This window comes from Paracoccus rhizosphaerae (assembly GCF_026162645.1).
GTDB classification, from domain to species: domain Bacteria; phylum Pseudomonadota; class Alphaproteobacteria; order Rhodobacterales; family Rhodobacteraceae; genus Paracoccus; species Paracoccus rhizosphaerae.
The window spans coordinates 1-55,470 of record NZ_JAOTBE010000006.1 but is presented as its reverse complement, the minus strand read 5'-3'; the positions used below and the strand labels follow the sequence as shown (position 1 = coordinate 55,470).

General features: G+C 68.7%; 55 protein-coding genes and 1 tRNA gene. 27 read left to right on the top strand and 29 right to left on the bottom strand.

The window, feature by feature from the left end; translation table 11 throughout:
- Window positions 1-66 precede the first annotated feature (66 nt).
- Both OC184_RS04250 and OC184_RS04245 read left to right on the top strand, forming a co-directional pair.
- On the top strand, window positions 67-1,317 hold the full coding sequence (locus OC184_RS04250; RefSeq protein ID WP_265505952.1) for an AI-2E family transporter: 1,251 nt from the start codon (window positions 67-69) through the stop codon (window positions 1,315-1,317).
- Window positions 1,318-1,428: 111 nt separating this feature from the next.
- A complete protein-coding gene (locus OC184_RS04245; protein ID WP_265505951.1) occupies window positions 1,429-3,219 on the top strand; it encodes a methyl-accepting chemotaxis protein in 1,791 nt (596 codons plus the stop codon).
- Window positions 3,220-3,259: 40 nt separating this feature from the next.
- Here OC184_RS04245 and OC184_RS04240 read toward each other — a convergent pair whose 3' ends face one another.
- A complete protein-coding gene (locus tag OC184_RS04240) occupies window positions 3,260-4,168 on the bottom strand; it encodes a chloride channel protein (RefSeq protein ID WP_265505950.1) in 909 nt (302 codons plus the stop codon).
- 1,058 nt (window positions 4,169-5,226) lie between these two features.
- The gene (locus tag OC184_RS04235) at window positions 5,227-6,180 is read right to left on the bottom strand and encodes a cation diffusion facilitator family transporter (protein ID WP_265505949.1); all 954 of its coding nucleotides are present in this window, start codon (window positions 6,178-6,180) and stop codon (window positions 5,227-5,229) included.
- Between the two features lie 512 nt (window positions 6,181-6,692).
- Between OC184_RS04235 and OC184_RS04230 the strand changes: the two genes are divergently transcribed.
- A complete protein-coding gene (locus tag OC184_RS04230) occupies window positions 6,693-8,177 on the top strand; it encodes a phospholipase D-like domain-containing protein (protein ID WP_265505948.1) in 1,485 nt (494 codons plus the stop codon).
- On the opposite strand, the gene OC184_RS04225 is transcribed toward OC184_RS04230, so the two are convergent.
- Window positions 8,174-8,842, bottom strand: coding sequence for a helix-turn-helix transcriptional regulator (locus OC184_RS04225; protein ID WP_265505947.1), 669 nt, complete (start codon window positions 8,840-8,842; stop codon window positions 8,174-8,176). The two genes, OC184_RS04230 and OC184_RS04225, sit on opposite strands and share 4 nt — an antisense overlap.
- 359 nt (window positions 8,843-9,201) lie before the next feature.
- On the opposite strand from OC184_RS04225, the gene OC184_RS04220 reads away from it, so the two are divergent.
- The gene (locus OC184_RS04220; RefSeq protein WP_265505946.1) at window positions 9,202-10,260 is read left to right on the top strand and encodes an aldo/keto reductase; all 1,059 of its coding nucleotides are present in this window, start codon (window positions 9,202-9,204) and stop codon (window positions 10,258-10,260) included.
- Between the two features lie 63 nt (window positions 10,261-10,323).
- A complete protein-coding gene (locus OC184_RS04215; protein WP_265505945.1) occupies window positions 10,324-11,244 on the top strand; it encodes a DnaJ C-terminal domain-containing protein in 921 nt (306 codons plus the stop codon).
- A 5-nt stretch (window positions 11,245-11,249) separates the two neighbouring features.
- Here OC184_RS04215 and OC184_RS04210 read toward each other — a convergent pair whose 3' ends face one another.
- The 3 genes from OC184_RS04210 to ccmI all read right to left on the bottom strand — a co-directional run bounded on the left by OC184_RS04210 (window position 11,250) and on the right by ccmI (window position 13,248).
- Window positions 11,250-11,435, bottom strand: a complete 186-nt coding sequence (locus tag OC184_RS04210) for a DUF1289 domain-containing protein (RefSeq protein ID WP_265505944.1) — start codon at window positions 11,433-11,435, stop codon at window positions 11,250-11,252.
- Between the two features lie 128 nt (window positions 11,436-11,563).
- On the bottom strand, window positions 11,564-12,040 hold the full coding sequence (ruvX, locus tag OC184_RS04205; protein ID WP_265505943.1) for a Holliday junction resolvase RuvX: 477 nt from the start codon (window positions 12,038-12,040) through the stop codon (window positions 11,564-11,566).
- Window positions 12,037-13,248 (bottom strand): c-type cytochrome biogenesis protein CcmI, encoded by a 1,212-nt coding sequence (gene ccmI / locus OC184_RS04200; protein ID WP_265505942.1) that lies wholly within the window; start codon window positions 13,246-13,248, stop codon window positions 12,037-12,039. Before ccmI ends, ruvX begins: the two co-directional genes overlap by 4 nt.
- 177 nt (window positions 13,249-13,425) lie before the next feature.
- On the opposite strand from ccmI, the gene OC184_RS04195 reads away from it, so the two are divergent.
- The 10 genes from OC184_RS04195 to der all read left to right on the top strand — a co-directional run bounded on the left by OC184_RS04195 (window position 13,426) and on the right by der (window position 23,813).
- Entirely contained in the window at window positions 13,426-14,691 is a 1,266-nt protein-coding gene (locus tag OC184_RS04195; RefSeq protein ID WP_265505941.1) for a sarcosine oxidase subunit beta family protein, read from the top strand.
- Between the two features lie 84 nt (window positions 14,692-14,775).
- Window positions 14,776-15,024, top strand: coding sequence for a hypothetical protein (locus OC184_RS04190; RefSeq protein ID WP_265505940.1), 249 nt, complete (start codon window positions 14,776-14,778; stop codon window positions 15,022-15,024).
- 132 nt (window positions 15,025-15,156) lie between these two features.
- Window positions 15,157-15,489, top strand: a complete 333-nt coding sequence (locus OC184_RS04185; RefSeq protein WP_265505939.1) for a sarcosine oxidase subunit delta — start codon at window positions 15,157-15,159, stop codon at window positions 15,487-15,489.
- On the top strand, window positions 15,490-18,420 hold the full coding sequence (locus OC184_RS04180; RefSeq protein ID WP_265505938.1) for a sarcosine oxidase subunit alpha family protein: 2,931 nt from the start codon (window positions 15,490-15,492) through the stop codon (window positions 18,418-18,420).
- A complete protein-coding gene (locus tag OC184_RS04175) occupies window positions 18,413-18,931 on the top strand; it encodes a sarcosine oxidase subunit gamma (RefSeq protein WP_265505937.1) in 519 nt (172 codons plus the stop codon). Before OC184_RS04180 ends, OC184_RS04175 begins: the two co-directional genes overlap by 8 nt.
- A gap of 179 nt (window positions 18,932-19,110) precedes the next feature.
- Window positions 19,111-19,710: a superoxide dismutase gene (locus tag OC184_RS04170; protein WP_265505936.1), complete on the top strand. Its 600-nt coding sequence runs from the start codon at window positions 19,111-19,113 to the stop codon at window positions 19,708-19,710.
- A gap of 78 nt (window positions 19,711-19,788) precedes the next feature.
- Window positions 19,789-20,295, top strand: coding sequence for a VOC family protein (locus OC184_RS20695; RefSeq protein WP_265505935.1), 507 nt, complete (start codon window positions 19,789-19,791; stop codon window positions 20,293-20,295).
- Between the two features lie 13 nt (window positions 20,296-20,308).
- Entirely contained in the window at window positions 20,309-20,977 is a 669-nt protein-coding gene (locus OC184_RS04160; protein WP_265505934.1) for a tetratricopeptide repeat protein, read from the top strand.
- A 29-nt stretch (window positions 20,978-21,006) separates the two neighbouring features.
- Window positions 21,007-22,332, top strand: a complete 1,326-nt coding sequence (locus OC184_RS04155) for an outer membrane protein assembly factor BamB family protein (protein ID WP_265505933.1) — start codon at window positions 21,007-21,009, stop codon at window positions 22,330-22,332.
- Entirely contained in the window at window positions 22,329-23,813 is a 1,485-nt protein-coding gene (gene der, locus OC184_RS04150; protein WP_265505932.1) for a ribosome biogenesis GTPase Der, read from the top strand. Before OC184_RS04155 ends, der begins: the two co-directional genes overlap by 4 nt.
- Here der and OC184_RS04145 read toward each other — a convergent pair.
- From OC184_RS04145 to OC184_RS04135, 3 genes are all read right to left on the bottom strand, one after another.
- Window positions 23,810-24,547, bottom strand: a complete 738-nt coding sequence (locus OC184_RS04145) for a hypothetical protein (protein WP_265505931.1) — start codon at window positions 24,545-24,547, stop codon at window positions 23,810-23,812. The two genes, der and OC184_RS04145, sit on opposite strands and share 4 nt — an antisense overlap.
- A gap of 51 nt (window positions 24,548-24,598) precedes the next feature.
- Window positions 24,599-25,891, bottom strand: a complete 1,293-nt coding sequence (gene serS, locus OC184_RS04140; protein ID WP_265505930.1) for a serine--tRNA ligase — start codon at window positions 25,889-25,891, stop codon at window positions 24,599-24,601.
- A gap of 86 nt (window positions 25,892-25,977) precedes the next feature.
- A complete protein-coding gene (locus OC184_RS04135; RefSeq protein ID WP_265505929.1) occupies window positions 25,978-26,379 on the bottom strand; it encodes a SoxS protein in 402 nt (133 codons plus the stop codon).
- 131 nt (window positions 26,380-26,510) lie between these two features.
- Between OC184_RS04135 and meaB the strand changes: the two genes are divergently transcribed.
- From meaB to OC184_RS04110, 5 genes are all read left to right on the top strand, one after another.
- Complete coding sequence (gene meaB / locus OC184_RS04130; RefSeq protein WP_265505928.1) at window positions 26,511-27,479, top strand: methylmalonyl Co-A mutase-associated GTPase MeaB; 969 nt, start codon at window positions 26,511-26,513, stop codon at window positions 27,477-27,479.
- Between the two features lie 66 nt (window positions 27,480-27,545).
- On the top strand, window positions 27,546-28,634 hold the full coding sequence (locus OC184_RS04125) for a bifunctional transcriptional activator/DNA repair enzyme AdaA (protein WP_265505927.1): 1,089 nt from the start codon (window positions 27,546-27,548) through the stop codon (window positions 28,632-28,634).
- Between the two features lie 104 nt (window positions 28,635-28,738).
- Window positions 28,739-29,035 carry a 50S ribosomal protein L28 gene (gene rpmB, locus OC184_RS04120; protein WP_265505926.1) on the top strand — a complete coding sequence of 99 codons (297 nt, stop codon included), beginning with the start codon at window positions 28,739-28,741 and terminating at the stop codon, window positions 29,033-29,035.
- Between the two features lie 108 nt (window positions 29,036-29,143).
- Window positions 29,144-29,482, top strand: coding sequence for a hypothetical protein (locus OC184_RS04115; RefSeq protein ID WP_265505925.1), 339 nt, complete (start codon window positions 29,144-29,146; stop codon window positions 29,480-29,482).
- A gap of 29 nt (window positions 29,483-29,511) precedes the next feature.
- Window positions 29,512-29,976 (top strand): copper chaperone PCu(A)C, encoded by a 465-nt coding sequence (locus tag OC184_RS04110; RefSeq protein ID WP_265505924.1) that lies wholly within the window; start codon window positions 29,512-29,514, stop codon window positions 29,974-29,976.
- Between the two features lie 7 nt (window positions 29,977-29,983).
- Here OC184_RS04110 and OC184_RS04105 read toward each other — a convergent pair whose 3' ends face one another.
- Both OC184_RS04105 and OC184_RS04100 read right to left on the bottom strand, forming a co-directional pair.
- Window positions 29,984-30,628: an arylesterase gene (locus OC184_RS04105; protein WP_265505923.1), complete on the bottom strand. Its 645-nt coding sequence runs from the start codon at window positions 30,626-30,628 to the stop codon at window positions 29,984-29,986.
- On the bottom strand, window positions 30,625-33,033 hold the full coding sequence (locus tag OC184_RS04100) for a heavy metal translocating P-type ATPase (protein ID WP_265505922.1): 2,409 nt from the start codon (window positions 33,031-33,033) through the stop codon (window positions 30,625-30,627). The genes OC184_RS04105 and OC184_RS04100 overlap by 4 nt, the downstream gene beginning before the upstream one ends.
- A gap of 374 nt (window positions 33,034-33,407) precedes the next feature.
- Here OC184_RS04100 and OC184_RS04095 point away from each other — a divergent pair, with 374 nt between their 5' ends.
- Both OC184_RS04095 and mnmH read left to right on the top strand, forming a co-directional pair.
- Complete coding sequence (locus OC184_RS04095) at window positions 33,408-33,983, top strand: L,D-transpeptidase (RefSeq protein ID WP_265505921.1); 576 nt, start codon at window positions 33,408-33,410, stop codon at window positions 33,981-33,983.
- A 2-nt stretch (window positions 33,984-33,985) separates the two neighbouring features.
- Complete coding sequence (gene mnmH / locus OC184_RS04090) at window positions 33,986-35,050, top strand: tRNA 2-selenouridine(34) synthase MnmH (RefSeq protein WP_265505920.1); 1,065 nt, start codon at window positions 33,986-33,988, stop codon at window positions 35,048-35,050.
- A 535-nt stretch (window positions 35,051-35,585) separates the two neighbouring features.
- Here mnmH and OC184_RS04085 read toward each other — a convergent pair.
- The 9 genes from OC184_RS04085 to OC184_RS04045 form a co-directional block, all read right to left on the bottom strand.
- A complete protein-coding gene (locus OC184_RS04085) occupies window positions 35,586-36,383 on the bottom strand; it encodes a purine-nucleoside phosphorylase (RefSeq protein ID WP_265505919.1) in 798 nt (265 codons plus the stop codon).
- The gene (locus tag OC184_RS04080; RefSeq protein ID WP_265505918.1) at window positions 36,367-37,395 is read right to left on the bottom strand and encodes an ABC transporter permease; all 1,029 of its coding nucleotides are present in this window, start codon (window positions 37,393-37,395) and stop codon (window positions 36,367-36,369) included. Before OC184_RS04080 ends, OC184_RS04085 begins: the two co-directional genes overlap by 17 nt.
- Window position 37,396: 1 nt before the next feature.
- Window positions 37,397-38,494, bottom strand: coding sequence for an ABC transporter permease (locus OC184_RS04075; RefSeq protein WP_265505917.1), 1,098 nt, complete (start codon window positions 38,492-38,494; stop codon window positions 37,397-37,399).
- Complete coding sequence (locus tag OC184_RS04070) at window positions 38,494-40,128, bottom strand: ABC transporter ATP-binding protein (protein WP_265505916.1); 1,635 nt, start codon at window positions 40,126-40,128, stop codon at window positions 38,494-38,496. The genes OC184_RS04075 and OC184_RS04070 overlap by 1 nt, the downstream gene beginning before the upstream one ends.
- Window positions 40,128-41,117 carry a BMP family lipoprotein gene (locus OC184_RS04065; protein WP_265505915.1) on the bottom strand — a complete coding sequence of 330 codons (990 nt, stop codon included), beginning with the start codon at window positions 41,115-41,117 and terminating at the stop codon, window positions 40,128-40,130. The genes OC184_RS04070 and OC184_RS04065 overlap by 1 nt, the downstream gene beginning before the upstream one ends.
- A 79-nt stretch (window positions 41,118-41,196) precedes the next feature.
- On the bottom strand, window positions 41,197-41,625 hold the full coding sequence (locus OC184_RS04060; RefSeq protein WP_265505914.1) for a GNAT family N-acetyltransferase: 429 nt from the start codon (window positions 41,623-41,625) through the stop codon (window positions 41,197-41,199).
- The gene (gene tsaB / locus OC184_RS04055; RefSeq protein ID WP_265505913.1) at window positions 41,622-42,224 is read right to left on the bottom strand and encodes a tRNA (adenosine(37)-N6)-threonylcarbamoyltransferase complex dimerization subunit type 1 TsaB; all 603 of its coding nucleotides are present in this window, start codon (window positions 42,222-42,224) and stop codon (window positions 41,622-41,624) included. Before tsaB ends, OC184_RS04060 begins: the two co-directional genes overlap by 4 nt.
- On the bottom strand, window positions 42,217-42,777 hold the full coding sequence (locus OC184_RS04050) for a NifU family protein (protein ID WP_265505912.1): 561 nt from the start codon (window positions 42,775-42,777) through the stop codon (window positions 42,217-42,219). Before OC184_RS04050 ends, tsaB begins: the two co-directional genes overlap by 8 nt.
- A gap of 63 nt (window positions 42,778-42,840) precedes the next feature.
- Window positions 42,841-43,296, bottom strand: a complete 456-nt coding sequence (locus OC184_RS04045; protein WP_265505989.1) for a universal stress protein — start codon at window positions 43,294-43,296, stop codon at window positions 42,841-42,843.
- A 153-nt stretch (window positions 43,297-43,449) separates the two neighbouring features.
- On the opposite strand from OC184_RS04045, the gene OC184_RS04040 reads away from it, so the two are divergent.
- A complete protein-coding gene (locus OC184_RS04040) occupies window positions 43,450-44,271 on the top strand; it encodes a sugar transferase (protein ID WP_322630172.1) in 822 nt (273 codons plus the stop codon).
- On the opposite strand, the gene truA is transcribed toward OC184_RS04040, so the two are convergent.
- The 9 genes from truA to tsaD form a co-directional block, all read right to left on the bottom strand.
- The gene (gene truA / locus OC184_RS04035) at window positions 44,247-45,023 is read right to left on the bottom strand and encodes a tRNA pseudouridine(38-40) synthase TruA (RefSeq protein WP_265505911.1); all 777 of its coding nucleotides are present in this window, start codon (window positions 45,021-45,023) and stop codon (window positions 44,247-44,249) included. The two genes, OC184_RS04040 and truA, sit on opposite strands and share 25 nt — an antisense overlap.
- Window positions 45,023-46,006 carry a 5-bromo-4-chloroindolyl phosphate hydrolysis family protein gene (locus OC184_RS04030; RefSeq protein WP_265505910.1) on the bottom strand — a complete coding sequence of 328 codons (984 nt, stop codon included), beginning with the start codon at window positions 46,004-46,006 and terminating at the stop codon, window positions 45,023-45,025. Before OC184_RS04030 ends, truA begins: the two co-directional genes overlap by 1 nt.
- Window positions 46,007-46,144: 138 nt before the next feature.
- A complete protein-coding gene (lpxK, locus tag OC184_RS04025; protein WP_265505909.1) occupies window positions 46,145-47,134 on the bottom strand; it encodes a tetraacyldisaccharide 4'-kinase in 990 nt (329 codons plus the stop codon).
- Complete coding sequence (locus OC184_RS04020) at window positions 47,131-48,312, bottom strand: glycosyltransferase N-terminal domain-containing protein (protein ID WP_265505908.1); 1,182 nt, start codon at window positions 48,310-48,312, stop codon at window positions 47,131-47,133. The genes lpxK and OC184_RS04020 overlap by 4 nt, the downstream gene beginning before the upstream one ends.
- Window positions 48,312-48,557, bottom strand: coding sequence for a DUF4170 domain-containing protein (locus OC184_RS04015; protein ID WP_265505907.1), 246 nt, complete (start codon window positions 48,555-48,557; stop codon window positions 48,312-48,314). Before OC184_RS04015 ends, OC184_RS04020 begins: the two co-directional genes overlap by 1 nt.
- 68 nt (window positions 48,558-48,625) lie before the next feature.
- Window positions 48,626-49,042 (bottom strand): EVE domain-containing protein, encoded by a 417-nt coding sequence (locus tag OC184_RS04010; protein WP_265505906.1) that lies wholly within the window; start codon window positions 49,040-49,042, stop codon window positions 48,626-48,628.
- Window positions 49,042-49,314, bottom strand: coding sequence for a YciI family protein (locus tag OC184_RS04005; RefSeq protein ID WP_265505905.1), 273 nt, complete (start codon window positions 49,312-49,314; stop codon window positions 49,042-49,044). Before OC184_RS04005 ends, OC184_RS04010 begins: the two co-directional genes overlap by 1 nt.
- A complete protein-coding gene (locus tag OC184_RS04000) occupies window positions 49,314-50,252 on the bottom strand; it encodes an NAD(P)H-dependent glycerol-3-phosphate dehydrogenase (protein WP_265505904.1) in 939 nt (312 codons plus the stop codon). The genes OC184_RS04005 and OC184_RS04000 overlap by 1 nt, the downstream gene beginning before the upstream one ends.
- On the bottom strand, window positions 50,249-51,316 hold the full coding sequence (gene tsaD / locus OC184_RS03995; RefSeq protein ID WP_265505903.1) for a tRNA (adenosine(37)-N6)-threonylcarbamoyltransferase complex transferase subunit TsaD: 1,068 nt from the start codon (window positions 51,314-51,316) through the stop codon (window positions 50,249-50,251). The genes OC184_RS04000 and tsaD overlap by 4 nt, the downstream gene beginning before the upstream one ends.
- Before the next feature lie 65 nt (window positions 51,317-51,381).
- Here tsaD and OC184_RS03990 point away from each other — a divergent pair, with 65 nt between their 5' ends.
- From OC184_RS03990 to OC184_RS03975, 4 genes are all read left to right on the top strand, one after another.
- Complete coding sequence (locus tag OC184_RS03990; RefSeq protein ID WP_265505902.1) at window positions 51,382-52,032, top strand: uroporphyrinogen-III synthase; 651 nt, start codon at window positions 51,382-51,384, stop codon at window positions 52,030-52,032.
- Between the two features lie 122 nt (window positions 52,033-52,154).
- Window positions 52,155-53,429, top strand: a complete 1,275-nt coding sequence (locus OC184_RS03985) for a COG4223 family protein (RefSeq protein ID WP_265505901.1) — start codon at window positions 52,155-52,157, stop codon at window positions 53,427-53,429.
- 10 nt (window positions 53,430-53,439) lie between these two features.
- Window positions 53,440-55,149 (top strand): heme biosynthesis protein HemY, encoded by a 1,710-nt coding sequence (locus OC184_RS03980; protein WP_265505900.1) that lies wholly within the window; start codon window positions 53,440-53,442, stop codon window positions 55,147-55,149.
- Window positions 55,150-55,234: 85 nt separating this feature from the next.
- Window positions 55,235-55,310, top strand: a tRNA-Thr gene (locus OC184_RS03975).
- The last annotated feature ends 160 nt before the right edge of the window (window positions 55,311-55,470 follow it).

The window sequence follows — 55,470 nt, the reverse complement described above, 5'->3', positions numbered from 1 at the left end:
CGCCTGCGTTTTGCCGGGTCTTCCATGTGGGTCCGACCGGTCCGCTCGAAGCATCCGGGGGGTCTGATGCCTGGTCCAAGCAAGGGCTATCTGTTTCCACGCTTCGCCAACGAAGGCGAAAGCTCTGTCCCGCGACTGGCAAATTGGGCCGTCATCGGGATCTTCCTGATCATGGGCTTTGGGGCCATCGCGGCCGGCCGGGACTTCCTGATGCCGGTGACGATGGCGGTGCTGCTGTTTTTCGTCTTTACCCCCCTGCGCCGCTTCGCCCAGCGGCGGGGCGTGCCGGACGCCATGACGGCCGCCGGCATCACCCTGTCGATCCTGCTGGCCGTCGCCGTCATTGCCTATGCCGCCAGCGGTCCGATCAGCCGAGCGATCTCGAACATGCCGCTGATCAGCTACCAGCTGGAACAGAAGTTCGACAGCGTCCGGGACAGCCTGTCCGACCTGCGCGACGCGGCCGCGCGAATCGAGGAGGCTCAGACCGAGGACACGCTGCCCGACGACGCCCCCGCCATCCGCATCGAGCAGGACGGAGAGACGACGCTGGGGATGGTCCTGAAGACCGCGCCCCTGCTTCTGGGGCAGACCGTCTTCACGCTGATCCTGCTGTTCTTCATGATCGCCTCGGGCGATCTTCTGTATCTGAAGATCGTCCAGAGCTTTGACCGCATGCGCGACAAGCGCGGCGCCTATCTGGCCCTGCGAGAGATCGAGGATTCGCTTGGCAACTACCTTGGCGCGATCACCATCATCAATGCCTGCCTGGGGCTGGCGATCGGGTTGGCGATGTGGGCCTGGGGTCTGCCGGGCGCGCTGCTGTTCGGCATCGGCGGCTTCATCCTGAACTATATCCCGTATCTGGGGGCGATCACCGGGGTCGCGATCTCGGGGCTGGTGGCGCTGGTCGTGATGCCGGGGCTGTTCTGGCCGGCGATGGTCGCGCTGACCTATCTGGGCCTGACCTCGCTGGAAGGTCAGATCATCACGCCTTACTTCGTATCGCGCCGCCTGCAGATGAACACCGTCGTCGTGTTCCTGGCAGTGGCGCTGTGGGCCTGGCTGTGGTCGGTCATCGGGATGGTGATCGCGGTGCCTGTCCTGGTCGTGTTGCGGGTCTTGGCCGAACATGTCCCCGGCTGGGAGAAGTTCGGCAACTTCCTGGCTGGCGACAAACCCCCGGCGCTGGAGGACGACGACGAGACCGAGGCCAAGGAACTGGTCGAGACCGGTGCCGAGGCCGAGGACGAACCCGCCGCCCGCGCCATGACGCGCGAGATGGTCAACCCGGAAGAGCGTTCCGGCAGCTTTTGATCCCCGAATCGCCGGCGTAAACCCTCCCTTGACCTTTCCCGTCTATCGTCGCTTCGGCGAGACAAGAAAGGTGGGGCAATGGGCTTTGGGATATCGAAAAAGCTGACGTTGATGATCGGGGTGGCAGTGGCGCTGAGCGTGGTGGCGATGTCGCTGCAGCTGATGTCGCTGAACAAGGTGTTGTGGAACGACCGAAAGGAGCTGATCGAGACCCAGGTCGCCAGCACGATGAGCATCCTTGCACATTTCGCGGCCGAGGCCGATGCCGGCGTGATGACCCTGCAGGAGGCGCAGACCCGCGCTAAAGAGGCCGCGCGCGCCATCCGCTATGGCGATGACGACTACGTCTTCATCTACGACACGACAGGGCTGCGGTTGATGCACCCCGACCGGGAGCGTGAGGGCACGATGGCCTGGGACGCCACCGATGCACACGGCAAGCTGCACATCCGCGAGATGATCCAGACGGCACAGGCGGGCGGCGGCTTCACCGACTACTATACCGCGCGGCTGTCGGGCGGAGAGCCTCTGCCCAAGCTGTCCTATTCGGCGCAGTTCGCGCCGTGGGACTGGACGGTGGGGGCTGGGCTTTATGTCGACGACATCACTGCCGACTTCATGGCCGAACTGCGCCGCAGCGGTCTGTGGTCGGCCCTGCTGGTCGCAGCGCTGGTCGCCTGCGCCATTCCGCTGTCGCGCAGCATCGGGCGGCCCATCCGGTCGCTGACCGCGATGATGGGGCGGCTGGCGCAGGGTCGGACCGACATGCCCGCGCCCGGCGTCGAGCGAGGCGATGAGATCGGCGCCATGGCCCGCGCGGTCGAGACCTTCCGCGAGGCGACGATCGAACGCGACCGCCTGGCCGCCGCCGCGGCCGAGGTGACGGCGCAGCAGACGGCGATGGTCGAGGCGACGCGCCTGAAGGCTGCCGAACTGGAGCAGTTCGTGGCCGCGATCAGCCAGGGCTTCGATCGCCTCAGCTGCGGCGACCTGACGGTGCGCCTCGACGATAACCTAGCGGCCGAGTTCGGTCCGATCCGCCACCAGTTCAACGAATCGCTCGGCCAGTTGGACGAGGCGTTCGGCGTGGTGGTCGAAGGCGTGACCATCATGCGCGCCGGTCTGGCCGAGATCAGCGCCGCCGCACAGGATCTGGCGCAGCGCACCGAACAGCAGGCCGCCAACCTTGAGGAGACGGTGGCGGCCCTGACCGAGGTGTCGCGCGGCGTCGACAGGACCGCCGACGGCGCCTCGAGTGCCGAAAGCAGCGCCGAGGCAGCGCAGCGCAGCGCCGAAGGCGGCGGGCGCGTCGTTCAGAAGGCCGTCGCCGCCGTGGGCGAGATCGAAGGCTCGACCCAGAGGATCGGCACGATCATCACCGTCATCGACGAGATCGCCTTCCAGACCAACCTTCTGGCGTTGAACGCCGGGATCGAGGCCGCCCGCGCGGGCGAGGCCGGCCGCGGCTTTGCCGTCGTCGCCCACGAGGTCCGCGCCCTGGCCCACAAGACCGTCGAGGCCGCGCACGAGATCAAGAAGCTGATCGGCACCTCGACCGCCTCGGTGCAGGAGGGGGCGGACCTTGTCCGCGCGTCCGGCACGTCGCTTGTGACCATCGTGGACGAGGTGTCGGCCATGCGCGACATCATCACGATGATCGCCACGAGCACGCGCGAACAGTCCCAGAGCCTGCGCGCCCTGTCCGAGGGTGCCGACCAGATGGACAGGGTCACCCAGCAGAACGCCGCCATGGTCGAGCAGACCACCGCCGCCGCCCGCGCCTTGGAAGAGCAGACCGAGCAGCTGGCCGCGAAGGCCGCGCAGTTCCGCACCAGTCCCCGCGACGGACGATCGGTCGTGGTGCCGCAGCCAATGCCGGCGGCGGTCGGTTCGGGCTGGTGACGACCCGCGCCCGCGCCCGCAAGCCGTGCGGGCGCGGGCATCAGCCGCGCTGGCTGCGTCGGCGGTGCTTCAGCGCATCGGCGACCCAGAGCCGCGCCAGCCCGTGATAGAGCGGCTCGGGCGAGAGGATGCGCGAGACGCCAAAGCCCACGAGCGCGGCCGCCATGATGGGAAGGGCATGTTCCTGCGTCGCGGTCATCTCCATCACGATGACGAAGGCCGTCATCGGCGACTGGACGACGCCCGCAAAATAGCTGGCCATGCCCAGCACCGCCGCAAGCCCGAGCGAGCCGCCCAACATCACGCCCATCTGGTTGCCGAGCCCCGCCCCGATCGACAGCGACGGCGCGAAGATGCCGCCCGGGATGCCCGACACCGTCGAGGCCATCGTCGCCAGCAGCTTGGTCACGAAGAAGGTCGGCGGCAGGGCCTCGCCCTGGACAGCCAAGCGCGCTTCCTCATAGCTGGTGCCGAAGACGGTGCCGCCGCTGAAGAGGCCGAGGGCGGCCACAGCAAGGCCCGCCCCGCCGGCCACGATCAGCAGCTTTCGCCTGTCTGACGCCGATTTCCACTGCCGGACCCGGCGGGTCAGGAACAGGACCGTCCGGCTGAACGCCGCCCCAAAGGCCCCGCCCGCCACGCCGATCAGGCCTACAAGCAGCCAGTCGCGGGGGAAGTGCGGTTCAAGCCCGGCCTCGCCGAAATAGGTATAGCTGCCCGATATCGCCAGCGCCGCCACGCCCGCGATTACCACCGTCGACAGCACCAGCCCGTTGGTGCGGGTCTGGAAGTTGCGGGCCATCTCCTCGATGGCGAAGACGATGCCGGCCAGCGGCGTGTTGAACGCCGCCGCGATGCCCGCCGCCGCGCCCGCCAGAATCAGGCCGCGCGCATGAGACAGGCTGCCGATACGGGCGCTGGTCAGCATGATGGCGGCGCCGATCTGCACGGTCGGCCCCTCGCGCCCGATCGAGGCTCCGAAGAGCAGCCCCCCACAGCGTCAGAAGAAGTTTCCCCACGGCGATCTTCAGCGTCATGTAAAGGTGCCGCTCTTCCCCTTCCAGCGCGCGGGCGGCCATGGCCTGTGGGATGCCGCTGCCCTGCGATCCGGGAAAAACCCGCTGTGCAGCCCAGGCCGAGCCGATGAAGGCCGTGGGCATCACGGCCAGCAGCCATGGCGTCGTTCCTCCGCCCGAGAATGCGTGAAACAATTCTCCGGCCATGTCAGCCAGCCAGGCAAAGGCCGTGCTGACGATCCCGACCGCCAGCGCCCCCAGCCAGAACACGAGGCGTCCCCGCCAACGGTCGCGATTGGTCAACAGGCTGCGCGATCGCCGGAAGACGCGGGAACGGATGAGGGGTCTGCGCATGAGCCGGGGTCGCCAACCAGAAAAAGCGCCCCTTGGCGAGCGCGGGGACAACAGGACGGGATAGACCCCGTCCATCCCATGACACGCCCGAAGACGCAAGCATCGCAACCGCGCCGGCCGCCTCCGGTGCGATACGGCAAGATTAGAGTGCCCGAAGGGGTGAATTCGCAAGGCCGGGCAGTTATCTGAGCAGCGGTCGGTAATGACCCTGACGATCTATCGCAACCTGCGGCAGCGCCTTGGTCAGATCGTCCAATCGCCGAATTGCTAACAGAACGGCACCCTTGTGGCCCGTCAGTGGAGGGTGGAGACGCTGGCTAATCGTTTCCTGTTGCGACTGATATACTCACTGTCGTCTTGCCTGCGCCTGAAATCCACCGGCGCGAAATCTGAATGCGGCACACAGGAAATCTGAAGCCGGAGGCAGTGTTCATCGACGCCAATGTAGAAGCTCTGCGTCATGGCCTGCACGGCGCAAATATGCCCAAAGGGAGAGGGCGTGGTGTAGGCCGTTTGGTCCCTGATGCGCTACGCCTCGGAGGCGGTCATAGGGCGCCGAAAAAGATCAGCGAAGCACGCCTTGGTAGCGGGCTGCGCGCCTGCCTCACGATGGTCCCCGGCAGTCCGGCGCCAGCATTCAGCGTTCTTCCTCATCAACGGCATCTTCCACCTTTTCGGCGTCCCCATGCCCGAAAAGCTGCGCCTCCTGGTGGGCGTGATGGATGTTTTCGAACTCCAGGCTGGAGTGGGTGATTCCGTGCTTTCTCAACCTGTCCTTGATCGTCGTCTTGATCGCCTCGATCCTCTGCCAGCCGGTGTCGTCAAGGACCACGTGACAATCCAGCGCCGCCTCGTGTTCCTGCATCTGCCAGATGTGCACATGGTGAACGTCGACGACCCCCTTCACGCCGCGCATCGTGTCGACGACGGCCGTGCAGTCCATCTCCGGCGGGCTGCCAAGCATGAGGGTGCGGATCGGGCCGCCGATCTCGGTCAGGGCGAGGTAGAGGATATAGAGCGCGATACCGATGGTGATCGCCGGATCGACCCAGGTCTCATCGTAGAGGATGATCAGCGAGCCGCCGACGATCACCGCGACCGAGGCCAGCGCGTCCGACAGGTTGTGGAGGAACAGCGCCCGGATGTTCACGCTGCCCTTCTGCATCGACCAGGTCAGCCAAGCCGTCAGGCTGTCCACGGCCAGCGCCACGGCACCCAGGACGACGACGGTCCAGCCCTGGACCCCGGAGGGTTCGATGAAGCGCATGACGCCTTCATAGATCAGATAGACCCCGACCAGGATCAGGGTCGTATAGTTGATCAGCGCGGCGACGATCTCGATCCGGCCATAGCCGAAGGTCATCCGCTCATCCGCTGGCCGTCGCGCAATCTTGCGGGCCACGAAGGCGATGACAAGCGAGGCCATGTCCGAGAAGTTGTGCAGCGCATCAGCGATCAGGGCAAGGCTGCCGGACAGGATGCCGCCGACAATCTGCGCGACCGTCAGAAGGGCGTTGGCCCAGATTGCGATCGAGACCCGCCGGTCGCCGGATGCGGGGTCCAGATGGGCGTGGTCATGATCATGCGGCATGATGCGCCTCCTCTTGGTGATGCGCTGACTGCGCCACCGAATGGATGAGAGGTTCATCCAGCGGCGGATGATCGGCTGGCAGGCCCGCCATCAAGGCGGACGTCCTGCCATCGATACTTCTGATGGAAATCGCGCCGCGCCGCGAATGTTCCAAGGCCGAGGGTGATGCCGGTCTTGCTGAGGTTGACGCCATGGCTCCATGCGGCGGGGATGAACTTGAGACCGGGTCGAACCGGCAGGCAGACCGGGCGCTGCGTTGCCGACAAGGGCCGGTCCTCCGACTTCACGAGGTGGCGTGGGCGCGGAGGGTATGGCTTGGCAGGGCCCTGCAGGGGGCTTTCAAGGCCTTTAGGGCAGATACACCAAGGAGACGGGCAGCCGCACCAGCAGCGGAACCGTCCACGTGCAGGGTCGATGCTGCGGGAACGATGCGCCGGGGCGGCGCGTTTGGGCGCGGGTTTCCTGACGGGCCGGGCAGGCATATCTACGGGCAAAGGGGCAACGGGATCAGAATGGACGGCTTGAGCGACCGCCTGACGCAACCGGGGCGGAACTGCTGGCGGGTCGAGACGGCGCAGCGCTTCTGCTTCATCGCCGACGCCGACGAATATTTTCGCGCCGTCAGGCAGGCCATGGCGCAGGCGCAGCGCAGCATCCTGATGATCGGATGGGACTTCGACGCCCGAATCAAGCTTGGCGACACCAGCGACGGCGGGCCTGCCACGCTTGGGGACTTTGTCATGTGGCTGGCCCGGCGGACGCCCATGCTGGAGGTCCGGCTGCTGCGATGGGACACCGGCGCGTTCAAGGCAATGCTGCGCGGCACGACCCTGCTGACCATCCTGCGCTGGAAGATGCATCCCCGCATCACCCTGCGGCTGGACGGAAAGCACCCTCTGGCCAGTTCGCACCACCAGAAGATCGTGGTGATCGACGACTGCCTGGCCTTCTGCGGCGGCATCGACATGACCGAGGGGCGGTGGGACACGCGCCAGCATCTGGACGACGACCCGCGGCGCACCAATGCCCGCGGCAGGCCGATGGTGCCGTGGCACGACGCGACCAGCGCCTTTGACGGGCCGGCAGCGCGGGCGCTTGGCGATCTGGCACGCGAACGGTGGCACTTGGCCTCGGGCGAGGATCTGGCGCCGGTGACGTCGTCATCCCCCTGCTGGCCCGACCTGCTGGCACCGACCGTTCGTGACGTGCCGCTGGCCATCGCCCGGACCCGGCCCGAACTGGCGGATGTCGAACCCGTGGCCGAGATCGAGCAGATGTATGTCGACCTGATCGCCCGTGCGAAGCGGTCGATCTATGCCGAAAGCCAGTATTTCGCCTCACGCCGCGTCGCGCAGGCCATCGCGCAGCGCCTGATCGGGGAGGACCCCCCCGAGATCGTCATCGTGAACCCGATCACCGCGCAGGGCTGGCTGGAGCCGCTGGCTATGGACACCGCCCGCGCCCGGCTGGTCGAGGCGCTTTGGCGGCTGGACCATCGCGACAGGCTGCGGATCTATCACCCGGTGACGGATGCCGGGCAAGAGATCTATGTCCATGCCAAGGTCACCATGGTCGACGACACCTACCTGCGGGTCGGATCGTCGAACTTCAACAACCGCTCGATGCGGCTGGACACGGAATGCGACGTGGTGCTGGCCGCAGACCGTCCCGGAACCGGTGACATCCGCCGCACCATCACCGGCCTGCGCGACGACCTGATCGGAGAGCACCTGGCGCTGTCCCAAGACGAGGTCGCGGCACGCATCAAGACGCATGGCGGCCTGATCCCCGCGATCGAGGCCAGCCGGCGCGAACCCGGCACCGGGCGCACGCTGATCCCCTATCGCATCCCCGACCTGAACGGCCTGCAGACCTGGCTGGCCGACAACGAGATCCTGGACCCCGAGGGCCCGGACAAGATCTTCGAGCCGCTCGGCCGGCGCAGCCTGTTCAGGGGCTGGCGCTGGCGGCGACCCTTCCGGCGCCGGCAGCGCTAGCCTTCGGGGCCGGTCGGAAAACCCTTGCTGATGCCCGCAATGGTGTTGCTGTTCATCAGCCCCAGGTCGATTGCCTTGCGGATGGCCTGGGCGTTGTCCTCGGTTCCTAAGGCCGCGCGTGCGGTCTGCAACCGGTACCGCAGCGCCGTGCGCGAGATCCCCAAGGCCTCGCAGGCCTGGTCATAGGTCATCCCGCAAGAGATGGCCTCGAGTGCCTCGACCAGGATCGGGCGCAGGGCAGTTGTCCGGTCCAGGTGATCGTGACCCGCGCGTAGCAGGTCGACCATTCGCGCAATCTCGCCATCGGTGAATTCGCGGCTGTCATGGGCGGCGCCGATATAGGATCGCGATTCGACGGGGCCATGCGCGACGGCGACGCCGAAGGTCAGGCCAAACTGCCGCGCCTGGCCCATGACGTCCAGCGGGTCGCAGGCGGTCCGGGTCAGGTCGCTCCACCGGATGGCCCCCTCGTTCAGCATGCACCAGATCATCATCGGGTCGCCGATCCCCAGGTTCCGCCGCGTGTAGGTCTGGATCCACCGCGACGGATAGGTGCAGACTCGCCGTACGGGACGCGAGAAGCGGATGTGCAGGCCGAACATGTAGCCGCGCGGGGCGAGGCAGCCCAGTTCATGGTCGATATCCGCAAGGAGAGGAGATGTCATGGGCATGATGATCGCTCCACATGGTCAGTGGCCTTCGTCCGCTGGCGTGCAAACGATTTCAGGATTGTCCGGTGGCTAGGGCGCAACATAGCCCTATGGGGCTATAGGCGACGCAGCGGCAACCCGCTAGTGGCTGGCATTGAGCCCGAGGTTTTTTACGAGTTCGGATTTCGAAGGTCGGTCGCATCCGATGGGTGGGGCAAGGCTTTCCGAGGCGCAATTCAGGCGTCACATTTTTAGGCAGTTATTATGCATGTCATTTAAGGTCGGGCTTGCAGGCCGTCCCTCTAGCAGGGACGGCTTGCGTCCACCGCCCTGATCGCTAGCTTGCCCCGATACCTTGGACGAAAGAGTAGCGGATGGAACGCGTCACACTTGGAAGCAGCGACGTCGAGGTCAGCCGGATCTGCCTTGGCACCATGACCTTCGGCAACCAGACCGACGAGGCCTGCGCCCATGCGCAGATGGACGCGGCACTGGAGGTCGGGATGACCTTTATGGACTGCGCCGAGATGTATCCCGTCAACCCGGTGCGGCGGGAGACGGTCGGCCTATCTGAGGAAATCATCGGCTGCTGGCTGGCGCGGACCGGCAACCGCGACCGGGTCGAGATCGCGACCAAGATCACCGGGCCCAGCCAGGTGGTCCGCGACGGGGCGCCCTTCGACGGTGCGGCGGTGCGAGAGGCCATCGATGCATCGCTGCGGCGGCTGCAAACTGACCGGATCGACCTCTACCAGCTGCACTGGCCGGTGCGGGGATCCTATGCCTTCCGGCAGAACTGGACCTACGATCCCTCGGGTCAGGACAAGGCCGCGACGCTGGCGCATATGGAGGACGTGCTGGGCGCGATGCGCGATGCCGTTCAGGCCGGGAAGATCCGCGCGGTGGGCCTGTCAAACGAATCGGCCTGGGGACTGACGCGGTGGTGCGACGTGGCCGACCGCATTGGAGGTCCGCGGATGGCGGCAATCCAGAACGAATACTCGCCGCTCTATCGTCCCTACGACACCGACCTGGCCGAGGTGGCGGTGAACGAGGACGTGACGCTGCTGTCCTATTCACCGCTAGCGGCGGGGCTGCTGACCGGCAAGTATGCCGACGACGCCATGCCCGAGGGCAGCCGCGCGGCGGTCGACAAGGCCTCGGGCGGGATGGGCAACCTTGGCGGCCGCAGGACGAAGCGCGGCATGAAGGCCGCAACCGCCTATGGTGCGCTGGCGGCGCAGCATGACTGGGATGTGGTCCACATGGCCATCGCCTGGCAGCTGACGCGGCCCTTCAAGGTGGTGCCGATCATCGGGGCCACAACGATGGAGCAGCTGCGCCACCTGATCGCTGGCTTGGGACGCGATCTGCCCGACGAACTGAGGCGAGGGATCGATCGGCTGCACCGCCACCACCCTTCGCCCTATTGATGAAACGCCCGCCGCGTCTATCTTTCTGACGAGACAGAAGAAACGGCAGATGGGGTGAATCGCATGGCAGGCGATCCGTATGAAGCGCTCGGCGTGTCCCGAACCGCCAGCGCGAGCGACATCAAGAAGGCCTATCGGCGCATCGTCAAGACGGATCATCCGGACCTGACGGACGATCCGGCGGCCTCGGCGCGGTTCAAGGCGGCCTCGGCGGCCTATGACCTGCTGAAGGACGCCGACCAGCGCCGCCGCTTCGACGCCGGAGAGATCGATGCCCAGGGGCAAGAGCGGATGAGCCGCCGCTGGCACCAGCATGCGGGCGGCAACCCCTTCGGCGACGGCCCCTCGCATGGCGGCGGCGACCCGGACTTGTCTGACGTCTTCGCTGACCTCTTCGGGCACCGGGCGGGCGCAAGGGGCGGGGGACCGTTCGGCGGCTTCGGAGGGTTCGGCGGCGGGCGCGGGGACATGCGCGGACAGGATCTGCGCTTCGCATTGACGGTGGACTTCATGACCGCCGTGCAGGGCGGCCGGACCCGCATCACGCTGCCGCAGGGCGGGACGCTGGAGGTTGCCATCCCCAAGGGCACCCACGACGGACAGGTCATCCGCCTGCGCGGCAAGGGTGAACCCGGTATCGGCCGAGGAGAGGCGGGGGACGCCTATCTGACCGTCGGCGTGGCCGAGCATCCGCATTTCCGCCGCGACGGCGACGATATCCACCTGGTGCTGCCGATCACACTGGACGAGGCCGTCCTGGGCGCCAAGGTCGCGGCACCGACGATCGACGGCAAGGTGAACCTGACGATCCCGAAGGGCGCCACCTCGGGGCAGAGGCTGCGGCTGCGCGGGCGGGGCGTGAACGGCGGCGACCAGCATGTCGAGCTGCGCATCGCCATGCCGCCGAAGGTCGATGCCGCGCTGACCGAGTTCTTCGAGACCTGGCGCAGGGATCATTCCTACGATCCGCGCCAGGGCATGTGACGCCGCTAGGCGCCGCTTGATGTCGCGCGACGTCGAGCGGGTAGGTCGCGGATCACCCTCTGCCGTGCCTCGGGGGTAAGTCGGCCCCAGCTGGTGATCTCATCGATGCTGCGCAGGCAGCCGGTGCAGATCTGGCGATCGGCGTCGAGGGTGCAGATGCCCACGCAGGGGCTGTCGATGGTCCTGGTCATGCGGCTGGTCATGGCGTGTTTGCGGCGGGACGGCAAGATTGCGAAGGCGTGTCCAGGAAGGAGGACGGGCCGGGCAGAGCCCGGCCCGGACGCTGCCGCTTGGCTCCGTGCCGCGCGATGCGCGGCTGTCACGCGTTCCGCGACAGATGCGACAGCCGGTCCAGCGCACCTTGCAGGATATAGCCTGCCGCGACCTGGTCGATGACCTCGGCGCGGCGCTTGCGCGAGGTGTCGGCCTCGAGGAGGGCGCGTTCGGCGGCGACGGTCGACAGGCGCTCGTCCCAATAGCCGATGGGAAGGTCGGTCAGGCGCGCCATATTGCGCGCAAAGGCGCGGGTGGATTGTGCCCGCGGCCCTTCGGTCCCGTCCATGTTGCGCGGCAGGCCGAGGATCAGCCCTGCAAGGCCGCGGTCGCGGATGATCGCCAGCAGCGCCTCGGCGTCCAGCGTGAACTTCTGCCGGCGGATCACGGTAATGGGCGAGGCGACCTGACGCAGGCCGTCGCTGACGGCGACGCCGATGGTCTTGGTGCCCAGGTCGAGCCCAGCAAGGGCACCCATGCGGGGCAGGGCGGCGGCGAAATCGGTCATTTCTTCGTGGATCATGGCCTCAGTCCCGCGGCGCGCGCGGCCTCCTGGATCGGGGCGAAGGCATCGGGTTCGGGGAAGCGGGCGCGGGCCTCCTCGACGATGGCGCGCGCCTGATCGGTGCGCCCCAGAACGCCGAGGGCGTCGACCAGCCGCGCCCATTCGGCTGGGCTGCCGCCTTCGCTCGCCAGACGCTGCTGCAGGCCGGCGACCATCCCCTCGATCATCTGCTGACGGTCCTCGGCGGACATGTCATCGGCTGCGGCCATCGCATCCGCATCGGGACCGGGCAGGGCCGGCGGCGTATAGTCGGCGTCCCCCGCCAGCCAGGCCAGGTCGGCGATGGCGGCGCGGATCGAGGGGATCCAGGGCGCGGTTTCAGGCCCTTCCTCCAGCAGGCGGCGCCAGATCGGGAAGGCGCGGTCGGGGCGGCCGCTCTGAATCAGCAGCACCCCCTGCAGGTAGCGGGCCTGAGGCTGGTCGGGGTCCTTGGCCAGCGCCTTGGCCAGGACCGACTCGGCCTCTGGCGTGACAAGGCCGCCGGCAGCCTCGATCATCAGGGTCGCCAGCTGCATCAGCTGCGCGGCGGTTGCATCGTCGCCGGCAACGCGGACCAGGCGTTCCTGAGCATCGCGGGCGGCCGGCAGGTTGCCAAGGCGCATCTCGTGCGTGGCCAGAAGCTGCAGACCCTGCGGATCCTCGGGCGTGCGGGCGACCGCGGCGCGCAGCTGCTTGATCATGTCGAGGTATTCGGGATCGACACCGGACAGGTCAGGTTCGGGACGGAGCGGGGCAGCCGCCTCGGCCTCGGCCTGCGTCGGGCGGTCGCGATAGGCGGCATCGGCGGCGGCGACGCGTGCCTGCAGCGGCATGTCGGGTGCGCCCGGCACCCCCTCGCGCAGATAGAGCGCGGCAGCGGCGGCGATCAGCAGGGCCATCAACAGGCCGGCGGCCAGCGGCCTTCCGGCGGCCGTTCCATGGCCCCCCTGCGACAGCCGGCGGTCGGCGTCCAGGACCTTGCGCCCGATCTCGGCCCGCAGGCGGTCGGCGTCGTCGGCGCGGATGACGCCGCGATCCAGATCGCGGTCGACCTCGCGCAGCTGATCGCGATAGACGCGCAGGTCATAGGCGGCCGCAGGCTCGGCCCGGCCGCGGGCACGCCAGACGGGCGACAGGATGGCAAAGGCGACGATCGCCGTCAGGCCGCCGGCAAAGATCCAGAACATGGGCATCCTCCGTTGGCCCTTCCCTAGCCTGCTTGGCCCGCGACCGGAAGCGGCCATGCGGCGCCGCGGTCGCGTCCACGGTGTCGCAGGCCGCAAATCTGCGCGATCTGTCGCAACCCGGCTTGAGCCCCGGCGCGCGGTTCTTCAAAATGACACCGATCAACACTGGGAGCCACCATGCCAGACGCGCCCCGCACCGGCCGATATTCCGTCTTCGCCATCGCCCGCGAGGCGATGCGCCAGCACAAGGGCTGGACGCGCGCCTGGGGCAACCCGCCGCCGCGCGACCGCTACAAGGTGATCGTGGTGGGCGCGGGCGGCCACGGTCTGGCGACGGCGTACTATCTGGGCAAGAACTTCGGCATCACCGATGTCGCGGTGATCGAGAAGGGCTGGCTGGGCGGCGGCAATACCGGGCGCAACACCACGATCATCCGGTCGAACTATCTGCAGGACCCGTCGGCAGCGATCTACAACAAGTCCCTGTCGCTTTACGAAAACCTGTCGCAGGACCTGAACTACAACGTCATGTTCAGCCCGCGGGGCCTGATCATGCTGGCGCAGACCGAACACGAGGTCCGCGGCTACAAGCGCACCGTCTATGCCAACAACCTGCAGGGCGTGTCGACCGAGTGGATCGAACCCGCCCGCCTGAAAGAGCTGGTGCCGATCATCAACCTGGACGGCCCCCGCTATCCGGTGCTGGGCGGCCTCTACCAGGCGCGGGGCGGCACGGCGCGCCACGATGCGGTCGCCTGGGGCTATGCGCGCGCCTGTTCTGACATGGGCATGCACATCATCCAGAACTGCGAAGTGAAGGGCATCGACACCGAGGGCGGTCAGGTCCGCGCAGTCGAGACCACCAGGGGCCGCATCAGCTGCGACAAGCTGGCCATCGTCGTGGCGGGCCATTCCAGCCAACTGGCCGAGATGGCGGGCTTCCGCCTGCCCATCGAGAGTGTGGCCCTGCAGGCGCTGGTGAGCGAACCGATCAAGCCCTGCATGGACGTGGTCGTCATGGCCAACACCGTCCACGGATACCTGTCGCAGTCCGACAAGGGAGAGATGGTCATCGGCGGCGGCACCGACAGCTTCAACAACTTCACGCAGCGCGGGTCCTGGCACCATGCCGAGGAAACCGTCCGCGCCCTGATCGAGACCTTCCCGATGCTGTCGCGGCTGAAGATGCTGCGCCAATGGGGCGGCATCGTGGACATGACGGGCGACCGATCGCCCATTCTCTCGACGACGCCGGTCGGCGGCATCTTCGTGAACTGCGGCTGGGGCACCGGAGGATTCAAGGCGATCCCTGGATCGGGCTGGGCGATGGCGGAACTGGTCGCCAAAGGCGCGCCGGGGCCGCTGGCCGCCGATTTCGGTCTGAACCGCTTCCGCGAGGGGCGGTTCATCGACGAATCCGTCGCCGCCGGCGTTGCGCATTGACGGAGCGTTCATGATCTTCTTCGGAACCGGCCCCACGGTCTGCGAATTGTCTGGTCAAACCAGCTCAGACCGGAAGGGTTCGTCATGGCTGACCGCAATAACAATGGCTTGTACTTCATCGTCGGTGGCATCGTCGTCGCCGTCGCGCTTCTGTTCTATGTCATGTCCGGCACCCGCACCGGCACGGCCACGACCGATCCCGTCGCCGGCGGCGACACCAACGTCGTCGTCGAGGACAACAGCGTCGACCTGCCCCCCGTCGAGGTCGAGACCGACAGCCCCGAAGCCGTCGAATCGCCGGCCGAGCCTCTGGCTCCGGTGCCGGCCAACTGATCCTGCCGGACCCTGCCACGCCCAGGGCGGCAGGGCGCCAGATCCACGTCCGGTGCGCCGGACCCGAGCCACCGCAGCGGTCTCCCCGCGCGGTGGTTTCGTCCGTCCTGCCCCCGCCGCAAGGAGCGTTTCATGCTGATCCTGACCTGTCCCTATTGCGGCGTCACCGCCGAGGAAACCGAACTGCAACCGGGCGGAGAGGCGCATCTGAAACGCGTCGGCCCCGGTGGCACGGACGAGGAACTCGAGGCCTATCTGTTCGACCGCAAGAACGCCAAGGGTGTCCATTTCGAACGCTGGCGGCACGCCTATGGCTGCGGCAGGTGGTTCCTGGCCGCACGCTGCACCGTCACGCTGCAGGTCTTCGGCACCTACAAGGCGCAAAACACCCACCCGCCGTCGGACATCGTCGACAGCATCCGCGCCGCCCGCCCCGACTGGACCCCCGACTGGACGACCACGTAAATGACCCACACGCCCCCCTTTCGCCTGCCGTCTGGCGGTCGCCGCGTCGACCGCGCTTGGCAGTTGCCCTTCCGCTTCGACGGCCGCCATCTGCGCGGGCTGACCGGCGACACGCTGGCCTCGGCGCTTCTGGCCAATGGCCAGATGCTGATGGGCCGGTCATTCAAGTATCACCGCCCGCGCGGCCCCGTCGCCTCGGGCGCCGAGGAACCGAACGCGCTTCTGGGTCTGGGCCAGGGCGGCCGGTTCGAACCGAACCAGCGCGCCACGACGACGCGCCTGGTGCACGGCATGGTCACGCGCAGCCAGAACTGCTGGCCGTCGCTGGACGCCGATATCGGCGCGGTGAACAGCTTTCTGTCGCCGTTCTTCCCGGCGGGCTTCTATTACAAGACCTTCATCCACCCGCGCCCGTTCTGGAAGCATGTCTTCGAACCCATCATCCGCCGCAGCGCGGGATTGGGCCGTGCGCCCACCGAAGCCGATCCGGACCGGTATGAACAGGCCTACGGTTTTGCCGACACGGTGGTGGTCGGCGGCGGCATCGCGGGCCTGACCGCTGCGCGCGACGCCGCGCAGGCGGGCGGACAGGTGCTGGTCCTGGAACAGGACAGCCTATGGGGCGGGCGGACGCCGGTCGACCATGCGGAGGGTCAGGCGGCCATCGACGCGCTGCTGGACGACCTGCGCGCGCGGTCGAACGTGACCCTGCGCCGCAACACGATGGCGACGGGCCTCTACGACCACGGCTATCTGATCGCACGCGAGGCGCTGGCCGACCACGACCCGAACCAGGGTATCCCCCGCCAACGCCTGTGGCGCATCCGGGCAGGACATGTTGTCGCGGCCACCGGGGCGCTGGAACGCCCGCTGGCCTTCGCCTGCAACGACGTGCCGGGCGTGATGCTGGCATCCGCCGTGCGCGACTTCATCACCGAATACGGCGTGGCGCCGGGGCAGCGGATCGTCGTCGTCACCAACAACGACGACGCCTATCGCACTGCCCTGGCGGCCCGCGCAGCGGGCCTAGACGTGCCGGCCATCATCGATGCCCGCCCGGTGGCCGACGGCGATTTGCCGCGGGCGGCCCGCGATGCAGGGATCACCGTCCTGACCGGCACCGGCGTTGCCAAGGTCAAGGGGCACCGCCATGTCGAGGGCGTGGCGCTCTGCGATCAGTCGGGCGAGGGGCGCGTGACCGACCAGATCGACTGCGACGTCGTCGCCATGTCTGGCGGCTGGTCGCCGGTCGTGCATCTCTACAGCCATTGCGGCGGCAAGCTGGCCTGGGACGCGGGCGAGGCGATGTTCCGCCCCGACCCCGACCGCCCGCCTTTGGGCGCCGACGGAAAGGGCAACGTCACCGCCACGGGCGCCGCCGCAGGCGACCTGCGCTGCGCCGGCGATCTTGAACGGGCCGAGGGTGCGACGCAGCCTGTCTGGGTCATGCCCGCCCGTGCGCCCTACAAGCTGCGGTCCAAGATGTGGCTGGACTATCAGAACGACGTGAAGGTTACCGACGTCGAGCTGGCCGCCCGCGAAGGCTATGCCTCGGTCGAACATACCAAGCGCTACACCACTCTGGGGATGGCGACGGACCAGGGCAAGCTCAGCAACATCAACGGTCTGGCGGTCCTGTCGGAGGCGCTGAACCAGCCGATCCCCGCCACCGGCACGACGACGTTCCGGCCCCCCTATACGCCACTGACCTTGGCCACCATCGCGGCCGAGGCCAAGGGCGAGGCATTCCAGCCGCTGCGCAAGACGCCCATGCATGCATGGCACGAGGCGCATGGCGCCAGCTTCGAACCTGTCGGCCAGTGGCGCCGTCCCTATGCCTATCCGCAGGGCGCCGAGGATCGCCACGCCGCCGTCAACCGCGAGATCCTGGCCGTCCGCAAGGGCGTCGGGACGCTCGATGCCTCGACCCTGGGCAAGATCGTGGTCAAAGGGCCGGATGCCGGGCGGTTCCTGGACATGCTCTATACCAACATGATGTCCAACCTTGCGGTCGGGAAATGCCGCTATGGCCTCATGTGCAACGAGAACGGCTTTTTAATGGATGACGGTGTCGTCGCGCGCCTGTCGGACGACACTTGGCTTTGCCACACGACCACCGGCGGGGCCGACCGCATCCATGGCCACATGGAGGACTGGTTGCAGTGCGAATGGTGGGACTGGAAGGTCTATACCGCCAACCTGACCGAGCAATATGCCCAGATCGCCGTCGCCGGCCCGCAGGCGCGGACGCTGCTTGAACGCCTGGGCGGCAGCATCGACCTGTCCCAAGCCGCGCTCCCCTTCATGCAATGGGTCGAGGGCGACATTGCCGGCATCCCCGCCCGCGTCTTCCGCATCAGCTTCTCGGGCGAACTCAGCTACGAGATCGCCGTCCCTGCCAATCGCGGGCTGGAGCTGTGGGAGCGTCTGCACGAAATCGGCCAGGACCTGGGCATCACCCCTTACGGGACCGAGGCGATGCACGTGATGCGCGCCGAAAAGGGCTTCATCATGATCGGCGACGAAACCGATGGGACGGTGATCCCGCAGGATCTTGGCCTTGGCTGGGCGATATCCAAGAAGAAGGCCGACTATATCGGCAAACGCGCGCAGCGGCGCCTGCACATGGTCGACGGCAAACGCTGGCGTCTGGTGGGGCTGGAAAGCATCGACGGGCAGGTGCTGCCCGACGGCGCCTATGCCGTGGCCGAGGGAATGAACCCCAACGGCCAGCGCAACGTCCAAGGGCGTGTCACGTCCAGCTATCATTCGCCCACGCTTGGGCGGCCGATTGCCATGGGCCTGGTGCGCCACGGGCCGGAACGCATGGGGCAGGTGCTGGATTTCCCGATGCCGTCGGGCCAGGTGATGCAGGCGCGGATCGTCGATCCCGTTTTCTACGACAAGGAAGGGAGCCGTCTGAATGGCTGACGCACTGGCCGCCATCGCCCGTGTTCCGGGGCTTGGCATGATCACCATCCGCGCCGACCTGTCGCGCGCAGGCGACGCCTTGGCCGAGGCCGCGGGCCTTGCCATCCCCGACGTCACCGGCATCACCACCGACGGCAGTCGCAGCCTGGGCTGGATGTCGCCGGACGAACTGCTGCTGATCCTGCCCGAGGCCGAACGCGCCGAGGCGCAGGACGCGCTGACGCAGGCCTTGATGGGCGAACACGGCCTCGTCATCGATGTCTCGGACGCACGCGCGGTCTTCGACGTCACGGGCCCCCACGCCGCCGACGTCATCGCGAAACTGGCACCCGTCGACGCCCATGCGCTGCGGCAGGGCCAGCTTCGCCGCACCCGCGTGGCCCAGACCGCCGCAGCCATCTGGCGCATCCCCGGCGGCTTCCGCGTCATCGGCTTCCGGTCCACGGCCGACTACCTGGGCCTGATCCTGACCAACGCCGCGCTTCCGGGCACGCAGGTGGCGCCGCGCTGACCCTAAGCCTGCTTTGGTCGGCAAATATCCTCGGGGGTGAATTGGCCGCTGGCCAAGGGGGGCAGACAGCACCTCTCTGCCCACCGGCCCGGAACCGTGCCCGCCCCCTTGCGTTGTCCGGCCGAATGCGCGACCGTGCGCCGCGACCGCAGATCCAACCCTTTCGAAAGGACAGGAAAATGGCCTTCACCCTTCCCGATCTTCCCTATTCGCACGACGCTCTGGAAGCCGCGGGCATGTCGCGCGAGACGCTGGAATATCACCACGACAAGCACCACAACGCCTATGTCACCAAGCTGAACGAGCTGGTGTCGGGGACCGAGTGGGACGGCAAGTCGCTGGAGGACATCGTCAAGGGCACCTACCAGAAGGGCGCCGTGGCGCAGAACGGCATCTTCAACAATGCCAGCCAGCACTGGAACCACACGCAGTTCTGGGAAATGATGTCGCCGAACTCGGGCGCGATGCCGTCGGAACTGGAATCCGCCATCAAGGACAGCTTCGGCTCGGTCGAGGACTTCAAGAAGAAGTTCTCGGACGCCGGCGCCGCGCAGTTCGGTTCGGGCTGGGCGTGGCTGGTCAAGAACCCGGACGGCGGCCTTGAGGTCACCAAGACCGAGAACGGCGTCAACCCGCTCTGCTTCGGCCAGACCGCGCTCCTAGGCTGCGACGTGTGGGAGCACAGCTACTACATCGACTTCCGCAACGCGCGTCCGAAGTACCTTGAGAACTTCCTCGACAAGCTGGTGAATTGGGAAAACGTGGCCTCGCGCCTCTGATCCCCGCGATCGCTAAGGCCCGCCCCACCGGCGGGCCTTTTTCATGGCCGCCATGAAACTTCTGGAAAGGACGCCGACATGAAGCCCCATGTCACGGTCGTCACCTTGGGCGTCGCCGACCTTGCACGCTCATTGGCGTTCTACCGCGATGGCTTGGGTTTGCCGACCGAAGGAATCATTGGCGAGGAATATGACCACGGCGCCGTCGTCTTCTTCGACCTGGCCGCTGGGCTGAAGCTGGCATTGTGGGCGCGGGCCGACATCGCCCACGACACCGGGCTAAATGACGCCGCGACCGATCCCATCGGGGTCACGATCGGTCACAACGTCGCCAGCCGGACCCGTGTCGACGAGGTGATGCCGAGGCGGCCCAGGCGGGCGCCCGCATCATCAAGACCGCCCGCGACACGTTCTATGGCGGATATGCCGGCTATTTCGCCGATCCCGACGACCACCTGTGGGAGGTGGTCTGGAACCCCGCGCTGCTGCCCGAAGGCTGACCCGACACAGCGGCGGCGGCAAGCCGTTCGCGGCAGTGGCTTTCCGCATGATGCAGGTATAAGACCGTGGCAACGGAATTCTTGACCTGAAGGCGGCCATGGCCAACCAGAACGACAGCTTCATCGACGAGGTCACCGAGGAACTGCGCCGCGACCGGCTCTATGGCGCAATGCGGCGCTATGGCTGGATCGGGATCCTTCTGATCGTGGTGATCGTCGGCGGGGCCGCGTGGCGCGAATACAGCCTGGCGCGCAAGCGCGCCGCCGCCGAAGCCTGGGGCGACGCCATTCTGGCCGCCGAGGCCGCTGACGATCCCGCCGCAATCCTGGCGGTCGATCCGCGGGGGTCCACCGGGCGCGCGGCGCTGGCAGGCCTGCTGGCCGCGGGCGAATATGCCGGCAGCGGCGACGACGCGGCCGCGGCCGAGACCCTGCGCGGCGTCAGCGACGCGGCCGAGCGTGCCGTTTTGATCGACCTGGCCCAGCTGAAGCTGGTGATGCTGAACGGCTCGGACATGGACCCGTCCGAACGCGACGCCATCCTGACCCGCCTGTCCCGCACCGGCGCCCCGTTCGAGCTTCTGGCGCTGGAGCAGAAGGCCGTGGCGCTGGTGGATGCAGGGAGGTCCGAGGACGCGGTCTCGCTGATCCGCCAGATCCAGCAGAAGGACGGCCTGACCGAGGCCTTGCGCCGCCGCCTGTCAGAGATGATGATCGCGCTCGGCGCCGAGCCTGAACCCGCGGACATGGCGGACGCCACGAACTGACAGACGACTGCACGAGGGGAGAGGCCGGGATGACCGCCACGCTGCGACTGACCTTGGCGATTGCCACCGGACTGGGGCTTTCCGCCTGCGGAGACCGCGACGTGATCCTGCCCGGAGAGCGGCTGGACCCGCTGGCGGTCCTCTCGGCCGACGGTCCCGCAGTCCAGGGGCCGGCGGGCATCACCGGCACCGCGCTGTCCTTGGCCGCGCCCGTCACCAATGCCGACTGGACCCATCGCGGCGGCAACGCCGCCCATGCGCCGGGTCATGTGCAGCTGGCGCCGTCGCTGAACCGCCTGTGGTCGGCCTCGATCGGGCAGGCCGAGTCGCGCCGTCACCGCATCACCGCCGATCCCGTCGTGGCCGCGGGCCGCGTCTTCACGCTGGACAGCCGTGCCCGGGTCACCGCGACGGCGCTGAGCGGCGGCCGCGCCTGGTCCACCGACATCACGCCAGTCCTTGAAAACCCCGACAGCGCCTCGGGCGGCGGACTGGCCTACGAGGGCGGGCGCATCTTCGCCACCACCGGCTTTGGCGAACTGGTGGCGCTGGACGCCGCCTCGGGTGCGGTCCTGTGGCGGCAGCGGGTCGACGCCGCGATCAGCGGCAGTCCAGCCGTACAGGACGGCGTCGTCTATGTCGCGGACACCAATGCCGTGGGCTGGGCTGTGCGCGCGAGCGACGGCCGCGTCCTGTGGCAGACTTCGGGGGCGCCGTCGGGGTCCGGCGTCATGGGCGTTGCGGTGCCGGCGGTGCAGGGCGATACGGTGGTCTTCCCCTTCCCCTCGGGGCAACTCTTGGCCGTTGACCGCCAGACCGGCCTGACGAACTGGGCCAACCAGATCGCGGGCACGCGGACCGGGCGCAGCATGGCGATCATCCGCGACGTCACCGGCGATCCGGTGATCACGGGCGGGCGCGTCTATGCCGCGACCTCGTCCGGGCGCATGGACGCGGTGGATCTGGCGACCGGCCTGCAGGAGTGGACCGCCGACGAAGGCGCCACCAGCCCCGTCGTCGTGGCCGGGGGATCGGTCTTCGCGGTGAACGACCAGGCGCAACTGGTGCGGCTGGACGCTGCCACCGGCGGGGTGATCTGGCGCCAGCCGCTGCCCTTCTTCACGACCGAGCGTGTGCGCAAGCAGAACCAGATCTTCGCGCATTACGGGCCGGTCCTGGCCGGCGGCCGCTTGCATGTCGCCTCATCCGATGGCATCTTGCGCAGCTTCGATCCCGCCACCGGCGCGCTGGTCGGTCAGGCGCAGATCCCCGGAGGGGCTGCATCGGCCCCGATCGTCGCTGGTCAAACCCTCTACGTCGTTGCGCGCAACGGCCAGTTGCATGCGTTCAGATGACTTTCACACTCGCCATCGTCGGGCGGCCCAATGTGGGCAAGTCCACCCTGTTCAACCGCCTTGTCGGGAAGAAGCTGGCCCTGGTTGATGACCAGCCGGGCGTGACCCGCGACCTTCGAGAAGGCGCAGGGCGGCTTGGCGACCTGCGCTTCGTCGTGATCGACAGCGCCGGTCTGGAAATGGCCGACGACGACAGCCTGCAGGGCCGCATGCGCCGCCTGACTGAACGGGCCGTGGACGAGGCCGACATCTGCCTGTTCGTCGTCGACGCGCGGGCCGGCGTCACCGCCGCCGACGAATACTTTGCGGAAATCCTGCGCCGCCGGGCCAGGCATGTGATCCTGGCCGCAAACAAATCCGAGGGCCGTGCCGGAGAGGCTGGCGCGATGGAAGCCTATTCCTTGGGCTTGGGAGAGCCGATCCGCATCTCGGCCGAACATGGCGAGGGGATGGACGATCTTTACCGCCTGCTGGTCCCCCTGGCCGATGAGGTCGAGGCCGGTCGGCCCGCACCCGTCGAGGCCGCGGTGGACGTGGACCTGTCCGAGGAGGACGCCGAATCCGGCGAGGGCGCCGAAGCCTGGCGCCCGTCCGAGGACAACCCCCTGCAGCTGGCCGTCATCGGGCGCCCCAACGCCGGCAAGTCCACCCTGATCAACAAGATCCTGGGCGAGGACCGCCTGCTGACCGGGCCAGAGGCCGGGATCACCCGCGATTCGATTAGCGTGACTACGCGCTTCATGGACACGCCGATGCGGATCTTCGACACCGCCGGCATGCGCAAGCGCGCCAAGGTGACCGACAAGCTTGAGAAGCTGTCGGTGGCCGACGGCCTCCGCGCCGTGCGCTTTGCCGAGGTGGTGGTGGTCCTTCTAGACGTGAACATCCCGTTCGAGCAGCAGGACCTGCGCATTGCCGATTTCGCGGAAACCGAGGGCCGCGCCGTCGTGGTCGCCGCGAACAAGTGGGACTTGGAAGAGGACAAGCCGCAGAAGCTGAACGAACTGCGCGCGAACTTCGAAAAGCTGCTACCGCAGCTGAAGGGTGCGCCTCTGGTGACGGTATCGGCACGGACCGGCAAGGGCCTCGACCGGTTGCACAACGCCATCCTGAAGGCGCACGAGGTCTGGAACCGCCGCGTGTCCACCGCCAAGCTGAACCAGTGGCTGGGCGCGATGACCGAAAGCCACCCGCCCCCCGCGCCGGGCGGACGCCGCATCCGCCTGCGCTACATGACGCAGGTGAAGACGCGGCCGCCAGCGTTCATCGTCAAGGCGACGCACACCGACAAGATCCCCGACAGCTATCAGCGTTACCTGATCAACGGCCTGCGGCAGGACTTCGACATGCCCGGCACGCCGATCCGGCTGTTCTTCCGCGACCAGGGGGGCGACAACCCCTACAAGGCGAAGGCCACGAAGATCGTGCAGTCGGGCGCGCTCTCCAAGCACAAGAACCGGCAGAAGCCCAAGGGCAGTTAACTGGCGGCGCGAACCAGCACCGTCGCCATGGCCGAGATGCCCAGGATCGCCGCAAGCGCGATCATCGGGTCGCTACCCATCGTGGTGACGGCAAGCCCGCAGAACGCCCAGATCAGCGCCAGCGAATAGCCGACGCTGGACCCGATCCACAACTGCGCCGCCATGCCGATGGCCGCGCCCGGCAGGATGGCCAGTGCCGACAGCGCCTGCACCGGCAGCTTGTCGGCCGCCAGCCCCGCCAGCGTCGCCGAGAAGACCGCCGTGGACCACCCTGCCAGAAAGCCGACCGCGGGCCGTCGGTGCCCCGCCGCGCGACCCGCCGCGACGATGGCGCAGAACGCCCCCAGGCCGGCCACCGCCGCCAGCAGGAACGGCCTTGTCAAAAGCCACGGCATGGCCGTCGCCGCGATCAGGGCGATGCTCATCAGTGGCCAGACGTGGGGCAGTTCGTCACGTTCCGCGATGTCGTCGGACGGGTCGATGAATTGCCCCACCGCATCCAGCGACACCATCGCCCAGATCGCCGCCAGCAGGGCCCACATGACGATGTTCACGGGGTCTAGGTACAACTCGGGGATGTGCCGCGGGATGCTGCTGGCGATCTGCGGCGGCGGCCCGGACAAGCGCGCATCGTCGGGCACGCTGTCGTGGGTGAACGGGACGGCATGGCTGATCCCGGCGATCACGAAGATGGCCGATGCTGCCAGATAGACAAGGGTCCCGCGCCTGATCATGCAGGCGAACGCGCGGCACCGGGGGCCGGTTTCCGCGCTGCGGAAATGCGCTCAGGACAGGACGCCTTCGGCCGACAACCGCGTTGCGCCGCCCAGATAGGGGCGCAGCACCTGCGGCAGGACCACCGAGCCGTCAGCCTGCTGGCCGTTTTCCAAGACGGCGATCAGCGTGCGCCCCACAGCCAGGCCGGACCCGTTCAGCGTGTGGACGAATTCCGGCTTGCCGCCGCCCTCGGGGCGGTAGCGGGCGTTCATGCGGCGCGCCTGGTAGTCGCCGCAATAGCTGACGCTGCTGATCTCGCGATAGCGGTCCTGGCCGGGCAGCCAGACTTCCAGGTCATGGGTGATGCGCGCGCCCGCGCCCATGTCGCCGGTGCACAGGATGATGGTGCGATAGGGCAGCTCCAGCGCCTCCAGCACGGCTTCGGCGCAGCGGGTCATGCGGTCGTGTTCGGCCAGCCCACTTTCGGCATCGGTGATTGACACCATCTCGACCTTCTCGAACTGGTGCTGGCGCAGCATGCCGGTGGTGTCGCGGCCGGCGCTGCCGGCTTCGGACCGGAAGCACTGGCTGTGCGCGACCATGCGGCGGGGGAGGGTCGCGTGATCGACCAGATCGCCATGGACCGTATTGGTCAGCGTCACCTCGGCGGTGGGGATCAGCCAGTATCCTTCGCGGGTCAGATAGCTGTCCTCGCCGAACTTGGGCAGCTGGCCGGTGCCCAGCATCATGTCCTCGAGGACCAGGACGGGGGTCCAGGTCTCCTCAAGGCCGTGCTTGTCGATGTGCAGGTCGATCATGAACTGCGCCAGCGCCCGATGGATGCGCGCGATGCCGCCCTTCAGCACGACGAACCGGCTGCCTGACAGCTTGGCGCCGGTCTCGAAATCCATGCCGGGGCGGACGCCCGCGATCTCGAAATGCTCCTTCGGCGGGAAATCGAAGGCGCGCGGGTTGCCCCAGCGGCGCAGTTCCACGTTGTCATCCTCGTCAGCGCCGTCGGGAACGCGGTCCAGCGGCAGGTTCGGGATGCCCAGCAGCAGGTCGCGCAGCCGCGCGTCCAGATCCGCGGCCTCGGCCTGCATGGTGGCGATGTCGGACTTGGTCTGGGCGACCAGCGCGCGAAGACGCTCGAACTCGGCCTCGTCGCCGCGGGCCTTGGCGGCGCCGACCTCCTTGCTGGCCTTGTTCTGTTCGGCCTGCGCGTTTTCGGCGGCACTGATGCGGGCGCGGCGGTCGCTGTCCAGCGACAGGATCTGCGAGGTCAGGCCGTGCAGTCCGCGGCGGTTCAGCGCCTGTTCGAACGCTTCGGGATTGTCACGGATCGCACGGATGTCATGCATGGCGGCACCTTCGCAAATTGCATTGCTGCCTGCCTAGCGCAACGCCGCGTCCGACAAAAGCCCAGCCGTGCGCCCCGGAGATGCCGTCAGGGCGCCGCGCCCGGAGTAATGTCCGCGCGCTGCATCATCTCCTCGAGCACCGGATAGAAATACCGCTGGCCGACATAGCCTTCGACCCGGCCAACCTCGACCCCCCGATCCAGCAGGATGAAGCTGGGGGTGATGCGGGGGCGGCGGTCCAGCGCCAGGCCGTCTGGGAAGGGGCCGTCCACATCCACCTCGAACAGCGGCGCGGTGCGCCCGGCGGCCGAGGCTGAGAAGCTCGGTCCGATCTCGGCCTTCCAGGCACGGCAGAAGTGGCAATAGGGCGACTGCACCATCATCAGTTGCACGGGCTGCGTCGCCCAGTCCTGTTGCGCCCATGCAGGCCCGGCGACTGCCAGGACGCACAGGGCGAGGGCGACGGATCTGCGGGAAAACCTGGCCATGGCCCGTCCTTGGTTGACCCCGACAGCCTAGCCCTGCCGGGCGGTGCGCACAAGGTGCGGGTCGGCGGGGCGGGGATTGCCGCAGGGCGCCATCTGGTCCACTCTGCGGCCCGGTCTGGGCGGAGTGATCGATGGACGAACTTCTCGAACCTTTGACGAAGGGCGATCGCCGGGCGCTGTCGCGCGCCATCACGCTGGTTGAATCGACCCGGCCCGACCACCGCGACCGCGCGCAGGCGCTGATCGGGGCGCTGCCCGACCGGCAGGCCCTGCGGATCGGGCTGTCCGGTACGCCCGGCGTCGGCAAATCCACATTCATCGAGGCTTTCGGCACCCGCCTGACGGAACAGGGCCTGCGGGTCGCGGTCCTGGCGGTCGATCCCTCCTCAGCCCGTTCCGGGGGGTCGATCCTGGGCGACAAGACGCGGATGGAGCTGTTGTCCCGCAACCCCAGCGCGTTCATCCGGCCCACCCCTTCCAGCGCGCAACTGGGCGGCGTGGCACGCCGCACGCGCGAAGCGATCCGCCTGTGCGAGGCCGCGGGCCACGACGTCATCCTGATCGAGACTGTCGGCGTCGGCCAGTCCGAGACGCTGGTCGCCGACATGACAGACCTCTTCGTGCTGCTGCTGGCCCCGGCGGGCGGGGACGAATTGCAGGGCGTCAAGCGCGGCATCATGGAGATGGCCGACCTGATCCTGGTCAACAAGGCCGATGGCGAACTGATGTCGGCGGCTCGCCGCACGGTCGCCGATTACGCGGGCGCCCTGCGCCTGCTGCGCAAGCGCCCGCAGGACCCCGAGGGGTTTCCCCAGGCGCTGCCGGTCTCGGCCGCGACCGGGGCGGGGCTGGACGAAGCATGGGACCGGATGCGCCAGCTGTTCGACTGGCGGCGCGACCACGGCCATTTCGACCGCATCCGCGCCCAGCAGGCCCGGCACTGGTTCCTTGCCGAACTTCGCGCAGGCCTTCTGGCGCAGCTGGACGCCCCAGACGCGCGGGCCCGCATCGACGATCTGGGGCAGTCGGTCGCTGCGGGCGACATCGCGCCAGGCATCGCCGCACAGCAGGTGCTGGACTGGCTGGGCGCGCGGGAATAGCTGCCCGATTTCGCGCCCCATGGCATCCGCGAATCGGGTATCAAGGGCCAGAAGGGGGGACATCCGATGCGGGACCTGATGGATCATGACCGGCTCTATGCCGCGCTGGTGGCACGCGATGCCGCCTATGAGGGTGTGGCGCTGGTGGGTGTCACCTCGACCGGGATCTTCTGCCGGCTGACCTGCCCGGCGCGAAAGCCACGGCCCGAGAACTGCCGCTGGTTCGACAATGCGGCCGCGGCGCGGGCGGCAGGTTTCCGGCCCTGCCTGCGCTGCAAACCCGACGGCCCGCAGGCCGAGGCGCATCCGGTGATCGCCGGCCTGACCGCCGCGCTTGCCGCACGCCCCGGCCATCGCTGGTCCGAGGCCGACCTGATTGACCTGGGCCACGACCCCTCGACCGTCCGGCGGCTGTTCCGGCAGCATTTCGGGCAGAGCTTCCTGCAGATGGCTCGTGCCGCGCGGCTGCGGCAGGGACTGCAAACGCTGCACAAGGGGGGCAGGATGATCGACGCGCAACTGCAAGCCGGATTCGAATCGGCATCGGGCTTTCGAGAAGCCTTTCGGGCCCTCTTCGGCCACGCCCCCCACCAGATGCAGGGCGATCTGCGTGCGGATTGGATCGACACACCACTTGGCGGGATGATCGTCATCGCCGATGACCATGTCCTGCACCTGCTGGAATTCGTTGACCGCAAGGCCCTGCCGCAAGGGTTGCGGCGGCTGTCGGCGCTGGTCGGCGGGCGCATCGGGCTGGGCCGGACCGGCCTGACTGACCTGACCGAGCGGGCGCTTGGGCGGTTCTTCGCGGGCGAGGATGGACGGCTGGACATGCCGCTCCGCCTTTTTGGGACGCCCTTTCAGGCGCGTGTCTGGCAGGCGTTGCGCGACATCCCGGCGGGCGAGACGCGCAGCTATTCCCAGCTGGCTGCCGCCATCGGCCAGCCAAGCGCGGTGCGGGCGGTGGCCGCCGCCAATGGCGCCAACCGGCTGGCGCTGGTCGTGCCATGCCACCGCGTGATCGGCAGCGACGGCAGCATGACGGGCTATGCCGGGGGGCTGTGGCGCAAGGAACGGCTCATCGCGCTCGAGGCCGGCTATCGCGCGGCAGGGAATCGCCCGGCAAGGCTTGACGCAGGGCCGCAATCGCTGTAACCACCCGCGAACGGAATTCCGGGCGCTGCCTCGCGGCGCCCTTTCACATTGGGACGGACCCACTGCCGGGAACGCCCGCATAGCTGAGACGAAGGAACACAACCATGTCGCGCGTCTGCGAACTGACCGGCAAAGGCCCGATGACCGGTAACAATGTCAGCCATGCCAACAACAAGACCCGTCGCCGGTTCCTGCCGAACCTGAACGAGGTCACGCTGTTGTCCGAAAAGCTCGGCCGCGGCTATTCGCTGCGGATCTCGGCCGCCGCCCTGCGCTCGGTCGATCATCGTGGCGGTCTGGACGCCTTCCTGTCCAAGGCCAAGGACACGGACCTGTCCGACCGCGCCCTGAAGATCAAGCGCGAGCTGTCGAAAGCCGAAGGCGAAGCCGCCTCGGCCTGAACGGTCGTAGACCGCCGCCCGCGCAGCCCCGTCGATCAGGCGGGGCTTTCGCATGCCTGCGTCCGATCGCCTGCTGACCCGCCTGTCGGGGTCCGCTAAGGTTCCGCCATGTTCCGCCCCGTCCCTCTTGTCCTGATCCTTGTCGTGATGCTGACCAGCGTCGGCCTGGGCGCCGCGCGCGGGACCGTGCGCCAGGGGACCGAGGTCGTCCTGTGCACCGGGCACGGTGTCGTGGTGACGGTGCTTCCGGGCGATCAGGGCCGCACCGCCCATCTCTGCCCCGACATGGCCTTGGCTATGCTGGCCGCGATCGGCGCGCCGGACGTCGTTCTGCCGCAGCGCATCCTGGTCGCGCTTGCGGCCCCGCTGACGCGCCGGTCCCGTGCCGCTGGTGTCCGGCGCACCACGATCCGGGTGCGCGATCCTCCGGCCGTCCTCGTCGCCTGAGAATCACATTTCGGAACACGAGGACCACCATGAAGACCCCGACCCTTGCCGCCATCGCGGCCCTGCTGCCCGTGGCCGCCCTGGCCCATGACGGCATGCACATCAACGACGCTTATGTCCGCAGCACCAACCCCAAGACCGGCGCGGTCTTCCTGACGCTGGAAAACCACCGCGAGGTTGCCTGCACGCTGCAATCCGTCGCCTCGGACGCGGCCGAGCGGGCCGAGCTGCACAGCCATGCCGAAGAGGGTGGCGTCATGCGCATGGGCCCGATCGAAGGCGGCATCACCGTCGACGCGGGCCAGGCGCATCAGCTGGCGCGGGGCGGCGACCACGTCATGCTGCTGGGCCTGACGCGGCCGCTGGCCGATGGCGACAGCATCGAGCTGAGCTTCGATTTCGGCGATTGCGGCACCGAGACCGCCACGGCCACCGTCGACAACCAGCGCCAGGATGCCGAGCCGACCGGCCACGGCGACCACGCCGGGCACTGATCCGGGATCAGGCCGCGCGGCGGACCAGCTGTGCGGCCACGGGTCCCAGATGATCGACCATCAGCTGCACCCCCTTGGCCGAGGGGTGCACACCGTCCAGAAGCAGCCCCGCCTGCCGATCCCTCGGCATCGCCACAAGCGGCGCATAAAGGTTCGGCAGCACCAGCGCGTCATGCCGAAGGGCCAGCCGGGGCCAGATCGCGGCCCAGGCGGCGCGGCTGCCTGGATCGCGGCCGGGATCCTCGACCCCGACCAGCAGCAGCGGCCGTCCGCCCTGACCTGCGGCAGTCAGGATCGCGTCGAGGTTCCCCTCGGCCTGCTCCGGCGGCCAGCCCTGCAGCATGTCGTTGCCACCAAGCTCGACGATGACGGCATCGGGGCGATGCTTCCGCAGCGCGGGGCCGATCCGCTTGCGCCCGTCTTCGGTGGTGTCGCCCGAAGCCCCGGCATCGATCAGCCGCGCCGGATGGCCGTGGGCCTCCAGCCAGTCCGACAGCTGCGGCACCAGCCCCTGACCCTGCGGCAGACCATAGCCCGCCGTCAGGCTGTCGCCGAAGCACAGGACGCGCGGCGGTGTCTGCGCGACGGCGCAGGCGGGCAGCGCCATGGTCAGGGCGGCGGCGACCAGCAGCTGGCGGCGGTTCATCGTCATGCGGCACCTCTCAATCTCAGGGCATTGCCTACCACGAAGACCGAGGACAGCGCCATCGCCGCCGCCCCCAGCATCGGCGACAGCTGCGGGCCGCCGAAGGGCACCAGCACACCCATTGCCACGGGAATCAGCGCGGCGTTGTAGGCGAAAGCCCAGAACAGGTTCTGCCGGATATTGCGCATCACCGCACGCGACAGCCTGATGGCGCGGACCACGCCCCCAGGATCCCCGGACATCAGCACCGCATCGGCGGATTCGATGGCGATGTCGGTGCCGGTGCCGATGGCGACGCCGGTATCAGCCGCGGCCAGCGCGGGCGCGTCGTTGATGCCGTCGCCGACGAAGACGCTGCCTTTGCCCATGCCCCTGATCGCCGTCAGCTTGTCTTCCGGCGTCAGCCCGGCATGGATACGGTCGATGCCGATACGTGCGCCCACGGCTTTGGCCGTCGCCGGCAGGTCGCCCGAAAGCATCGCCGTCTCCAGCCCCAGCTGGTGCAGGTCGGCGATGGTGGATGTGGCCTCGGGGCGTTCGGGATCGGCCAGGGCAAAGGTCGCCACATGGTGCCCGTCGACGGCCAGATGCACCGGAGTCGCGCCCTGAGCGGCGGCGGCCTCGGCCTGCGCCATCAGCTCCGGGGCCGGAGTCACGCCTGCGGCTTTCAGCGCGGCGCCGTTGCCGATCAGCAAGGCGTGCCCATCAACCACTGCGGTCAGGCCGCGGCCAGCCGTGGCGGTGACCGTTTCGGCGGCGGGCAGGTCCATCCCCTCGGCCTCGGCCAGGATGGCGGCGGCCAGCGGATGTTCGGACCGGGCCTCGGCTGCGGCGGTGAGGCGCAGGGCCTGCCGGGGCTCGATGCCGTCGGTCCAGGTCCCAGTGACCCGAGGGCGGCCCAGGGTCAGCGTACCCGTCTTGTCGAAGGCCACGACCCGCGCCTCGGCCAGCTTCTGCAGCGCGTCGCCGCGGCGGAAGAGGACGCCCAGCTGCGCGCCGCGTCCGCTGCCCACCATGATCGAGACCGGCACTGCCAGCCCCATCGCGCAGGGGCAGGCGATGATCAGCACCGACACCGCCGCCACGACCGCATGCGCCAGCCCCGGCCCCCAGATCAGCCACAGCACGAAGGTCAGCGCCGCCAGCGCCATCACGGCCGGCACGAAGACCAGCGTCACCCGGTCGACCAGCGCCTGGACGGGCAGGCGCGCCGCCTGAGCCTGTTCGACCAGCGCCACTATCCGCGACAGGACCGTGTCGGTCCCGGTCGCAGTGACGCGATAGGTCAGGGCCGAATTGCCGTTGACCGTGCCCCCTGTCACCTTGTCGCCAGGTGCCTTGGACGCCGGCACCGGCTCTCCGGTCAGCATCGATTCGTCCACGGGGCCCGAGCCTTCCGTCACCACCCCGTCCAGCGCGACGCGCTCACCCGGCGCCAGCAGCAGCAGGTCGCCCGCCCGCAGGTCCGCGACGGGCAGCTTGACGGGCCGGCCGTCCCGAAGGGCGGTTGCCGTGTCGGGGGCCAGCGCGATCAGCGCGCGGATCGCGGCACCGGCCTGGCCCTTGGCGCGCGCCTCCAGCCAGCGGCCCATGAGGATCAGCGTGACGATGACCGCCGCCGCCTCGAACCAGACCTGCCGGGAGGCGACCGGCACCACGCCCGGCGCCAGCGTCACCACGGCGGAGAACAGGAACGCGGTCCCCGACCCGAGCGCCACGAGGCTGTTCATCTCGGGCGCCCCGCGCCGCAGCGCAGGCAGGCCCGCCGCGAAGAAGCGCCGCCCCGGCCCGGCAAGGACGGCCAGCGCCAGGACCATCTGCACGATCCACAATGCGCGGGTCGGGACGACGCTATGCAGCCAGTGGTGGAAGCCCGGCACGACATGGCCGCCCATCTCGACCACGAAGATCGGCAGGGTCAGCGCCAGCGCAATGAGGAAGTCGCGCCGCAGGACAGGGGCTTCGTCGGGCGGCGGGGCCGCGGGCCTGCCGGGCGCGGCGACCTGGGCGGGATAGCCCATCTCGGTCACCAGACGCGCCAGCGTGTCTGGCGACAGTCCGGGGGCATGCATCACCTGCGCCTGATGCGTCGCCAGGTTCACCTGCGCCTCGGCCACGTCGGGCCGCGCGGACAGCGCCCGGCTGATGCGCCCGGAACACGAGGCGCAGCTCATCCCCTCGATGGAGAGGCGGGTGGTCGTCAGGTCTGCGGGATAGCCCGCCTGCGCCAGCGCCTCCTGCACTTGTGGCAGGGTGGCGCCGTCAAGGCGCAGATGGGCGCGCTTGGTGACGGGGTTCACGTTCAGATCGCTGACCCCCGGCAGAGCGGTCAGGGCGCGCGTGACGCGGCCCGCGCAGGATGCGCAGCTGATGCCCGGAATGGGCAGGTCAAGTTCGGTGGCGGATGTCATGTCCAAATTCCCTGATGTCGTGGATCGGTGCCGTGACGATCAGGGAAGGCGGCGCCTGGGGCCGGGTGGGCGCGCGATCGGCCTGGTGGCTGCGCGGGAAAGCATCGACGGCCAGGGGCCGCGGCCGAGGCGCGGGCCGGGACAAGCGGGGCCTGGCGAAGATGTGGCAGCGGCACGCACGATCGCCCCGGCCCCGGCACAGGTGGGCCGGACGGACGGTCGCCTTGCGGCGGGCGGGTTCTGGGCGGCTGCAGCACATGACCCACAGATGTGGCGCCGGCAGGGGCGGGTCAAGCCCCCGTACGCCGACGTGAGTTGCGGGCAACCGGTCTTTTCCTGTATCCATGGCCCGAATGACCCGACGAGGAAAAAGCATGAACCGCCGTCAGATGATCTCGCTGGCCCTGCCGATGGCCGTGGCCCTGGCCGCCGCGCCTTCGCTGGTGATGGCCCAGTCCGCGCCCGCCGCCCCCGTCGCGGCCGATCCCTATGTCCCGACCGAGGTCGCCATCCGCGACGACTTCGAGGTCGGCAGCATCGTCGTCGTCAGCCGCGACTTCTTCCTCTATCACGTCGTCGCGCCGGGCCGGGCCATCCGCTATGGCGTGGCCGTCGGCAAGGACGAACTGGTCTGGAAGGGCAAGGCCACCATCGGCCGGAAGGTCGAGTGGCCCAGCTGGCGCCCGACCCAGGACATGATCGAGCGCAACCCCGACGCCTATCAGAAATATGCCGACGGCATGCCGGGTGGCCCGAAGAACCCTCTGGGGGCGCGGGCGCTCTATCTCTATAACGCTCAGGGGCAGGACACCGCGATCCGCATTCACGGCACGACCGATCCCGGCTCGATCGGGCGGGCGGTGTCGAACGGCTGCCTCAGGATGCGCAACGAGGCCGTGATCAGCCTGTTCGACCAGGTTCCGGTCGGCACGCCCGTCTACGTCTTCTGATCTTGAACCTGCGCCTGTCACGCGTTGCCGATCCCGCGCTGTCGGGCTTCGACCAGGTCATCGATGCCAGATCCCCGGCGGAATTCGCCGAGGATCACCTGCCCGGCGCGATCAACCTGCCCGTCCTGAGCGACGAGGAAAGGGCCCGGGTCGGCACGATCTACAAGCAGGTGTCGCCCTTCGATGCCCGCAAGATCGGCGGCGCGCTGGTCATCTCGGCCATTGCCCGCCATATCTCGGGGCCCCTGTCCGGACATGACGGGACGTGGCGGCCGCTGGTCTATTGCTGGCGCGGCGGCCAGCGGTCTGGCGCCTTCACCACGCTGCTGAGAGAGGTCGGCTGGCGGGCCGACCGTCTTGAGGGCGGCTACAAGGCGTGGCGCCGGCTGGTGGTCGACTTGGTCCAGAACGGGCCTGTCCCGTCGCCGGTGATCGTCCTGGACGGCAACACCGGCAGCGCCAAGACCGAGATCCTGCTGCGGCTGGCCGATCGCGGGCACCAGGTCATCGACCTCGAAGGGCTGGCGAACCATCGCGGCAGCATCTTCGGGGGCATGCCCGGCGGTCAGCCCAGCCAGAAGATGTTCGAAAGCCGGCTTGCTTTGACTCTCGAGGCGCTGGACCCGGCCCGCCCGGTCCTGGTCGAGGCCGAGAGCAGCCGCATCGGCAACCTCAACGTGCCCAAGGCGATGTGGCAGGCGATCTGCGCCGCCCCCCGCATCCGGCTGGAGGTTCCGGTCGAGGCGCGGGCGGCCTTCACCGCCGACCGCTATGCCGAGGTTCTGGGCGACGGCACCCGCATGACGGCGATCCTGGCGCAGCTGACCGCGGTGCACCCGGCCGAGCGCATTGCCATGTGGCGGCAGATGCTGGCGGTCGGTGACCTCTACGGCATTTCCGAAAGCCTGCTGCGGGACCATTACGACCCGCGTTATCAGCGCCACCGCGCCCGCCATGACGACGGGCAGGGCCGGACCGTCGCGGTCGAGGGTCTGGACGACCTCGACACCGCAGCCTCGAAGGTCGAGGCCGCTCTGGCGGTGATGCAGACGCCCGTCGATCGCTGAAGAACGCTGGTCAAACGTTCTTTTCGACATCGCCGATCGGAATGGCGTCCGTCAGCCGTATCTGAATTCGGGCAGGTGCCGCCCAAATTCTCCTGCATCGCGCCGAAGCCGCTGGCATATGGCAAAGCGGGCAGCACATCTTTTTGAAATTAGCTGCCTCATTGCGGCCGGAGTGCGTCTTCTGGCCGCTGCTCCAGCGGTGGCGAGACGCTCCGCTGCCGGCGTTGAAGTGAGGCAAGGCAAGGCTTGGCTTTGGCAAACCACAGAACAAATTTTGCCTCTGCAATCATGCCGAACCCCTTGCTTTGCCACGTCGTCAGCTGGCCCGTACGTTGGCAGCCACGGCCTCCCGGAACGATCGAGACTGGCCTGATTCGCGCCAGGACCCAGTTTGGCTTCCAGTATTAACTCTTCGACTCTCGGATGCCTGCTGGCGGTTTGCTCAGCATCGGGGACTACCAAATGTTTCATTGGAGAGCATTGGGCGTTGGGCATCGACGCGAAGACAAGCCAACTCTGCCGGCTATCGTGCCGGTCAACCGCGAAGGAAGCGGCGCAGCACCGCCTCCAGCTTGGCGGCACCGAGGGGGGCCATGGCCTTGGTGTGATCGTGGCTGATCGCCTCGTCCGACAGCCCCGCGCCCATGTTGGTGATGACCGAAATGGCGGCGCAGCGCAGACCCAGGAAGCGCGACAGGATAATTTCGGGAACGGTGGACATGCCGACGGCATCGGCGCCAAGCGTCCGGGCGGCCCGAATCTCGGCCGGCGTCTCGAAGCTGGGGCCCGAGAACCAGCAATAGACGCCCTCGGGGAGTTCGATGCCCTCGGCCTCGGCGGCGGCGTGCAGGGCCGACCGCATGTCAACGTCATGGGCGTCGGTCATCGGCACGAAGCGGGCGTCCGTCACCTCTCCAATCAGGGGGTTCGTTCCGGCGAAGGCGATGTGATCGCTCAGCAGCATCAGCGCGCCCGGCGGAATGTCGGGGCGCAGCGAGCCTGCGGCGTTGGTCAGGATCAACCGCCTGCAGCCAAGCGCCGCCAGCACCTCCAGCGGCAGGCGCATCGCATCCGCCCGCCCCGATTCGTAGTAATGTGACCGCCCGCCGAAGACGGCGACCCGCGCACCCTCAAGCTGGCCGATCACCAGCTGCGGCACATGGCCCGACACGCCCGCATGGGGAAAGCCCGGCAGGTCGGAGTAGGGGATGGCCACGCCCTCGACCTTGGCGGCCAGATGGCCCAGCCCCGACCCCAGGATCAGGCCAATGTCGGGCGCGTCCTGACCCGCGCGGTCGCGGATCAGGGCGGCAAGCTCAGCGCTCCTTGACATAGGGCTCTCCTCCGGCGCGGGGCGGAACGGCGCGGCCGACGAAGCCCGCCAGGATCACCACCGTCAGGATATAGGGCAGCGCGTTCATGAACATCGACGGCACGGTCACGAAGCCCAGGTCCAGGTTCGGATAGAGGTTCGCGATCGCCTCGAGGAGGCCGAAGAGGAAGGTCGCGAACAGCGCCTGCCACGGCCGCCACTTGGCAAAGATCAGTGCCGCCAAGGCGATGAAGCCGCGCCCCGCCGTCATTTCCTTGACGAATCCCGCCGACAGGGCAGTGGCCAGATAAGCGCCGGCGATGCCAGTCAGCACGCCGCAGATCGCGACCGCGGCATAGCGGAGCCGCGTCACGGACACGCCCGCGGTATCGACCGAGGCGGGGTTTTCCCCCACCGCCCGCAGCCGCAGGCCGAAGCGCGTGCGGAAGAGCACCCACCAAGTCAGCGGCACCAGCGCAAAGGCCACATAGACTAGAATCGTGTGCCCCGAGACCAGCCCCGAGTAGATCGGCCCCAGCACTGGCATGTCGCGGACCGCATCGGCGAAGGGCAGGGTGATCGGATTGAACCGACCAGCCCCCGTCAGCGACGGTGTGCGCCCGCCCAGCCCGAAGGCGTTCTGGCCGACCAGCACCGTCAGGCCCGAGGCGAGGAAGTTGATCGCCACGCCGGAGATCAGCTGGTTGCCCTTGAACGTGATCGAGGCCAGCCCGTGGATCAGCGACAGGACCAGCGCCCCCGCGATGCCCGCGGCCAGCCCCAGCCAGGCGCTGCCGGTCAGGAATGCGACCGAGGCCGAGGTGAAGGCTGCCATCAGCATCTTGCCTTCCAGCCCGATGTCGAAGACGCCGGCCCGTTCGGAGTAAAGCCCCGCAAGGCAGGCCAGCAGCAGCGGCGTCATCAGGCGCAGGGCGCTGCCGATGCCCTGCTGCGCAGCGGGCCCGTCTGCCAGCGCCCAGAGAATGCAGATCGCCAGAACGATGATGGCGATGAAGGAATCCTTGAGGTTCATCTTATGCGCCCCCGGTCCGGCGGCGGGACAGGAACAGGCGCTCCAGCGGCATGCGGACCATGTTGTCCAGCGCGCCCGTGAACAGGATCACCAGCGCCTGGATCACCACGATCAGCTCTCGCGGGATCGAGGTCCAGAGGGCCAGCTCGCCCCCGCCCTGATAGAGGAACCCGAACAGCAGCGCCGCCAGCAGGATGCCGAAGGGGTGGTTGCGGCCCATCAGCGCCACGGCGATGCCGATGAAGCCCGCGCCCTCGACTGCGTTCAGGACCAGGCGCTCGGATTCGCCCATGACGTTGTTGATCGCCATCAGCCCCGCCAGCCCGCCCGAGATCAGCATGGCGATCACGGTGATGCGGACCGGGTTGATGCCGGCATAGACGGCGCCGGGCTCGGACTTGCCCAAGGCGCGGATCTCGAACCCCAGGCGGGTGCGCCAGATCAGGACCCAGACCAGCAGGCAGGCCGCCAAGGCAATGAAGAAGGTGATGTTGGCGGGGGTGTTGCGGCCCCATTCGATGCCGATGGCGGCAAAGAGGTCGGTCAGCGCCGGCAGGTTGGTCTGTTCCGGAAAACGGGCCGAGGCCGGGTCCATGCTGCCCACCGGGCGCAGGATGTTGACCAGGACGTAGTTCAGAAGCGCTGCGGCGATGAAGTTGAACATGATCGTCGTGATCACGATGTGGCTGCCGCGCTTGGCCTGCAGGATCGCCGGGATGAAGGCCCAGGCCGCGCCGAACAGCGCCGCGCCGACCATGGCGACCGGCAGCGCCAGCGCCCAGTGCGGCAGCGGGATGTTCAGCAGCACCAGCGCGACGCCCAGGCCCCCCATCGCCGCCTGCCCCTCGCCGCCGATGTTGAACAGGCTGGCATGATAGGCGACGGCCACCGCCAGCCCAGTGAAGATGAAGTTCGTCGCATAGTAAAGCGTGAAGCCCCAGCCATAGGAGGACCCCAAGGCGCCCTCGACCATGGTGGTCAGGGCGACCCACGGGCTTTCGCCGATCGCCAGGATCACCAGTGCAGAAATGCCCATCGCCAGCACAAGGGAGATCAGCGGCGTCAGGATCACGTCCGCCCATTTCGGCATCTTGTCCATCAGGCGCGCTCCTCGGGGTGCTGGTCTTCGGGCGGGATGCCGGCGGTGGCGGGGGCATCCGCGTCGGTGACGCCGGCCATCAGCAGGCCCAGCTCGCCCGTCGTGGTCTGGTCAGGCAGGCGTTCGCCCATGATGCAGCCGTCGAACATGACGGCCACGCGGTCCGACAGCGACAGGATCTCGTCCAGCTCCACCGAGACCAGCAGGATCGCCTTGCCGGCGTCACGCAGCTCGACGATGCGCTTGTGGATGAACTCGATCGCGCCGATGTCGACGCCGCGGGTCGGCTGGCCGATCAGCAGCAGGTCGGGGTTGCGCTCGATCTCTCGGGCGACGACGATCTTCTGCTGGTTGCCGCCCGAGAAATTGCGCGCCGCCAGGTTCGGGTCGCGCGGGCGGACATCGAACCGCTCCATCTTCTCGGCGGCGTCGGCGCGGATGGCGGTGTTGTCCATAAGCCAGCCCTTGTTGAATTCGGGCGCGTCCTGCCAGCCGAAGGCGACGTTTTCCCAGGCGGCGAAATCCATGATCAGCCCCTCGACCTGGCGGTCCTCGGGGATGTGGCCGATGCCGTCGCGGCGGCGCTGGCCGGCGTTGCATTTGCTGCCCGACAGGGGCAGGGGCCGGCCGTTCATGCGAACCTCGCCGCCGACCCTGGCGCCCTTTTTGGGGTAACCGCCCAGGATCTCCAGCAGCTGGGTCTGGCCGTTGCCGCTGACGCCGGCAAGGCCCAGGATCTCTCCGGCGCGGATGTCGAAGCTGACGCCGCGCAGACGCTCCACGCCCTCGTCGTCGACCATCCGCAGGTCGCGCACCTCAAGCACCGGGGCCCGGGGCCGCGCCGGCTGCTTGTCGACGTTCAGCAGGACCTTGCGACCGACCATCAGCTCGGCCAGCTCCTCGGGGCTGGTGTCGCGCGTCCGGACGGATGCCACCATCTCGCCCCGGCGCATGACGCTGACGTTGTCGGTGATCTCGATGATCTCGCGCAGCTTGTGGGTGATCAGGATGATCGTCTTCCCCTCGTCACGCAGGCCCTCCAGGATGCGGAACAGGTGATCGGCCTCGGCTGGGGTCAGCACGCCCGTGGGTTCGTCCAGGATCAGGATCTCGGCCTGGCGATAGAGCGCCTTCAGGATCTCGACCCGCTGCTGGTGGCCAACCGAGAGCGATTCAATCGTCGCGTCGGGGTCCACGTTCAGCTGGTATTCGGCGGCCAGCTGCTTCAGCACGCCGCGCGCCTTCGACAGCGACGGGCGCAGCATCGCCCCCTCTTCGGCGCCCAGGATGATGTTTTCCAGCACCGTGAAGTTCTGGACCAGCTTGAAGTGCTGGAAGACCATGCCGATGCCCGCGCGGATCGCGGTCTGGCTGTCGGCGATGGTGATCGGGCGGCCGTCCACCAGGATCTCTCCGGCGTCGGGCTTATAGAAGCCGTAGAGGATCGACATCAGCGTGGACTTGCCCGCGCCGTTTTCGCCAATGATGCCGTGGATGGTGCCCTTGGGCACGCAGAGGTCGATATTGCGGTTCGCCTGCACCGGCCCGAACGCCTTCGAAATTCCGCGCAACTCGATGGCAGCGGGGGCGGCCGCGTCCGACCGCCCCCCCAGGTTGTCCCGTCCAGCGGCCATCAGGTGGCCGGGCAGGTGTTGTCGGTCATGTAGTCGTGCACCTCGACCTCACCCGAGGTGATCGCGGCCTTGGCCTCGTCCACGGCGGCCTGCATCTCGGGCGTGATAAGTTCCTGGTTGTTCTCGTCGATGGCGACGTCGACACCGCCGGCCTCAAGGTCCATGACCTTGATGCCGGGCTCAAGGTCGGTGCCGGCCATGAAGGCGTCATAGACGGCGTTGTCCACCTGCTTCACCATCGAGGTCAGCACCTTGCCCGGATGCAGCATGTTCTGGTTGCTGTCGACGCCGATCGACAGGATGCCTTCGTCCGCCGCCGCCTGCAGCACGCCGATGCCGGTGCCACCGGCCGCCGCATAGATCACGTCGGCGCCCTGAGAGATCTGCGCGCGGGCCAGTTCGCCCCCTTTCACGGGGTCGTTCCAGGCGGCGGGCGTGGTGCCGGTGTAATTGATCAGCACCTGGCCTTCGGGCTTCACCGACTTGAAGCCCTGCGCGAAGCCGCATTCGAACTTGTGGATCAGCGGGATGTCCATGCCGCCGATGAATCCCACGGTGTCGGATTCGGACGCCATCGCGGCCATCACGCCCGCCAGATAGCTGCCCTGTTCTTCGGTGAAGACGACCGACTGCACGTTCGGCGCCTCGACCACCATGTCGATGATGGCGAACTTGGTGTCGGGGTAATCGCCGGCCACCTGGCTCAGCACGTCGCCAAAGGCAAAGCCGGTCATGACAATCGGGTTCGACCCGGATTCCGCCAGCCGCCGCAGGGCCTGCTCACGCTGCGCTTCCGACTGCATCTCCAGTTCGCGATAGCTGCCGCCCGTCTCCTCGACCCAACGCTGCGCGCCCATGTAGGCCGCCTCGTTGAAGGACTTGTCGAACTTTCCGCCAAGGTCGAAGATCAGAGCCGGATCGGCCAGCGCCGCACCGGCCGAGAGGGCGGTCATCGCCGCACCGGACAGAAGCGATTTCATCAGCGTCATCAGGGAACCTCATCCTGTTCTGGCGGTCGATTCAGACGACGCGCCTTCAGCGCGATTAGGGCGCATCGGTCCGGGACGGTCAACCGCCTTCTTGGCCGGCACGCAGCGTCAGTCGCATCACGATGGCGTCCGACCCGGCACCGTAATAGCCCTGCCGAAGGCCGGCCTGCACCCATCCCGCACGGTCGTAAAGCCGACGCGCCGGCAGGTTGTCGGCAGCCACTTCCAGGAAAGCCTCGTCCGCCCTGCGTGCCGCGGCCTCTGCGGCAAAGTCGCTGACCAGCCGCAGCCCCAACCCCGCACGCCGCGCGCCCGGCGCGACCGCCAGCGTCAGCAACTCGGCCTCGCAGGCGAGGGCGCGTCCCAGCAGGAAGCCGTCCTTGCCCGACAGCAGGAAGACACCGGGCGAGGCGAGAAGGCCTGCGAACTCCTCTGCCGACCAGGGGCGGGGCCGGTCGAAGCAGCATGCGTGCAGCGCGGCCAGCGCCTGCGGGTCGGTCAGGTTCACGGCAGGATGACAGGCGGCGCGTCCCGCGCAGGGGCCGCATCCGCCGGTCGAAGATAGATCGGCGCTGGCCGCGGCCCCAACTGGTCGACACGTGACAGCGCGACCCGCGCCACGCCCTCGGCCAAGGCCACGACCGGCGCAGCCGGCGCGAGGCCGGGCGGCAGCGCGCCGGCCGCGGCTTGCCGCGGCCGGCTCCCGCTCTCGGCGTCGTCAGAGGCTGCGAAGTCCTGCCAGACGATCTCGCCCGCCCGGCCGGGGATCACGATCCGGCAGGGCCGGGGAAGGCCGAAGGCCAGCGCCTCATGAATGCCGACGCCCACCGCCGGAACTCCGAGGGCCAGTGACAACCCCCGCGCCGCCGCCACGGCGACGCGGATGCCGGTGAAGTTTCCCGGCCCGGTTCCGACGCCGATCACCGAAAGATCGTGCCAGGCCATGCCCGCCTCGGTCAGAAGCTCGGCGGCCATCGGCATCAGGCGCTCTGCCTGGCCCTTGGCCATCTCCTCGTGACGCTGTGCCAGCAGGCGGTCACCCCGCAGCAAAGCGGCCGCGCAATGCGCGGCCGATGTGTCGATGCCCAGGGTGATCCGGTCAGGCAACGGGGCGAACCTCGATCACCTCGGGGATGTAATGACGCAGCAGGTTCTCGATCCCCATCTTCAGCGTCAGGGTCGATGACGGGCAGCCCGCGCAGGCGCCCTGCATGTGCAGATAGACGATGCCGCGGTCGAAGCCGTGGAAGGTGATGTCGCCGCCGTCCTGCGCCACCGCCGGGCGGACGCGCGTGTCCAGCAGTTCCTTGATCTGGCCCACGACCTCGGCGTCCGGCCCGTCATGGCTGGCATGGCCCGCGCTATCGGGCGCCTCGCCCTCGATCGCCGGGGCGCCTGACTGGAAATGCTCCATGATCGCGCCTAGGATCGACGGCTTCAGATGGTCCCAAGGCGCCTCGTCCGCCTTGGTCACGGTTACGAAGTCGCGGCCCAGGAATACGCCCGTCACGCCCTCGACCGCGAAGATCCGGCGGGCCAGCGGCGAAGTCGCACCCGTCTCGGGCGAGGGAAAGTCGGCCGTGCCGCTGCCCAGCACGGTCTCTCCGGGCAGGAACTTCAGCGTGGCGGGGTTCGGGGTCGTCTCGGTCTGGATGAACATGGGCGTGCTCCTTTGATGCCTGATATGGCTATCGCATGGCACCGGGTCAAGCCGAGGGGAGCTTCAGGTGATCGCTTCCAGCCGATCCTTCGACAGGTCGCCCGGCACCAGCGTGATCGGGCAGGGCAGGGCCAGCGGGTCGCGCAGAAGCCGCGTCAGGACCGGGTTCTGGCCGCCCTTGTCAGCCGAGAGGCCTAGCACCACGATGCCGATCTCTCCGTCCTCGGCGATCTGCGCCAGAAGCTCCTCGGCCGGGTCGCCCTCGCGGATCACCAGCTGAGGTTCGACGCCGGGGCGCGACCGCATCCACTTGGCGAAGACCTCGTAATGCGCCTCGATCCGTTCGCGCGCCTCGGCCCGCATGACGTCCGCCACGCCGAAGCCGTGCTGGATCTCGTCCGCGGGAATCACCGCCAGGATCACGACGGCGCCGTCGGTCTTGGCCGCCCGCATGGACGCGAAGCGGATCGCGTTCAGGCATTCCTTGCTGTCGTCCAGCAGGACCAGAAATTTCCGCATCATGCCCCGTCTTGCCGCCTCGGATCGGCACAGAGTGGCCGAACTGCCATGCCTGCGCAAGGGATTGCGACGAAAACCTCGGGCGGCAGTTCCCTCTCCTCCTGGCTTGTGCTAGCCGCGACAGAAGCTCGTAACCAGTGACCGGATGCCAATGTGACGATCCACCATGACTGGGACAACACCGACGCCGCCCGGCTCGCCACGCTGACCGCGCCCAAGATGGCGTGGTTCATGGGCGAGGCGACGGCCCCCGGCGTGAACCCGATGCCGCTGTCCAAGCGGACCTTCGACGTGGTGCTGGCCCTGCTGCTGCTGATCCCGCTGTCCGTCGTCATGCTGGGCGTCGCCGCCGTGCTTCTGGTCCTGCAGGGACGCCCGATCTTCTATGCCGCGCACCGGATGCGCAGCCCGAACCAGCCGTTCACCCAGTGGAAGTTCCGCACCATGCTGTGCGAGGAGGGCGATTTCGGCGCCACCGGCGCGCACAAGGCTTGGCGGATCACGCCGATGGGTCGCTTCCTGCGCCGGTCGCGTATCGACGAACTGCCGCAGCTGATCAATATCCTCAAGGGCGACATGAGTTTCGTGGGCCCCCGCCCGCCCCTGCGCGAATATGTCGAGCGTTTTCCCGCCGTCTATGGCCAGGTCCTGCACAGCCGTCCGGGCGTCACCGGCTTGGCCACGCTGATCTATCACCGTCACGAGGACCGCATCCTGGCGCGCTGCAAGTCGGCGCAGGCGACCGAGGCCGCCTATTACCGCCGCTGCCTGCCCGCCAAGCTGAAGATCGACCTGATCTACCAGCGTCACCGCAACCTGCGGCTGGACCTGTGGATCCTGTGGCACACGGTCAAGATCGTCGTCTCGCGCCGGGACGAACGTCCGCGCCGACGCCGCCGGGGTCAGGTGGATCTGCCCGACGAAACGCTGCTGCACCGGGCGCCGCCCCGTCAGGCGAAGGGATTGCAGGGGTAGCCCACCCCCGCCAGGTAGAGGCCCTGCGGCGGGCAGACCGGTCCGCAGGCTGCACGGTCCCGCGCCGCCAGCGCCTCGGCCACGCGCGCGGGCGCCCATGATCCCGCGCCGACCCGCTCCAGCGTTCCGACGATCGACCGCACCTGATTATGCAGGAACGACCGGGCCCGCAGGTGGAAGCGGTATTCGCGGCCATGCGGGATGGGGATTTCCTCGATCCGGATCTCGTCCAGCGACTTGACCGGGCTTTTCGCCTGGCAGATCGAGGATCGGAACGTCGTGAAGTCGTGATGCCCCACGAGATGCGCGGCCCCCTGGCGCATCGCGTCGAGGTCCAGGGGGTTCAGCACCTGCCAGACCTGACCCTTGTCATGCGTCACCGGCGCTCGGCGCGCCACCAGCCTGAACAGATAGCGTCTTTCGATGGCCGAGAAGCGGGCGTGGAAACTGTCATCGACGCGCGCCGCCTGCAGGATGGCGACAGGGGCGGGCTTCAGGTGCCAGTTCAGCGCCTCCGCCAGCCGGAACGGGTCCCACTCACGCAACAGGTCGGCATGGGCAACCTGTCCGGTGGCATGGACACCCGCATCAGTGCGGCCGGCGGCAGCGATGCGCGCCCCGGCTGCAAAGCCCGCGTCCAGCCGCGCCAGCGCAGCCTCGATGGCCCCCTGGACCGACGGCTGGTCCGCCTGCGCCTGCCAGCCGGCGAAAGGCGCGCCCTGGTATTCGACCTTCAGCGCGAAACGGGGCATCAGTCGCGCGGCGTCTTCTGGCCGGGGAAGGGCATCTTTAACAGATCGTCCAGCGTCTGCGCCTCGTGGCTTTGCAGAGCGGGTCGATCGTCAGGGGTGACGCGGGTGGCGGCGCCTGTCAGGCCCTCGCGCGCCAAACGCTCGCGCAGCACGGACATCTCGATGTCGAGGGCATCGCGATCGCCGTCCAGAAGCCGGTCGGACCGCGCGATGAAATCCTTTTCCAGATCGTCGAGAAAACCTTCGTAGGCCTGACGCGCCGCCACGTCACCCGTGGCCGCATAAAGATCCGCGAACCGGATCGTCGCATCGCGCGCGCCCATCAGATAGACGCCAAGATAGCGTCGGGCCGATCCCAACCCCGCCGGATTGTCGCGGACCCGGTCGAAGAGGTGACGCACCGTCGCCTCGAACATGCCGACACGCGCCTGAAGCCGGCGGTCGCCGGTGCGGGCGATGGCGTCGCGCATCTGGTCCAGATGGCCCTCGGCCTCTTCGATCATGCGCTGCGCGCGGTCCTGCTGAAAGCTGTCCACCCCGTCGCGGCTCTTGTCCCGCCAAGGGTCGAGGCCGAAGGACAGCTGGTGCAGCGCCAGTCCGGCGGCGCCGATCAGCCCCGCCTCGGCCAGGGCGCCGGGTTCGGCCGCGCCGATGCCGATGCCGACCGCGCCCAGGATCCCGCCGAACAGCTTGCGCGGGATCGCCGGCCGCTTGGCGACGCGGCGCGCCTCGAAAGCCGCCTGCGCCACCAGACCCTCTCGGGTCATCCACATGCCGCTGGCGACCAGGCCGAAGGCGGCGAGGTCGGTGACCATGCCCGTCGCGCCTTGGAAAAACGCGCCCAGCAGGAACGGCGTTGCGGCGAAGGTGATCCACTTCGGCCGCCCCTCATGGGGGTGGCGCGGCGTCGGCGGCAGGGCGGGACGCGCGGGGGGATCGGCCAGGTTGTTGCCCAGCAGGCTGTCCAGGAAAGATCGCGCCATCAGCGTCAGCCCGCCCCCGCGGTCGCGGCATAGAGCGTCAGCAGCATCAGCAGATAGAAGCTCAGCCTGGCTTTGGCATTCGAGGACATGACGGACCTTTCACAATCTCGCCCCTATATCGGGTTCTTCCGGCAGATTTCAAACGGCTGCCGGAAACAGCCGGTCCAGCGCCGATGCCAGCGGCCGGTCGTCGGCCAGCACCAGCCTGACGGGCAGCGCCATCACCTTGGGCCGGAAGTGCCGCGGCAGGCGGGCCGCGTCCTTTTCCGTGGTGACCAGCTGGGCGCGCTGCAGGCGGCCTTCGGTTTCCAGCCGGGTCAAAAGGGCGGTGGTGAAAGGCTGGTGATCGTCCAGCGCCTCGGCCCTGACGACCTCGGCGCCAAGGTCGCGCAGCGTGGCGAAGAACTTCTCGGGGTGGCCGATGCCGGCAAAGGCCAGCACCCGGTGGCCGCGCCAGTCGAAGCCCATCTGCAGCGGTGACAGCTGCCCGCGCAGGTGCGGCGGCGCGCCCTCGGGTGTAACGAATGCCGCCTGCGCCGCGTCAGGTCCGATCGACAGCAGCAGGTCGGCACGGGCCAGCCCCGTGGCGACCGGTTCGCGCAACGGGCCGGCCGGGATGCAGAGCCCGTTGCCGAACCCCTTGGCCGCGTCCACCACGATCATCGACAGGTCATGGGCCAGCGCAGGGTCCTGGAAGCCATCGTCCAGGATGATCGCCTGTGCTCCATCGGCGACGGCCGCGCGGGCGCCTGCCAAGCGGTCGTCCGACACCCAGACCGGGCCGAAGGCGGCCATCAGCAACGGCTCATCCCCGGTCAGGGCCGCGTCGTGGCGGCGTTCGTCAACCCTGAGCGGCCCCGTCGCGCTGCCGCCATAGCCGCGCGACACGACATGCGCCGCGACGCCCCGCGCAGCCAGCATCATCTGCAGGTGGATCACCGTGGGCGTCTTGCCGGTCCCCCCGGCGTTCAGATTGCCCACGCAGATCACCGGAACGCCGACCTGTGCGCATGCACCCCGCGCCAGCCTCCGGGCTGTCGCACGGGCATAGGCCGCGCCCAGGGGCGCCAGCAGCCGTGCCCGGACCGTGGGTGGGCGCAGGAACCAGAAGGCGGGGGCGCGTTTCATGCGGGGGTCGCATCCAGCGCGGCGGTGACCCGGTCGGCGATCCGCAGCGCGACATCCGCGCCGCCGGTGCTGACCGTCCAGGCGTTGCTGGCCAGCGTGGCGATCAGTTCGGGCTGGGTCAGGTCGGTGACGGCCTGCGCCAGATCCTCGGGCGTGCGCACCTGCCGCAGGGCCTGGGCGCCGGCCAGATGGTGCCATTCGGTGCGGTAGGGACCGGGTTCGGGACCATGCACGATGGCCGAGCCGAGGGCCGCAGGCTCGAACGGATGGCGCATCGCGGCCGCCTGGCCCGACAGCGTGCCGCCCATGAAGCTGACCGGGGCCAGCCGATACCACAGCCCCAGCTCGGTCGGGCCGTCGGTGACCAGCACCTGCACCTCGTCGCCCAGGTCGTCATCCTCGGCGCGGCGGGCGACGGACAGGCCCTCGGCCTCGATGTCGCGGGCCAGCGCGTCGGTGCGGTCGGCGTCGGCGGGGGCGATGATCAGCAGCGCCCGGTGCGATCGGCGCAGGGCGGCCTGGTGCGCGGCCAGCACCGCCGCCTCCTCCGACGGGGGCACGCAGGCGGCGAACCAGGCGTGGCGGCCGTTCATCTGCTGGGCCATCGACACGCGCTCGGTCTCCGAGCAAGACAGCGGCTGGCGGATCTCTGACACGGGGCCGGTCATGGCGATGCGGCCGGCATCGAGGCCCATCTGGCGCGCGATGCGCAGGCTGGCCGTGTCTGGCAGCATGATCGACCCGATCTGCGACAGAAGCTGGCGGCGCATGCCGGCGCGCAGGTTCCAGCCGAGGTCCGCCTCGGACAGCCGCATCTCGACCAGGACCATCGGGATGCGGCGGGTGGCGGCAGCCGCGATCAGCGCCGCCGGCAGGACATCGCCCAGCAGCAGCAGGGCACCGGGCCTGGCGCGATCCAGAAGCTGCGCGGCAAGGGCGCTGTCCTGCGCCGGATCGGCGCCGGAGGCGTCAAGCCGGACGAGGCGCAGGTTCGGGCAGGTTCGTGTCAGGCGACGCAGGATCTGCGGACAGGCCCGCGCGGCATCGCCCGAGACGTGCATCACCAGCGCCGGACCCGGACCCGCGGGAATGGCAGGCAGGTCAATGGCATCGTCGCGGCGGCCGCGCAGGTGCAGCCACAGCCCCAGTTGCCCAAGACCCGTGCCCGCCGCGACCATCAGCCGCCGAGTTCCTCGGTCGGGCTGACCTCGCGTTCCTCATCGCGCAGGCGGTGCAGGTGGGCGATGAAATAGCGGGTATGGGCGCTGTCGACGGTCCGCTGCGCCTCGGCCTTCCAGGCCTGGTGGGCGCTGGCATAGTCGGGGAAGATCCCCACCATGTGGATCTGCTTGGTGTCGCGGAACTTGGTGCTGGACGGATCGACCAGTTCTCCGCCGAAGACAAGGTGCAGGCGCTGGTTCATGTGACCTCCTGGGGTTCTGGGATGCGGAAATGGTAGCGCGCGGCGCAGGCGGCTTGAAGGGGGCGCGCCTATTCGGCGCCCGACAGCTCCATCATGACCGCCCATTCCTCGGGCGTAACCGGCTGCACCGACAGTCGCGAATTGTTGCCCAGCACCATGTCCTTCAGCCGCGGCTCGGCCTTGACCTCGTCCAGGGTGACTGGGCGGGGCAGCTTGCGGACGGCGCGGACGTCGACGCATTCCCATTTCAGGTCGTCCGTCGTGCTGTCGGGATGCGCCTCGGCGATGACTTCGCAGATGCCGACGGCCTCCTTGCCGATGTTGGAGTGGTAGAACAGGCCCAGATCGCCCACCTTCATGGCGCGCATCATGTTGCGCGCCTGATAGTTGCGCACACCGTCCCATTCCTCGCCCTTGTCGCCGCGCGACACGAGGTCGTCCCAGCCGAAGACGTCGGGTTCCGACTTGAAGAGCCAAAAGGCCATCAGCCGATCACCTTCTTCCATTCGACCACCTCGGTCGATGCGAAGAGCCCCGCCGCCTTATATGGGTCGGCGTCGGCCCAGGCCTGTGCGGCGGGCAGGTCGGCGGCGTCGAGGATCACCAGCGACCCGCGCATCTCGCCCTCCTCGATGAGGGGGCCGGCCATGAAGACAATGCCGCTGTCCCGGATATGCGCCAGGTGCGCGTCGCGGGTGTCCAGGCGGATTTGCAGCGCGCCGGGCTTGTCCCGACAGATCACGGCGAACAGGGGCATCATTCCTCCTTCAAGGGGCGTCTGAGCAGATGGTCCATGGCCTTTTCCACCGAAACCTCGCCTTCGGCAAGGCGGGCGACCATGGCGGCGATGGGCAGGTCCAGCCCGTCCCGCGCCGCTAGCCGCACCAGCGCCCGCGCCGTCGCCGCGCCCTCGACCGTAGTCGCGGTGTCGAAGGGTCGGCCCGCGCCGAGTGCCGCGCCGAAGCGAAAGTTCCGCGACTGGTCCGAGGTGCAGGTCAGCGTCAGGTCGCCAAGGCCAGAGAGCCCGGTCAGCGTTTCCGGCCGCGCGCCCAGATGGGCGGCCAGCCGCGTCATCTCGGCAAAGCCGCGGGTGATGATGGCCGCGCGGGCGCTGTCGCCGAGGCCCGCGCCGATCACCGTGCCGGCGGCAATGGCGACGACGTTCTTCAGTGCCCCGCCCAGTTCGGCGCCCTGCACGTCAGTCGTGCGGTAAAGCCGGAGGACCGGCGCCGACAGCCGCTGCTGCAGCGCCTCGGCCGCAGACGCTTCGGCGCAGGCCAGCGTCAGCGCGGTCGGCAGGCCGCGGGCGATGTCGGCGGCAAAGGACGGGCCGGTCAGCACCGCCACGGTGGCGCGCGGGCAGGCCCGGGCGATCAGGGTCGAGGGGCCGGTTAGGCGCTGCAGGTCGATTCCCTTCGCGGTGCTGACCTGGCATTTGCCGTCCAGCCGGGCCGCATGGTCGTCCAGAAACGCCCCCAGCTTCTGCGCGGGCAGCGCCAGAAGGATCGTCCCGGCCTTCAACGCCGCATTCAGGTCGTCGGTGACCGTGATGGCATCGGGCAGCGCCACGCCCGGCAGGCGCGGGTTTTCCCCCTGCCAGTCGATGCGGCGCCCCCACAGTGTGACCGGACCCTTGGCGGCCAGCGCCACAGCCAGCGCCGTGCCGAAGGCGCCTGCGCCCAGAATGGATATCATGCCTTGGCCCCCTTCTTGCCGCTGCCCAGCATTGGCGCCGCCCGCCGGTCCAAGGGCCATCGCGGGCGCGCCGCCAGGTCCAGCCCGTCGCGGTGGCCCATGCGGAACCGCTCGATCCCGGCCCATGCGATCATTGCGCCATTGTCGGTGCAAAGGCGCAGGGGCGGGGCCAGGAAGCGCGCGCCTGCGGCGGTGGCGACGGCCTCGAGCTCGGTGCGGATCTGGCGGTTCGCGGCGACGCCGCCGGCCACGGCGAGGATCGGGGCGGGGCTGGCGGCCAGCGCGCGGCGGGCTTTTTCGGCAAGCACCTCGGCCACGGCGGTCTGGAAGGCGGCGCAAAGGTCGCGGCGGTCCTGCGTCCGCAACCCGCCCTGCGCCGCGATCAGCTGGTCGCGCTGGCGCAGGGCCGCGGTCTTGAGCCCCGAGAACGACATGTCGCAGCCCGGCCGGTCCAGCAGCGGGCGTGGCAGGGGCAGGCGGTCGGGGTCGCCGGCCTGCGCCTCGGCCTCGACCGAGGGGCCGCCAGGCTGCGGCAGGGCCAGAAGCTTGGCGATCTTGTCGAAGGCCTCTCCGGGCGCGTCGTCGATGGTGCCGCCAAGGCGGGTGAAATCGTCTGGCCCGTCCACGCGCAGGAACTGGCAATGCCCGCCCGAGACCAGCAGCATGACATAGGGGAATTCGATCCCGTCCGTCAGCCGCGGCGTCAGGGCGTGGCCGGCAAGATGGTTCACCCCCACCAGCGGCAGCCCGGTGCCCGCCGCGATCCCCTTGGCGCACATGACGCCCGACAGGACGCCGCCGATCAGCCCCGGCCCTGCCGTGACGGCAATGCCCGACAGCGCGCGAAGGGACAGCCCGGCTTCCTCCAGTGCCTGCTCCACGGCCAGGTCCAGCCGTTCGGCATGGGCGCGGGCGGCAATCTCAGGGACAACTCCGCCGAAGTCGGCGTGCAGGTCGGTCTGGCTGCTGACCACGTTCGACAGGATGCGCCGGTCGCCGGTCACGATCGCCGCCGCGGTGTCGTCGCAGCTGCTCTCGATGCCCAGGAAGATCGTGTCGGTCATACCCTTGCCCCGGCGGAAGGTGGCGCTTACGCCTGTGGGCCTAGCACCCGAGCGAGGATAAGCCAATGCCGGCGGACGACCGCCCCCCGCTTCTTCTGACCCGACCGCAGGCCGATGCCGAACGCTTCGCCGCCTCGATGCCGGGATGGCGGTGCGTGATCTCTCCGATCCTGGCGATCCTGCCGGTGGAGCACGACGCGGCGCGGCTGCGGGACGCGCCGGGGCTGGTCTTCACCTCGGCCCATGCCGTGGCCTCGGCGGGGGCGGGGCGGGGCCGGCCCGCGATCTGCGTCGGCGGGCACACGGCCGGCGTCGCGCAGGCGGCAGGCTTTGCCGTCACTGCGGGGGGCGGGACGGCCGACAGCCTACTGCCGCTGATTGCCGCAGCCCGGGTGCCGCTGATCCATCCGCATGGGCGGCACCTGGCGAAGGTGCTGCCGGTGCCGGGGATGGTCGTCTATGACCAGGCGCCGCAGCCGCTGAGCCGGACCGCGCAGCGGTTGCTGGCCAGGGAAACCCCCGTGATCCTGCCCGTGTTCTCGCCCCGTTCCGCGCAATTGCTGTCGGCGCAGGCATCAGGCGCCCGCGCGCCCCTGTGGCTGGCCGCGATCAGCGCTGCCGCGGCACGGGCCTTCGACCAGCCCTCCGACCGGTGCATCGTGGCGCTGGCGCCCTCTGCCGAAGGCATGAGGGCGGCCATTACCGGGTTGCTTTGACGGAACAAAGCTGAACACGGCGGGTTGAGCGTTCAAGCTTGGCTGATTAGGCTGCAGCGGACGCCGGGACGGCCGCGATGTGCGCATGGCGGCCGAAGTGGCACCGAGACGGGGACAGGCACGTGAAGAAACCAGACAAGACTAAGGCCAGCGACAAGACGGCCCAGCCCGCTGCCGGCGCGGGTCAGGACAACGACATCCGCCGGGTGCCGGCGTATCCCGGCGTGATCGAGTCGACCCCCGTGGGCGAAGGCAAGCCCGCACAGGCCGGTCAGCCGGGCAAGGTCGAGCCTATCGGCTCGACGCTTGTCGGCGATGCGGCCTCGGGCCGTCCCGCGGCCGGGGCGAAGCCCGCGACATCTGCCGACAGCGGCCATGATGCACAGCCGGACGCCAGGCCGCAGGAGCCATCGCGGACCGACGCGACCCGGCCAGCGCATGACGGCGGGCGCCGCCGGGGCGGCTTCTGGCCGATGTTCCTGGGCGGTGCCGTCGCGGCAGGCCTTGGCGCCGCGGCCGCGATCTATGCGCTGCCGCATCTTCCGGCCGATTGGCAGCCAGCAGCCGAGGCGACTGACCAGGACGCCCTGATCGCCGCCGCCGAAGAGGCCGGCCGCCGCGCCGCAGCCGAGGCGATGCCTGCGGGTGACGTCCAGTCCGACCTGGCCGAGCGTGTCGCCGCGCTGGAACAGGCGCCCGAAGACGACAGTGCCGAACAGCTGCAGGCCCTGCAGCAGCGGATCGAAGATCAGCAGGCCCGGATCGAGGAACTGGCGGCCCGCCCGGCCTTCGACCCCGACGCGGCGCAGTCGCTGCAGCAGCAGATCGAATCTGCGGCCGCCGATGCGCAGGCGCAGCTGGAATCCGCCCGCTCCGCGGCGCAAGAGCTTCAGCAGGCGGCCGAGGAAAGCACCCGCCGAGCCGAGGCCGTGGCCGCCATTTCCAGCCTGCAGGCGGCGCTGGATGAGGGCGTGACCCCAGAGCAGGCCCGCCAGACCTTGGAAGGCGCCGGGCTTCAAACGCCCGAGGCGCTGACGACCGAGGTGCCCAGCCTGACGTCGCTGCAGGCTGAATTTCCCGAAGCGGCGCGTGGTGCGCTGCGCGCCAGCCTGCGCGACAGCGCGGCTGCCGGCGAAGGCAACGTCCTGACGAACTTCCTGCGCGCCCAGACCGGCGCCCGCTCGGTCGCGCCGCGCGAAGGCGACGATGTCGACGCCATCCTGTCGCGCGCCGATGCCGAGGTCGAGGCCGGCCGCATCGACGCCGCCCTGGCCGAGCTTCAGGCCCTGCCCGAATCCGCGCGCTCCGCCTCGGCCATGGCCCAGTGGCTGGACCGCGCCAATGCCCACAGCCAGGCACAGGCGGCGCTGACCGACCTGTCCTCGTCCACGAACTGAGGAGCGTCGGATGCTGCTTTCCCTGCTGAAAATCCTGCTCTTCTTTGCGGTCGTCCTGCTTTTGGCCCTAGGCGCGGTCTATCTCTCCGAAACCGGGCAGATGCTGAGGATCGAATATGGTGGGACCGAATTCGCGCTGACCCCGGTCAAGGCGCTTCTGGCGCTTCTGGTCCTGATGGTCGCGGCCTGGATCGTCTTCAAGCTGCTGGGCCTGCTGATCGCCTTCCTGCGTTTCCTGGCGGGCGATGAAACGGCGATCAACCGCCACTTCGCCCGCTCGCGCGAACGCAAGGGCTATGCCGCCTTCGCCGACGGGATGTTGGCCGTCGCCTCGGGCGAAGGGAAGCTGGCGCAGGACAAGGCTAACAAGGCCGCGAAATACCTGAACCGGCCGCACCTGACCAACCTGTTGGCCGCGCAGGCCGCCGAGACCGCAGGGGATTCGCAGCGCGCCGTGGCCGTCTATAAAGAGCTTCTGGAGGATGACCGCACCCGCTTCGTCGGCATCCGCGGCCTGATGCGCCAGAAGCTGGCCGAGGGCGACACGCACAAGGCGCTGCTGCTGGCGCAGAAGGCCTATGCGCTGAAGCCGCGCCACAAGGAACTGCAGGACACCCTGCTGGAGCTGCAGACCCGCGAGCATGACTGGAAGGGCGCCCGGCAGACCCTGAAGGACAAGCGCAGCCAAGGCGATCTGCCCAAGGACGTCGCGCTGCGCCGCGATGCCGTCCTGGCCCTGCAGGAAGCCAGCGACGTTCTGGCGCACGGCAACTCGATCAGCGCGCGCGAGGCGGCGATCTCGGCCGCCAAGGCGTCGCCGGACCTGATCCCGGCGGCGGTGCTGGCCGCGCGCAGCTATGTCGCGCAGAAGGACTTCCGCAATGCCTCGCGCATCTTGGGAAAGACCTGGTCGGTGCGGCCGCATCCCGACGTCGCCGCCGCCTACGCCGAGATCGTCCCCGATGAGACGCCCTCGGCCCGGCTGCAGCGCTTCGACCGGCTGATCGGCAAGAACCGCGATCACGAGGAAAGCCGCCTGCTGAAGGCCGAGCTGCTTCTGGCGGCCGAGGACTTTCCCGGCGCCCGCCGCGCTCTGGGCGATCTGGCCGAGAAGCACCCGACGACCCGCACGCTGTCGATCATGGCTGCCATCGAGCGGGGTGAGGGCGCCGACGACAGCGTGGTTCGCGGCTGGCTGACCAGGGCGCTGACGGCGTCGCGCGGCCCGCAATGGGTCTGCGACAAGTGCCATAACGTCATGGGACACTGGGCGCCGGTCTGCGACCACTGCGGCGGCTTCGACACCCTGACCTGGAGAGAGCCGGAGGGTGGCCTTGGCGCCGCCTCGACCACCTCGACCGGGGCCGAGATGCTGCCGCTGCTGGTCGGCAGCCCGCGGAACGAGGCCGAGGCCCCCGACCTCAGCCATCCGGTGCAGCCGCATCCGCCGGGGCCGGCCGAACCGGAGGCCGCGGCGCCGATCCGCGTTTCCTCGACGCCGAAGGTCGCGCCGGGCATGGTCCCGCGGGAATCTGACTATGACGACAACCCCTCGTCGACCGTGACCACGCCAGAGGCGCCGAAGCCGGCTGCCGCCGGAATCCCCGAGCCCGAGATCGTCACGCCGCACCATGATGCGCCCGCCACGGACCCGTCCTCGGAACCGCAGATGGTGCGCCCCGACGTCGAGCCGTCCGACACGGCCGATCGCAAAGGCTGATCCCATGGCGCTTGGGCGAAAAAAGTCGTCCAAGGGCTCTTTCCTCTGACGGGGGAAGGTGCTATCCGCCCGGTCACAGCATGATGCCGGTGTAGCTCAGCTGGTAGAGCACGTCATTCGTAATGATGGGGTCGGGGGTTCGAGTCCCTTCACCGGCACCACTGAACCAGTGGAACATGACCCTAGCTGTTTGATCCGATGGTTTGATGGTGCGATCCTTTTTCAGGAATGGAAGGAAGCATTATGGGTCAGGTTCGTCACGGGAGCGCCACGACCACGCACGCCGTCAGAGCTGCAATAATGAGGGCTGGCCCGCCATCG

What these genes read in the sequence shown, in the direction of transcription:
- OC184_RS04250 (WP_265505952.1), top strand. Translation starts at nt 67, where the DNA reads ATGCCTGGTCCAAGCAAGGGCTATCTGTTTCCACGCTTCGCCAACGAA.
- OC184_RS04245 (WP_265505951.1), top strand. Translation starts at nt 1,429, where the DNA reads ATGATCGGGGTGGCAGTGGCGCTGAGCGTGGTGGCGATGTCGCTGCAG.
- OC184_RS04235 (WP_265505949.1), bottom strand. Translation starts at nt 6,180, where the DNA reads ATGCCGCATGATCATGACCACGCCCATCTGGACCCCGCATCCGGCGAC.
- OC184_RS04230 (WP_265505948.1), top strand. Translation starts at nt 6,693, where the DNA reads ATGGACGGCTTGAGCGACCGCCTGACGCAACCGGGGCGGAACTGCTGG.
- OC184_RS04225 (WP_265505947.1), bottom strand. Translation starts at nt 8,842, where the DNA reads ATGACATCTCCTCTCCTTGCGGATATCGACCATGAACTGGGCTGCCTC.
- OC184_RS04220 (WP_265505946.1), top strand. Translation starts at nt 9,202, where the DNA reads ATGGAACGCGTCACACTTGGAAGCAGCGACGTCGAGGTCAGCCGGATC.
- OC184_RS04215 (WP_265505945.1), top strand. Translation starts at nt 10,324, where the DNA reads ATGGCAGGCGATCCGTATGAAGCGCTCGGCGTGTCCCGAACCGCCAGC.
- OC184_RS04210 (WP_265505944.1), bottom strand. Translation starts at nt 11,435, where the DNA reads ATGACCAGGACCATCGACAGCCCCTGCGTGGGCATCTGCACCCTCGAC.
- ruvX (WP_265505943.1), bottom strand. Translation starts at nt 12,040, where the DNA reads ATGATCCACGAAGAAATGACCGATTTCGCCGCCGCCCTGCCCCGCATG.
- ccmI (WP_265505942.1), bottom strand. Translation starts at nt 13,248, where the DNA reads ATGTTCTGGATCTTTGCCGGCGGCCTGACGGCGATCGTCGCCTTTGCC.
- OC184_RS04195 (WP_265505941.1), top strand. Translation starts at nt 13,426, where the DNA reads ATGCCAGACGCGCCCCGCACCGGCCGATATTCCGTCTTCGCCATCGCC.
- OC184_RS04190 (WP_265505940.1), top strand. Translation starts at nt 14,776, where the DNA reads ATGGCTGACCGCAATAACAATGGCTTGTACTTCATCGTCGGTGGCATC.
- OC184_RS04185 (WP_265505939.1), top strand. Translation starts at nt 15,157, where the DNA reads ATGCTGATCCTGACCTGTCCCTATTGCGGCGTCACCGCCGAGGAAACC.
- OC184_RS04180 (WP_265505938.1), top strand. Translation starts at nt 15,490, where the DNA reads ATGACCCACACGCCCCCCTTTCGCCTGCCGTCTGGCGGTCGCCGCGTC.
- OC184_RS04175 (WP_265505937.1), top strand. Translation starts at nt 18,413, where the DNA reads ATGGCTGACGCACTGGCCGCCATCGCCCGTGTTCCGGGGCTTGGCATG.
- OC184_RS04170 (WP_265505936.1), top strand. Translation starts at nt 19,111, where the DNA reads ATGGCCTTCACCCTTCCCGATCTTCCCTATTCGCACGACGCTCTGGAA.
- OC184_RS20695 (WP_265505935.1), top strand. Translation starts at nt 19,789, where the DNA reads ATGAAGCCCCATGTCACGGTCGTCACCTTGGGCGTCGCCGACCTTGCA.
- OC184_RS04160 (WP_265505934.1), top strand. Translation starts at nt 20,309, where the DNA reads ATGGCCAACCAGAACGACAGCTTCATCGACGAGGTCACCGAGGAACTG.
- OC184_RS04155 (WP_265505933.1), top strand. Translation starts at nt 21,007, where the DNA reads ATGACCGCCACGCTGCGACTGACCTTGGCGATTGCCACCGGACTGGGG.
- der (WP_265505932.1), top strand. Translation starts at nt 22,329, where the DNA reads ATGACTTTCACACTCGCCATCGTCGGGCGGCCCAATGTGGGCAAGTCC.
- OC184_RS04145 (WP_265505931.1), bottom strand. Translation starts at nt 24,547, where the DNA reads ATGATCAGGCGCGGGACCCTTGTCTATCTGGCAGCATCGGCCATCTTC.
- serS (WP_265505930.1), bottom strand. Translation starts at nt 25,891, where the DNA reads ATGCATGACATCCGTGCGATCCGTGACAATCCCGAAGCGTTCGAACAG.
- OC184_RS04135 (WP_265505929.1), bottom strand. Translation starts at nt 26,379, where the DNA reads ATGGCCAGGTTTTCCCGCAGATCCGTCGCCCTCGCCCTGTGCGTCCTG.
- meaB (WP_265505928.1), top strand. Translation starts at nt 26,511, where the DNA reads ATGGACGAACTTCTCGAACCTTTGACGAAGGGCGATCGCCGGGCGCTG.
- OC184_RS04125 (WP_265505927.1), top strand. Translation starts at nt 27,546, where the DNA reads ATGCGGGACCTGATGGATCATGACCGGCTCTATGCCGCGCTGGTGGCA.
- rpmB (WP_265505926.1), top strand. Translation starts at nt 28,739, where the DNA reads ATGTCGCGCGTCTGCGAACTGACCGGCAAAGGCCCGATGACCGGTAAC.
- OC184_RS04115 (WP_265505925.1), top strand. Translation starts at nt 29,144, where the DNA reads ATGTTCCGCCCCGTCCCTCTTGTCCTGATCCTTGTCGTGATGCTGACC.
- OC184_RS04110 (WP_265505924.1), top strand. Translation starts at nt 29,512, where the DNA reads ATGAAGACCCCGACCCTTGCCGCCATCGCGGCCCTGCTGCCCGTGGCC.
- OC184_RS04105 (WP_265505923.1), bottom strand. Translation starts at nt 30,628, where the DNA reads ATGACGATGAACCGCCGCCAGCTGCTGGTCGCCGCCGCCCTGACCATG.
- OC184_RS04100 (WP_265505922.1), bottom strand. Translation starts at nt 33,033, where the DNA reads ATGACATCCGCCACCGAACTTGACCTGCCCATTCCGGGCATCAGCTGC.
- OC184_RS04095 (WP_265505921.1), top strand. Translation starts at nt 33,408, where the DNA reads ATGAACCGCCGTCAGATGATCTCGCTGGCCCTGCCGATGGCCGTGGCC.
- OC184_RS04085 (WP_265505919.1), bottom strand. Translation starts at nt 36,383, where the DNA reads ATGTCAAGGAGCGCTGAGCTTGCCGCCCTGATCCGCGACCGCGCGGGT.
- OC184_RS04080 (WP_265505918.1), bottom strand. Translation starts at nt 37,395, where the DNA reads ATGAACCTCAAGGATTCCTTCATCGCCATCATCGTTCTGGCGATCTGC.
- OC184_RS04075 (WP_265505917.1), bottom strand. Translation starts at nt 38,494, where the DNA reads ATGGACAAGATGCCGAAATGGGCGGACGTGATCCTGACGCCGCTGATC.
- OC184_RS04070 (WP_265505916.1), bottom strand. Translation starts at nt 40,128, where the DNA reads ATGGCCGCTGGACGGGACAACCTGGGGGGGCGGTCGGACGCGGCCGCC.
- OC184_RS04065 (WP_265505915.1), bottom strand. Translation starts at nt 41,117, where the DNA reads ATGACGCTGATGAAATCGCTTCTGTCCGGTGCGGCGATGACCGCCCTC.
- OC184_RS04050 (WP_265505912.1), bottom strand. Translation starts at nt 42,777, where the DNA reads ATGTTCATCCAGACCGAGACGACCCCGAACCCCGCCACGCTGAAGTTC.
- OC184_RS04045 (WP_265505989.1), bottom strand. Translation starts at nt 43,296, where the DNA reads ATGCGGAAATTTCTGGTCCTGCTGGACGACAGCAAGGAATGCCTGAAC.
- truA (WP_265505911.1), bottom strand. Translation starts at nt 45,023, where the DNA reads ATGCCCCGTTTCGCGCTGAAGGTCGAATACCAGGGCGCGCCTTTCGCC.
- OC184_RS04030 (WP_265505910.1), bottom strand. Translation starts at nt 46,006, where the DNA reads ATGGCGCGATCTTTCCTGGACAGCCTGCTGGGCAACAACCTGGCCGAT.
- lpxK (WP_265505909.1), bottom strand. Translation starts at nt 47,134, where the DNA reads ATGAAACGCGCCCCCGCCTTCTGGTTCCTGCGCCCACCCACGGTCCGG.
- OC184_RS04020 (WP_265505908.1), bottom strand. Translation starts at nt 48,312, where the DNA reads ATGGTCGCGGCGGGCACGGGTCTTGGGCAACTGGGGCTGTGGCTGCAC.
- OC184_RS04015 (WP_265505907.1), bottom strand. Translation starts at nt 48,557, where the DNA reads ATGAACCAGCGCCTGCACCTTGTCTTCGGCGGAGAACTGGTCGATCCG.
- OC184_RS04010 (WP_265505906.1), bottom strand. Translation starts at nt 49,042, where the DNA reads ATGGCCTTTTGGCTCTTCAAGTCGGAACCCGACGTCTTCGGCTGGGAC.
- OC184_RS04005 (WP_265505905.1), bottom strand. Translation starts at nt 49,314, where the DNA reads ATGCCCCTGTTCGCCGTGATCTGTCGGGACAAGCCCGGCGCGCTGCAA.
- OC184_RS04000 (WP_265505904.1), bottom strand. Translation starts at nt 50,252, where the DNA reads ATGATATCCATTCTGGGCGCAGGCGCCTTCGGCACGGCGCTGGCTGTG.
- tsaD (WP_265505903.1), bottom strand. Translation starts at nt 51,316, where the DNA reads ATGACCGACACGATCTTCCTGGGCATCGAGAGCAGCTGCGACGACACC.
- OC184_RS03990 (WP_265505902.1), top strand. Translation starts at nt 51,382, where the DNA reads ATGCCGGCGGACGACCGCCCCCCGCTTCTTCTGACCCGACCGCAGGCC.
- OC184_RS03980 (WP_265505900.1), top strand. Translation starts at nt 53,440, where the DNA reads ATGCTGCTTTCCCTGCTGAAAATCCTGCTCTTCTTTGCGGTCGTCCTG.